Raw genomic sequence first — 57,671 nt, forward strand, 5'->3', positions numbered from 1 at the left:
CTATCGTTCGGGGGGGGGGTGCGGGGCCCCGGGGCCGTCTGTGGGCCGTCTACGGGCCGCGTAGGGTCACCGCTGGCAGCCAACAACCCCCACGCGGGCGCGGCCGCCGGCCGCGCCCTCTTCGTGTTCCTGCCCCGCTACACCCAGGTGTCCAGCCACATCCGATTCCGCCACTGGTCCATCGGAATCGACGTGCCCGTGTAGATCGGCCAGAAGTAGATGAAATTCCAGACGATGAGAAGAACGAGAACTCCCGCCCCCACCGCCCCGAACGTCCGGCGCCTTTCCGAGGAGCCCGGTGGGCCGATCATCGCGCCGATCATCATCGTCACCGCGAGACACAGGAACGGCACGAACACCACCGCGTAGAAAAGGAAGATGGTGCGTTCCTGATAGAGGAACCACGGCAGCCAGCCCGCCGCGATCCCGCACGCGATCGCGCCCGCCCGCCAGTCCCTGCGGAAGGCCCAGCGCCACAGGATGTACAGGATCGCGAAGCACGCCGCCCACCACAGCAGCGGTGTGCCGAGGGCCAGGACCTCCTGGGCGCACTTCTCCGTCGCGTTCGCGGGGCAGCCCGCCGTGCCCGGTGACGGGGACTCGTAGAAGTACGAGACCGGGCGGCCCAGGACGATCCAGCTCCACGGATTCGACTCGTACGTGTGCGGCGAGTTCAGGCCCACGTGGAACTTGTAGACCTCGGTCTCGTAGTGCCACAGGCTGCGCAGCCAGTCCGGCAGGAAGGCCCACGTCCCGCCGCCGTTCAGCTTGTCCTGCTCCGTCGCCCAGTTGCGGAAGTAGCCCTTGTCCGTGACGATCCAGCCCGTCCACGTGACCAGGTACGTGACGATCGCGACCGGTACCACCGAGACGAACGCCGGGATCAGGTCGCGCCGGAGCACCGCTGCGTACGGCCGGACCGCGCCCGCCGTGCGCCGGCCGCCCACGTCCCACAGCACCGCCATCAGACCGAACGCGGCCATGACGTACAGACCGTTCCACTTGGTCGCCGCCGCGAGCCCCAGCGTCACCCCCGCCGCGAGCCGCCACGGCCGCCAGCCGAGCCGCAGGGTCTCCGCGATGTCCGCGTCCGGCCGCAGAACCCCCTCCTCGTCCACGGGCAGCGCACCCGCCAGCCTCCGCCGCGCCCAGTCACGGTCGACGACGAGGCATCCGAAGGCGGCGAGCACGAAGAACATCAGCACCTGGTCGAGCAGCGCCGTACGGCTCATCACGAAGTGCAGACCGTCCACCGCGAGCAGCAGACCGGCCAGACACCCCAGGAACGTGGAGCGGAACAGCCGCCGCCCGATCCGGCACAGCATCAGCACCGAGAGGGTGCCGAGCAGCGCCACCATGAACCGCCAGCCGAACGGCGTGAAGTCGAAGATCTTCTCACCCAGACCGATGACCCACTTGCCCATCGGCGGATGGACCACATAGCCCGGCTCGGTGGGGATCGCGACCGCGTCGGGGTTGGCGAGGATCGACTTGTCGATGTCCTTCGGCCACGCTCCCTCGTAACCCTGGTTGATCAGCGCCCAGGAATCCTTGGCGTAGTACGTTTCGTCGAATATCACCGCGTTCGGCTTGCCGAGGTTCCAGAACCGCAGCAGCCCCGCCAGCAGCGCCACGAGCAGCGGACCGCCCCAGGCGGCGAGCCGCCAGATCACGTCCGAGGCCCCGGGCGTGACCCCGAGCAGTGACCACAGCCGCTTCGACGGCCGTGTGTACGACGGCACGAGACGCTCACGCAGCCCCGGCCCGGCGGCCCTCGATGCGGGCGGTGCGTAGCCGAAGCGCCGCAGACGCTGCTGCCACGACGGGGGCTCTTCCACGACGTGCTGACCCTGCAGGGCCTCGGGTGCGGTACTGGTCACCGCGCCATCGTAGGGAACGCGCCTGTGCGAGTCGCCTGTCCGGGCTGGGAGGATGACCCATGTGACAGGAACGCTGGTACTTGCAGGTACGCCCATCGGGGACATCGGGGACGCGCCGCCGCGGCTCGCGGCCGAGCTGGAGACCGCCGACATCGTCGCGGCGGAGGACACCCGGCGGCTGCGCGGCCTGACCAGGGCCCTCGGTGTGCACACCACGGGCCGGGTCGTCTCCTACTTCGAGGGCAACGAGTCCGCCCGTACGCCCGAACTGGTCGAGGCGCTCGTCGGCGGCGCGCGGGTGCTGCTCGTCACCGACGCGGGCATGCCGTCCGTCTCCGACCCCGGCTACCGGCTGGTCGCCGCCGCCGTCGAGCAGGACATCAAGGTCACCGCCGTCCCCGGCCCCTCCGCCGTGCTGACCGCGCTCGCCCTGTCCGGGCTGCCCGTGGACCGCTTCTGCTTCGAGGGCTTCCTGCCGAGGAAGGCGGGCGAGCGGCTCGGGCGGCTGCGGGAGGTCGAGAAGGAGCGCAGGACGCTCGTCTACTTCGAGGCCCCGCACCGGCTCGACGACACCCTCGCCGCGATGGCCGAGGTCTTCGGCGCCGAGCGCCGGGCCGCCGTCTGCCGCGAGCTCACCAAGACGTACGAGGAGGTCAAGCGCGGCGCCCTGGGCGAGCTGGCGGAGTGGGCGAAGGACGGCGTACGGGGTGAGATCACCGTCGTCGTCGAGGGCGCCCCGGAGGCCGCGCCCGCCGAGCTCGACGCCGAGGAGCTGGTGCGCAGGGTGCGGGTGCGCGAGGAGGCGGGGGAGCGGCGCAAGGAGGCGATCGCGGCGGTCGCGGCCGAGGCGGGGCTTCCCAAGCGGGAGGTGTTCGATGCCGTCGTCGCGGCAAAGAACGCGGCTGCGACGGGCCCCGGAAAGGGTAAAGAGCTATCGTGAAAAGCAAAGCGAAACCCGCGCGGCGGGCCTTCTGAAGGCCTGAGAGCAAGGGAACGCCAAAGGGTGTTCCATTGTTCGTCCGGCGCTGATGCGCTCCGGCCCGAAAAGGCGTCCACTGGATCCAGTGGAGAGGAGCTGGCATGAGTGAGATCACCGGCACCGGCATACCCGTCGCCCACGAGGCGTACGCCTTCGCCTGCATGAGGTGCGGGTACGGCTGGGAGCAGGCGTACGACATCGAGCACCACGTCGACGCGGCCGGCCATGAATTCATCGTCTACAAGGCCGGCGGCGAACGGGTCCCGTCGCCGCTGTCCAGCCCGACCTGCATGAACTGCGGCGGCCATGTCGTCCGCATCATGCGTGCGGGCCAGGTTTCCTCGGTGCTCGACTCGTGGGAACAGGCCTACCATCCGCGCGCGGCCGGAGCCGCCGAGGCAACCGGGGCGAAGCGGCCGGTCACACCCGCCGGCCCGATCGGCCTGGCGGGGCCGATCGGTCAGGACCTCGAACGGGGCGAGGCACCCGAGGGGGACGCTCCCGGCCCGGTGTACGTGAAGGAGTCCCGCAGGCGCCATCTGTCGGACCTGTTCCACCGCAAGCCCCCGGCGTCGTAGCCCCGGCTCCGTCACCACCGGCAACCACCGGCCCGCGGGCACCGGCTCCGTAGCCACCTGCCCCGCAGGCCACCGCGAGTGAACTCATGGCCCCTCGTACGATCGGGGTCATGAGTTCCAAGGACGCCCCGCCGCCACTGCCCGAGCCCCTCCTGGTGCCGGTGGCCGACTCGCACACCCACCTGGACATGCAGTCCGGCACCGTCGAGGAGGCCCTCACCAAGGCCGCCGCCGTCGGCGTCACCACGGTCGTCCAGGTGGGCTGCGACCTCAAGGGGTCCCAGTGGGCCGCCGAGACCGCAGCGGCCCACGAGAACGTGCACGCCGCCGTCGCCCTCCACCCCAACGAGGCCCCCCGGATCGTGCTCGGCGACGCGGACGGCTGGTCCCGCCAGGGCGCCCGCGAGGCCGGCGGGGACGCCGCCCTCGACGAGGCGCTCGCCGAGATCGACCGGCTCGCCGCCCTGCCGTACGTACGGGCCGTCGGAGAGACCGGTCTGGACTACTTCCGCACCGGCCCCGAGGGCATGGCCGCCCAGGAGCGCTCCTTCCGCGCCCACATCGAGATCGCCAAGCGGCACGGCAAGGCGCTCGTGATCCACGACCGCGAGGCGCACGCCGACGTCCTGCGCGTCCTGGACGAGGAGGGCGCGCCGGAGCGGACCGTCTTCCACTGCTACTCCGGCGACGCCGAGATGGCCGAGATCTGCGCCGCGAAGGGCTACTACATGTCCTTCGCGGGCAACATGACCTTCAAGAACGCGCAGCCGCTGCGCGACGCCCTCGCGGTCGCCCCGCTGGAGCTGGTCCTCGTCGAGACCGACGCCCCGTTCCTCACCCCGGCGCCGTACCGGGGACGGCCGAACGCGCCGTACCTGATCCCGGTCACCGTCCGCGCGATGGCGGCCGTACGGGGAATCGCGGAGGAGGAGCTCTGCGAGGCGATCGCCGTGAACACGGCCACCGCCTTCGATTACTGATGCATAACGGTTACGTGTAGTAGCCGGGTCGTTTTGGAGAGTGATCACCGCCGGGGCTAGGGTCCCGGCCTCGTGAGCACTTCCCAGGGCAGTCACCGAGCCGGACGGCGGGCGGCGGACCTGCCCGTCCACGAGCAGCCCACCCAGGCGGCCCCGCTCGTCCTCCCGGGCCAGGCCCTTGGTCAGGCCCCGGGCCGGCCCATCGGTCAGGCCCCGGGCCAGGCCGCAGGTCAGGCCCCTGGCCGGCCCGCCGGTCAGGCGCCCCAGGGCCAGGCCCCCGGTCAGTCCGCGGGCCGGGGCACGCGCGCCGAGGCCCGGCGGGCCGCCCGCCGCCGCAAGACCCTCCCCGGCGCGGGCCAGGGGCTGCGGCGCATCGTCCCGCAGGCCCTCGTCGTCGCCTTCCTCGCCGGCGGCACCAGCGCCTTCGTCGCCAACGACAAGGCCATCCGGCTCTCCGTCGACGGCGTGCCGCGCACCCTGCACACCTTCGCCGACGACGTCGAGGAGCTCCTCGCCGACGAGGGCCTGGCCGTCGGCTCCCACGACATCGTCGCCCCGGCGCCCGGCGAGGACCTGGCCAGCGGCGACGAGGTCGTGGTGCGCTACGGCCGGCCCGTCGCCCTCACCCTCGACGGAGAGCGCCGTCAGGTGTGGACCACGGCCAGGACCGTCGAAGGCGCCCTGCGCCAGCTCGGCGTCCGCGCCGAGGGCGCGTACCTCTCGGTCTCCCGCTCCGCCCCCATCACCCGCCAGGGCCTCGCCCTCGACGTCCGTACCGAACGGGCCGTCACCCTCCTCGCCGACGGCCGTGCCCGGACCCTGCGCACCAACGCCGCCACCGTCCGCGAGGCCGTCGAGGAGGCCGGGATCACCCTCTCCGGCCAGGACACCACCTCCGTACCGCCGAACTCCTTCCCGCGCGACGGCCAGACGATCACCGTCATGCGGATCACCGGCACCAAGGAGGTCCGGGAGGAGCCCATCCCGTACACCGTCGAGAGGACCCGCGACCCCGAGCTCTTCGCGGGCACGGAGGTCGTCGAACGGCAGGGGGTACGCGGGGTGCGCCGGGTCACGTACGCCCTGCGGACCGTCAACGGCGTCAGGCAGAAGCCGAAGAAGATCGCCGAGGAGATCGTGCGGGAGCCGGTCACCCGCAAGGTGAAGGTCGGCACCCGGCCGCTGCCCTCGTCGGTGGACGGGGCGGACGGGCTGGACTGGGGCGCGCTCGCGGCCTGCGAGTCCGGCGGCCGGCCGAACGCGGTCGACCCGTCGGGCACGTACGGCGGGCTCTACCAGTTCGACCCCGGCACCTGGCGTTCGCTCGGCGGCAGCGGAACCGCCCAGAACGCGTCCGCCTCGGAGCAGACGTACCGGGCGAAGAAGCTCTACGTGCAGCGCGGCGCGAGCCCGTGGCCGCACTGCGGCCGAAGGCTGCATCAGTGAGCCGTAGGCTGTACCGGTGAGCACCACCACCGGCCCCGAAGGCCCCGACGCCCTCCTCGGCCCCGCCGACATCCGTGAACTGGCCGCAGCCCTCGGCGTGCGTCCCACGAAGCAGAAGGGCCAGAACTTCGTCATCGACGCCAACACGGTCCGGCGGATCGTCCGCACGGCCGAGGTGCGCCCCGACGACGTGGTCGTGGAGGTGGGCCCCGGGCTCGGCTCGCTGACCCTGGCACTCCTGGAGGCCGCGGACCGGGTGACGGCCGTCGAGATCGACGACGTCCTGGCAGGGGCGCTGCCGGCGACGATCGCCGCCCGCCTGCCGGGGAAGAAGGACCACTTCGCGCTGGTCCACTCCGACGCGATGCACGTCCAGGAGCTGCCGGGCCCGCCGCCCACGGCGCTCGTCGCGAACCTCCCGTACAACGTGGCCGTGCCCGTCCTGCTGCACATGCTGGACCGGTTCCCGACCATCGACCGGACCCTGGTCATGGTCCAGGCGGAGGTCGCCGACCGGCTCGCGGCGAAGCCCGGGAACAAGGTGTACGGCGTGCCGTCGGTGAAGGCGAACTGGTACGCCGAGGTGAAGCGGGCCGGATCGATCGGCCGCAACGTCTTCTGGCCCGCGCCGAACGTCGACTCGGGCCTCGTCTCGCTCGTCCGCCGTACGGAGCCGGTGGCGACCACCGCCTCCAAGGCGGAGGTCTTCGCGGTCGTCGACGCCGCGTTCGCGCAGCGCCGCAAGACCCTGCGGGCCGCGCTCGCCGGCTGGGCGGGCTCGCCCGCGGCGGCGGAGGAGGCACTGGTGAAGGCCGGGATCTCGCCGCAGGCGCGGGGCGAGGCGCTGACGGTGGAGGAATTCGCGCGGATCGCGGAGGCGAAGGCGTGAGCGGTACGGGTCATGGGGCCCACGACGGCCTCGGCGGCGCGGTGACGGCGACCGGCGGCGCCACGGAGCCCGCGAGCGGGGCGGGTTCGAATGCCGCCCCGGGCGTCACCGTACGGGTGCCGGCGAAGGTCAACGTCCAGCTGGCGGTCGGCGCGGCGCGCCCCGACGGCTTCCACGACCTGGCCAACGTCTTCCTCGCCGTCTCGCTGTACGACGAGGTCACGGCGGCACCCGCCGCCGAGCTGACCGTCACCTGCGAGGGACCGGACGCGGACAAGGTCCCGCTGGACCGGACGAACCTCGCCGCACGCGCGGCGGAGCTGCTCGCCGCCCGGCACGGCATCTCCCCGGACGTGCATCTGCACATCGCCAAGGACATCCCGGTCGCCGGCGGCATGGCGGGCGGCAGCGCGGACGGCGCGGGCGCGCTGCTCGCCTGCGACGCGCTGTGGGGCCTGAACTCCTCGCGCGCGGAGCTGCTGGAGATCTGCGCCGAGCTCGGCAGCGACGTTCCGTTCAGCCTGGTCGGCGGGGCGGCGCTCGGTGTCGGACGCGGCGAGATCCTGACGGAGCTCCCCGTGGGCGGCACGTTCCACTGGGTGTTCGCCGTCGCGGACGGCGGGCTCTCGACGCCGGTGGTGTTCGGCGAGTTCGACCGGCTCGCCGAGGGCGTCGACGTGCCCGAACCCGCGGCCTCCCCGGCGCTCCTGGAGGCCCTGCGCACCGGTGACGTGACCGCCCTGGCCGGTGCGCTGGCCAACGACCTCCAGCCGGCCGCCGTGTCCCTGCGGCCGGCTCTGAACGCCACCCTGGAGGCCGGCACGGCGGCGGGAGCCCTGGCGGCCCTCGTCTCGGGCTCGGGCCCGACGACGGCGTTCCTGGTGAAGGACGCGGAGGCCGCGGACACCGTGGCGGCCGCCCTGATCGCCTCCGGCACCTGCCGCGCGGCCCACGTGGCCGTGTCGCCGGCGCCGGGCGCGACGGTCCTGCCCCAGCGCTAGGCCCCAGCCCTGGGCCCTAGCCCTTGCCCTTGCCCTTGTTGAGCGTGGCCAGGAGCAGGTTCGGGTCCTTCACCGGCTCGAAGAAGGACGCGCTGGTGACGTAGACGGTCTTGTCGCGCACGGCCACGGAGGTCGGGTTGGAGAGCCCGGCCTGCTCCGTGAGCACGATCTCGTGCGTGCCGTCGGGACGCACGAGAGCGATGTCGTTGTCCATGAACAGCGCGGCGAGGACGGTGTCCCCCTTCCCGGTGAAGCCGAAGTCGTCGATCCCCATGAGCGCGGTCGCCCGGGTCTCGATCGGGCCGGCGCTCTTGTCGGCGCGTACGGGGATGCGCAGCAGGGTCTGGCGGTCGGTGTTGGACACCCACACGGCGCCGTTGTGGAACTTGAGGCCGTTGGCGCCGACGCCGAAGCCGGCGGGCGGGGCGAGGGGCTGGAGCGCGGTCCCGGTGGCCCAGGCCGTGGGCGTACCGCCCTCCTGCGGGACGCTCCACACGGTGCCGCGGACCGAGTCGGCGATGTAGAGGGTGCCGCACTCCTCGTCGAGGGCGAGGGCGTTCGGGAACCCGTCGGGCGGCAGCTCGGCGATCTGCACGGGCGGGGCGCCGTCGGGGCCGATGCGCCAGACGCCCGTCTCGCTCGTCCCGGTCGCGAACGTGACGTAGAGGGTGCCGTCGTGGGCGCGGGTGATGCCCAGGACCGCGGCCACTCCGATGACGGGGGTGTTCGGGTTCGCGACGGCGGGAAGGGTCGCGAGGATCCGGGTGTCGCCCTTCTTGTCGACGCGGGCGACCTGCCGGGCGAACGCGAACGTCACGTTGGCGGAGCCGTCGGGTGAGAGGGCGATGTTCTCCGGGGTCTGGCCGGCAGCGAAGTCGAAGTGGGCGACGATGCGCGGATCGGTGACGACCGGCTCTCCGGCGGAGGTGGGCGCGGAGGCGAGCAGGGCGAGGGCGAGGGCGGCCGTGGCGGTGACCGCCAGGCGTGGGAGTCGGGGCATGGACCTCTCCTTGGGCGGGCTGGAGCGCCGGGTGTGCCCGGCACCAGAAGAACATGACGATGCGTCAGCTCGGGGGGGCGGCAGCCAGGGCCGGGAGGTCGCCCGCCCGGCCGACGACATGGGGCCGGTTGGCAGGCCCTGACCTCAGGTCAGATGCGCTGCCGGACAACGGTCGTCGAAGGGTTCCACGGGGGCAGTCGGGGCTCAGGTCCGTGCCGGGGCTCACCCGCGCGGCGAGCTTCGGACCGTGCGCACTCGCACGTAGGCGTACCCCTACGCTGGATTTCTTGCGGTGGTGGATCCGAGCAGTGCGACGGACGGGGTGTGACGGTGACGGGGGCGAACGGCGCGGAACTGGTCGGCGAGGTTCTGGGCGGGCGGTACCGCGTGACCGCGACGATCGGGCGCGGTGGCATGGGTGTGGTCGCCCGGGCGGTGGACCAGTTGCTGAACCGTGAGGTCGCCGTCAAGGTGCTGCGGGCCTACACCGACGCCTCCGCGGCCGAACTGGCCGATCTGCGGGAACGGATGCAGCGGGAGGCGCAGGCCGCCGCCCGTATCCGGCACAGCGGCGTGGTCACCGTGCACGACGTGGTCGAGGAGCGGGGGCTGCCGGTCATCGTCATGGAGCTCGTCGACGGGTCCTCCCTCGACGACGTGCTGACGCAGCGCGGCCCGCTGGACCCGCGCGACGTGGCCGCCATCGGCGCCAAGCTGATGGACGCGCTCGACGCGGCTCACCGGGCCGGGGTCCTGCACAGGGACGTCAAGCCCGGCAACGTGCTCCTCGAACGCGCCGAGCGCAGCGAGACGGGGGTCCCCCCGGCCGGAGGCGGAGGCTGGGGCAGGGTCGTGCTCACCGACTTCGGCATCGCCACCATGGAGACCTCCGGCGACGACGCCATGGCCAAGTTGACCCAGAGCGGTCAACTCGTCGGGTCCCTCGACTATCTGCCGCCGGAGCGCGCACAGGGACAGGACCCCGGCCCCGCCTCGGACATCTGGTCGCTCGGCATGACGCTGTACGCGGCGGTGGAAGGCACGTCGCCCTTCCGGCGCACGTCGGCCTGGTCCACGTTGTCGGCGATCGTCACCGAGCCGCTGCCGGAGCCGGTGCGAGCGGGACCGCTCGCACCGGTGCTCCGGGCGCTGATGGCCAAGGAGCCGCACCGGCGGCCCGACGCCGGGCAGGCGCGCGCGATGCTGGAGGCAATCGCCGCGGGCGGGGGCATGGACCCCGCGCCGGGGTACGCGCAGGCTCCGCCCGCGCCCGGTCCCGTGACCCCGCCTCCCGGTCAGGTCACCCACGCCCTCGGTCACGCAGCCCCGGCTCCTGGTCACGTCACCCACGCCCTTGGTCACGTGACCCAGGCTTCCGGTTCCGTATTCCCGGCTCCCGGTCCCATGACCCCGGCTTCCGGTTCCGTATCCCCGGCTCCCGGTTCCGTAACCCCGGCTCCCGGTCACGTCACCCACGCCCTTGGCCACGTGACCCCGGCTGCCGGTTCCGTAACCCCGGCTCCGGCGGCCGCGTTCGTACCGGCGCCGGCCCCCGGGCCCGTCACCCCGCCCGGTGCCTTCGGTTCCGCCGCCGCGCCGTTCCAGCAGCCCGGCGCACCCGGCGCCGCGCAGCCGGGCTTCCCGCCCGGCACGCCCGGTCCGCCCACCGGGCCTGCGGGGCGCTCCGAGACCCGTACCGCGACCGTCCGTGCGGGCCGCCGTCGTGCCCGTACCGTCGTCGCGGCGGCGGTCGCCACCGTCGTCGTCGGTGGCGGCGTCGCCTACGGGCTGATGAACACGGAGAGCGAGCCGGCCGGCGGCCCGCAGGCGGCACGACCCACGGCGAGTGCCCCGGCCGACGGGGACACGTCCGGTGGCGCCGGCTCGGGCGACGCCCCGACCTCCCCAGGGGACCTGACGTCCATGAGCCCCGGCGAGACGCCCGCCGGCACCCCCTCGGACGGGGGTGGGACGTCAGGTCCCACCCCGACGACGCCCGGCGACGGCGACAAGCCGACCGTGTCTCCGACCGCCTCCGTGAAGCCGAAGCCCACGCCCAGCACCACGGCGAAGGAGCCCGCTCCGGTCTCGACCGCGTGCACCGGATGGACCCACGCGAACCGCAGCGACGGCTACGGATACCTGTCCCAGAACTCCCACCTCTACACCGGGCCGTACGCGGAGTGCGGCTGGGTGACCGCGGTCAAGGACGGCGCGAAGGTCTACTACCACTGCTACGTCACCAACGCCCACGGCAACAAGTGGATCTACGCCCGTATCCAGGGCACGGAGTCCGAGGGCTGGGTGTTCGCCGACAAGACCACCGGGGGGAGCGGCGCCCTGGCCCGCTGCTAGGGGGTGTCCTGGCCCTGCCCGGCGCGGGGCCGGGCCTCGAAGGAAAACGCCGCACGTCGTCCCACCGGCCCGGCGTCTACCCTTGGACGTCGATCCATCCCCCTGTACAGGAGTCAAAGTGGCCGTCAACCTGGTCAATGTCGAGGCTGTCAGCAAGGTGTACGGCACACGTGCCCTGCTCGACGGTGTCTCGCTCGGCGTCTCCGAGGGCGATCGGATCGGCGTCGTGGGCCGCAACGGCGACGGCAAGACCACCCTCATCCGGATGCTCGCCAAGCTGGAGGAGGCCGACACCGGGCGGGTCACGCACAGTGGCGGGCTGCGGCTCGGGGTGCTCACGCAGCACGACTCGCTCGACCCGAAGGCCACCGTCCGGCACGAGGTCATCGGTGTCATGGCCGACCACGAGTGGGCCGGCAGCGCCAAGATCCGTGACGTGCTCACCGGGCTCTTCGGCGGGCTCGACCTGCCCGGGTTCGAGCAGGGCCTCGACACCGTCATCGGCCCGCTCTCCGGTGGCGAGCGCCGCCGGATCGCGCTCGCCAAGCTCCTCATCGACGACCAGGACCTGATCGTCCTCGACGAGCCCACCAACCACCTCGACGTCGAGGGCATCGCCTGGCTCGCCAAGCACCTCCAGGAGCGCCGCTCCGCGCTCGTCTGCGTCACCCACGACCGCTGGTTCCTCGACCAGGTCTGCACCCGCATGTGGGACGTGCAGCGCGGAGACGTGCACGAGTACGAGGGCGGCTACTCCGACTACGTCTTCGCCCGCGCCGAGCGCGAGCGCATCGCCGCCACCGAGGAGGTCAAGCGGCAGAACCTGATGCGCAAGGAGCTCGCCTGGCTGCGGCGCGGCGCCCCCGCCCGTACCTCCAAGCCCCGCTACCGCATCGAGGCCGCCAACGAGCTGATCGCCGACGTGCCGCCGCCGCGCGACACGTCCGAGCTGATGAAGTTCGCCAACGCCCGGCTCGGCAAGACGGTCTTCGACCTGGAGAACGTCACCGTCACCGCCGGCCCCAAGACGCTGCTGAAGCACCTCACCTGGCAGCTCGGCCCCGGCGACCGCATCGGCCTGGTCGGCGTCAACGGCGCCGGCAAGACCTCCCTGCTGCGGGCGCTCGCCGACGCGGCCGTGACCCAGGGCGACATCCAGCCCGCCGACGGGAAGATCGTCGTCGGCAAGACCGTACGGCTCGCCTACCTCTCCCAGGACGTGACCGAACTGCCCGCGACGCTGCGCGTCCTGGAGGCCGTCCAGCAGATCCGTGACCGGGTCGACCTGGGCAAGGGCCGGGAGATGACCGCCGGTCAGCTCTGCGAGCAGTTCGGCTTCTCCAAGGAGAAGCAGTGGACGCCGGTCGGCGACCTCTCCGGTGGCGAGCGTCGCCGGCTCCAGCTGCTGCGCCTGCTGATGGACGAGCCGAACGTCCTCTTCCTCGACGAGCCCACCAACGACCTGGACATCGAGACCCTGACCCAGCTGGAGGACCTCCTCGACGGCTGGCCCGGCTCGATGGTCGTCATCTCCCACGACCGGTTCTTCATCGAGCGCACCACCGACCGGACCTTCGCGCTGCTCGGCGACGCGACGCTGCGGATGCTGCCGCGCGGTATCGACGAGTACCTGGAACGGCGTCGGAAGATGATCGAGGCGTCGGTGCCGACCCCGGCCGCCGCGCAGACCGCGCAGCAGAAGCCCGGTGTCTCCGCCGCAGATGCCCGCGCGGCGAAGAAGGAGTTGCAGAAGGTCGAGCGGCAGCTCGACAAGGTCTCCCAGAAGGAGGCCAAGCTGCACACGCAAATCGCCGATAACGCCACAGACTTCGAGAAGGTCGCAAAGCTGGACGCGGAGCTGCGGGAACTGGCCGGGGAGCGCGAGGAGTTGGAGATGCGCTGGCTGGAACTGGCAGAGGACGCGTAGAGAAGCCGTGCAGGACGCGTAACGAGGGCATCACGGGCCGGTCCTCCCTTGGGAACAAGGGACGGACCGGTCACTTTTGCGCCAACCCGGGAGTGGTAGAAAGAAAACCCGCTCACATCAAGGGGGAACGCTGATGACCCAGCCGCCCAGCAACCAGCCGCCGGGCTTCGGCGCATCGAAGGATCCGCAGGACCAGGGCTCGGGACAGGGCGTCCCGCCGATGCCCCCGGTCCCGCCGCAGGCACCGCAGGCACCGCAGGCACCTCAGACGCCTCCGCCCGCCGCGCCCGGCCCCTACACCCAGCCGCCGCAGCCCGGTTACGGCTATCCGCAGCAGGCGCCCCAGCCCGGCTACGGCTACCCCCAGCAGCAGCCGCAGCCCGGCCCGTACGGCCAGCAGCCGCAGCCGGGTCCCTACGGTCAGCAGCCCGGCCCGTACAACCAGCAGCCCGGTCCGTACGGTCAGCCCGGTCCCTACGGCGGCTACCCCGGCCAGCCCCAGTACCCCGCCGCGCCCACCCCCTCCGGTGGCGGCAACTTCTTCAAGGGCAAGCCGGGTGTCATCGTCGCCGCGGCCGTGGCCGGACTCCTCGTCATCGGCGGCGGCACCTGGTTCGCCCTCAGCGGTGACGGCGAGAAGGAGCCGATCGCCAAGCCGACCGCGACCAGCGGCACCCCGAAGCCGTCCGAGTCCGTGGACCAGGGCGACGGCAGCGGCGACGGCCGCAACGCCGAGGACGACCTCAACGCAGGCCGCAAGGCCGGCGAAGCGAAGATCAACTGGCTGCTGAAGAACAACGTCGACCTGCCCCGCAACGGCGCCGACGTCTTCGGCCCGTGGATCGTCGGTGACATCGTCGTCAAGGGCATGTACAAGAGCCTCGACGGCTACAGCCTCAGCGACGGCTCCGCCAAGTGGCACCTGGACCTGCCCTTCGAGCTGTGCACGACCGCCCCCGAGCCCGCCACCGACGGCAGCCTCGTCATCGGCGTCAACGACAGCGCCGGCGACCGTGCCAAGTGCACCGAGCTGCAGAAGGTCGACCTCAAGACCGGCAAGGTCGGCTGGAAGAAGTCCGTCCCCAAGGGCACCGGCTTCAGCTCGCTGTCCGACACCACCCTCGCCGTCAGCGGCAACACGGTCACCGCGGCCGGCACCGGCAGCTCGCACGGCTACTCCCTCGCCGACGGGCGCGACCTCTTCACCGGGCCGACCAGCGGCTGCAAGCCCTACGCCTTCGCGGGCGGCGCGAAGCTGATCGCCGCGGCCAGCTGCCCCACCAGCGACTACAAGAACAAGCAGGAGCAGATCAGCGAGGTCGACCCGAACACCGGAAAGCCCCGGTGGACCTTCAAGCTCCAGCCCAACTGGGAAGTCGACAAGATCTACTCGGTGAACCCGCTGGTCGTCTCCGCCCAGCAGCGTGACGAGAAGAAGTGGACCGTCTTCGCGGTCACCGCGGACGGCAAGCTCCGCTCGCAGATCGAGGGCGGCAAGGACAAGTACGCGCCCAAGTGCGGCGGCGGGTTCGTCGTCTTCGGCCGCAACCTCCAGGGCTGCACGGGCGTGGCCGCCGACGCCAACACGTTCTACATGGCCACCGAGGCCGCCTACGGCACCGCCAACGCGGTCGTCGCCTTCGATCTGAACACCGGCAAGTCCAAGTGGCGCGCCTCCGCCCCGGCCGAGCGGACCATGACCCCGCTGCGCATGGAGGGTGCGGACGTCCTGCTCTACGTGGACGCCTCGTACGACACCGGCGGCGGTGTCGCCACCCTCGCCCCGACCGGCGGAGCGCCGAAGATGCTGCTCCAGCACCCGGCGTCGACGGCCCAGATCGAGAACACCTTCTACGACGCCGGCTACGCCTACGGCAACGGCACGTTCGTGGTGTCCAGCGGCCGGGTGAGCGCGTCGAACGACAAGCAGGAGAAGGAAGTCAAGACGATGATGGCCTTCAGCAAGTGACGGTCCGACAGCGATGAGCACTCCGCAGCAGCCGGCTCCGCCCGAACCGACGCACGGACCGTACGGACGGCTCAATCCGTACGGGGGCGGGCAGCCCGGCCCGTACGGACCGCCCCCGTCGGCTCCACCGCCGACGCAGCAGCAGCCGCAGGCCGAGCCGCCCGGCGGCCGCAAGCGCCGCACGACCGCCGTGATCGCGGCGGTCGTGGCGGCGCTGCTCGCCGTCGGCGGCGTGACCTGGTACGCCCTCTCCGGCACCGGGGAGCGCAAGGACGACAAGGCGTCCCCGAGCGCAAGTCCCACTGGGGGGACGCCTTCCCCGAAGCCCTCGGGTCCCCCCGGGCCGGACGCCGCCGCCGCGGCCGACTACAACAAGGGGCGCGGCCCCGGCGACGCCTCCGTCCTCTGGGTCCGCAAGAACGACATCGACGTGCCCCAGCTCGGCGGCTTCATCTTCGGCCCCTGGGTCGACGGGGACATCGTCGTCACCGCCATGTACCGCACGGTCACCGCTCATTCGGTGAAGGACGGCGCGGTGAAGTGGCGACTGACCCTGGACACCGAGATCTGCAAGGCGCCGCATCTGCCCTCCGAGGACGGGAAGATCGCCCTCGCCCTCAAGAGCAAGCTCCACGCCGAGATGGACGAGTGTCGCCAACTCCAGATGGTCGACCTGCGCGCAGGCAAGCTCGGCTGGAAGACGAAGGTCGTGAAGGAGGGTGACTTCGACTTCATGAGCCAGTACTCGATCGCGATGAGCGGCGGTACGGTCACCTTCGGCCGGCACGGATACTCGACCGGCTACCGCCTCAGCGACGGCAAGCAGCTGTTCGGCCGGTGGGACAAGAGCGAGTGCCAGCCGTACGCGTACGCAGGCGGCCACAAGCTCGTCGCCGCGGTCTCCTGCCCGACCTCCGACGCGGACAAACCGCAGGAGGAGATCCACGAGGTGGATCCGGTGACGGGCAAGTCCCGCTGGAAGTACCGGCTCCCGGTCGGCTACCGGGTGGACCACGTCCTCTCCATGCGGCCGCTCATCGTCTCGGCCACCAACCGCGCCGAGGGCGGCCACGGCATGGTCGTCCTCAACGAGGACGGAACGAAACGCACCTCGCTCCAGGGCGACGGCCAGTACGCCGAAGGGTGCACGGACGAGTCCACCCACGACGGCAACCTGCAGCGCTGTCGGGTCGTCGCGGACGACTCCACCGTCTACATCGCCACCGTCGCACCGTCCAAGGACAAGCCCAACGAGATCGTCGCGTTCGACCTCGACAGCGGCAAGGTGGTCCGGCACATTCCCGGGATCCAGGGACGCACGGCCTGGCCGCTGCGGATGGAGGGCGGTTCGCTCGTCGTCCGCATGGCGGCGCTGCTCGACGAGCCCAGTTCGCTGGCCACCGTCGCGCCGGGCGCGACCAAGGCCGTCGAGTTCCTCCGCGTTCCACGCGCCGCGTCGCGCGCCGCGTGGCGCTACTACGACTCCCCGGCGCTGTACGTCGACGGCCGGTTCATCCTTGTGCAGAGTCTCATCGCGGGCACGACCGACGACGAGGAGCGGGAGAGGGAGACGCTGATGGCCTTCGGCAAGTGACACCGGTTCCCCACCCTTCTTCCGACACCTCAGAGGTACTCACGCCATGACCCAGCCACCGCCGCCCCCGCCGAACCAGCCGCCCGGCCCGCCGCCGAACCAGCCGCCCGGCCCGCCCCAGGGGGGCTTCGGCGCGCCCCAGGACCCCCCGCCCGGCGGGTTCGGCGCACCCACGCCGCCGCCGGAGCAGCCCGGTTACGGGTATCCCCAGCAGCCGCCCACGCAGCCGCAGCAGCAGTACGGATACCCGCAGCCGCCGACACAACCGCAGTACGGGTACCCGCAGCCGCCGACGCAGCCGATGGGGGCACCTCCCGGGCCGCAGGGGTACGGCTACCCCACCCAGCCGCAGTACCCGCAGGCGCCCGTGCCGGCCGGCGGCGGCAAGAAGCTGTCCGCGCAGATGCAGATCGTGATCGCCGCGGTGGTCGCCGTCGCCCTGATCGTCGGCGGCGGCATCTGGTACGCCAACTCCGGTGGCGGTGAGGAGACCCCCAACGCCAAGGGCGGCTCCGGCTCGACCCAGGGCCAGGACGGGGGCAAGGGCAACGGGCTCGGCGGCAACGGCAAGGAGAAGGTGCCCGCCAACACCCAGTCCAAGCTGTCCTTCCAGCTGCCGAAGCCGAAGGTCACGGACCTCACGGACGTGACCGGCTCCTGGATCACGGACAAGGCGTTCGTGAAGACGGGCGTCAACTCGATCGTCGCCTACGACCTCGACAAGGGCACTCCGCTGTGGACGCTGCCCCTGGCGGGCCAGGTCTGCGGCTCCTCGCGCCATGTCACGGCCGACCACAAGGTCCCGATCCTCTTCGAGGCGACCAAGCGTGTCGCGCCGAAGTTCTACCAGCCGTGCACCGAGGTCGGTGTGGTCGACCTGACCACCGGCAAGCTGGTGTGGTCGACGTCGGTCACCGGCGGTTCGGCCGGCGACCAGAAGGCGCGGTTCAGTGAGGTCACGCTGAGCGGCACGACCGTCGCGGCCGGCGGCTCGGACGGCGGCGCCGCCTTCGACCTGGCCAACGGCAACCCGCGGTGGAAGCCGTCGGTCGACAGCAACAGCTGCTACGACATGGGATACGGCGGCGGCGAGGGTATCGTCGCCGCGCGCAAGTGCGGGTCGTACGACGCCGGGTACGTCATGATCCAGAACCTCGACCCGACGACGGGCCGGCCGATCTCGCAGTACAAGATGCCCGCGGGCGTGAAGTACGCGTCGGTCGTCTCGACCAAGCCGCTGGTCGTCGCGGCCGACGTCGGTGACACCGCCGGTGACGGCAGCGGCATCTCGGACTTCTTCTCGATCGACGAGAAGACCGGCAAGCTGAAGGCCAAGATCGCGGCGAACGCGGACCGGTTCGCGGCCCGCTGCCGTTCGACCAAGGTCGAGTCGTGCTCCAAGGTGCTCGTCGGCAACAACCGGCTCTACCTGCCGACCGAGGAGCACGAGGGCTCCACCGGGGAGTACGGCGACGAGACCAACGAGATCGTCTCGTTCGACCTGGCCAACGGGAAGACGACCGCCGACAAGGCGGACGCCGGGGACCGGTACACGCTGGTGCCGCTGCGGATGGACGGCGGCAACCTCATCGCGTACAAGGTTCCGCCGTACGACAAGGGCGGACAGGTCGTCTCGATCGACGGCGGCACGATGAAGGCGACGGTCCTCATGGAGAACCCGTCGGACAAGTCGGTGCGCGACGCGGAGGACACCTTCAGCGAGGACTACTCCGAGATCCTCTACGGGAACGGCCGGATGTTCATCTCCGCGGTGATGGTCAGCAAGCCGCGTGAGTCGTCCTCCACGGACCTCAAGGAGTACCTGGCGCTGGGGTTCAGCACGAACTGACTCCGCCGGTGACCGGGACGGCCCGGCGCGTCGACCTGTCGATGCGCCGGGCCGTCCGTGTGTCCGCCCCGGGCGATCCGGCCGGTCCGATCCGGCCATGAGGCGGAGGCTGACGTTCCGCCAGGAGGTGTCCGAGCGAGGCGATTTCGGCCCGTGGGTGGCATTCCGTCGGAGTTCGGGAACGTATGCCCCCAGGAGCGTGTAGTTTGCCGGGTCATCGGAGTGCTGGGGCCGGGGGACGGCACCAGGGGGGATAAGGGGTTGCTCGATGGGCGTGCGGCTCATGGTGGTCGACGACCACCGACTGCTCGCCGAGGCGCTCGCCTCGGCATTGAAATTGCGCGGGCACCGGGTGCTCGCGGCGGCCGCCCCGGTGGCGGGCGCCGCGGAGCTGGTGGTGAGCCGGGCGCCGGAGGTGTGTCTGCTCGGCACGGCCGCCCCGGCCGAGCCGGGGGTCTTCGACCCGATCGTGCGGATCAAGCGCGAGCGGCCGCAGGTGGCCGTGGTCGTGCTCGGCCCGGTGCCCTCGCCGCGCGGGATCGCGGCCGCCTTCGCGGCCGGCGCGTCGGGATACGTACGACACGACGAGCGCATCGAGGGCGTCGAGCGGGCGCTGATCAAGGCGCGGGCGGGGGAGACGGCGGTGGCGCCGCAGCTCCTCCAGGGGGCCTTCGCCGAGCTGCTCAACCCGGCGGTCCAGCCGGACGACGAGGGGCAGCGGCTGCTCGGAATGCTGACGCCGAGGGAGGTCGAGGTCCTGGTCCGGGTGGCGGAGGGGGAGGACACCCGCCTGATCGCCGCGGGCATGGGCATCGCCCCGAGCACGGCACGGACGCATGTCCAGCGGGTCCTGATGAAACTGGGCGTCGGCTCCCGCCTGGAGGCGGCGGCGCTCGCCGCGCGGACGGGGTTGCTGGACCACGCACCCGTCCCGGGCGCGCGGAGGGAGCACCCCTGAGGGCCGCGCGGGCCGCTTCCGTAGGAACCAACGTGCACAAAGCGCCCTGAGCGTTGACTGTCGATGTTTGGTTGTGGTTCCTTGTGCGTGGTTCTGTTTGGTTCCCTTCTGAGGACACCTTGTGAAGAAGACCGTCACCACGCTCGCCGACGGGCGCGAGCTCATCTACTACGACGCGCGGGGCGACGCCGTTCGCGACGGTGTCGACGCGCGGCCCCTCGATCCCGTCTCCTCCCGGTCCGAGATCCGGTACGACGCGCTCCTCGGGGACAACGTCGTCATCGCCTCGCACCGGCAGACGCGGACCTACCATCCGCCCGCCGACGAGTGCCCGCTCTGTCCCTCCGCCGACCGGCGGCAGAGCGAGATCCCGGCCGCGGACTACGAGGTCGCCGTCTTCGAGAACCGCTTCCCCTCCCTCGCCGGGGACGCCGGGCGGTGCGAGGTCGTCTGCTTCACGGCCGACCACGACGCGTCCTTCGCCGACCTCACCCCCGAGCGCGCCGCGCTCGTCCTCGACGCCTGGACCGACCGGACCGCCGAGCTCGCCGAGCGGCCCGGCGTCGAGCAGGTCTACTGCTTCGAGAACCGGGGCGCCGAGATCGGCGTCACCCTCGGCCACCCCCACGGCCAGATCTACGCGTTCCCGTTCACCACCCCCCGTACCGCCCTCCAGCTGCGCAACGCAGCCGAGCACCGGGCGCGCACCGGACGCAACCTCTTCGACGACCTCGTCGCCCGCGAGCGCTCCGACGGCGTCCGCGTCGTCCTGGAGAGCGAGCACTGGATCGCCTTCGTGCCGTACGCCGCGCACTGGCCGTACGAGATCCACCTCCATCCGACACGCCGGGTGCCCGATCTCCGGGCCCTCGACGACGCGGCGCGCACAGACTTCGCACAGATCTATCTGGAACTGTTGAGACGCTTCGACCGGATCTTCGGTCCGGACGAGCCGCCCACGCCGTACATCGCCGCCTGGCACCAGGCGCCGTTCGCCGGCGCGGACCGGGAGGAGTTCGGGCTGCACCTGGAGCTTTTCACCGTCCGGCGGGCGCCCGGCAGACTGAAGTTCCTCGCGGGCACCGAGTCCGGCATGGGCGCGTTCATGAACGACGTGCCGCCGGAGACGGCGGCCGAGCGACTCCGAGAGGTGGCGACCACATGAAGGCTGCGACATCCAAATACCTGGTGACCGGCGGCGCGGGATACGTGGGGAGCACGGTCGCCCGCCATCTGCTGGAGGCGGGCCACGAGGTCACCGTCCTCGACGACCTCTCCACCGGCTTCGCCGAAGGCGTCCCGGCCGGCGCGGAGTTCGTCGAGGGCCGCGTCCAGGACGCCGCGAGGTGGCTCGACGGCTCCTACGACGGCGTCCTGCACTTCGCCGCCTTCTCCCAGGTCGGCGAGTCCGTCGCCAAGCCGGAGAAGTACTGGGAGAACAACGTCGGCGGGACGATGGCCCTGCTGGCCGCCATGCGCGCGGCGGGCGTGCGCAAGCTGGTCTTCTCCTCCACGGCCGCCACCTACGGCGAGCCGGAGTCCGTCCCGATCACCGAGTCCGCGGCGACCGCTCCGACGAGCCCCTACGGCGCCTCCAAGCTGGCCGTGGACCACATGATCGGCGGAGAGTGCGCCGCCCACGGCCTCGCCGCGGTCTCGCTGCGCTACTTCAACGTGGCCGGCGCGTACGGCGACTGCGGCGAGCGCCACGACCCCGAGTCGCACCTGATCCCGCTCGTCCTGGAGGTCGCCCTCGGCCGCCGGGAGGCGATCAGCGTCTACGGCGACGACTACCCGACCCCCGACGGCACCTGCGTGCGCGACTACATTCATGTCGCGGACCTCGCCGAGGCCCATCTGCTGGCACTCGGCGCCATGACGCCCGGCGAGCATCTGATCTGCAACCTCGGCAACGGCAACGGCTTCTCCGTGCGCGAGGTCGTCGAGACGGTGCGCAAGGTGACCGGGCACGCGGTTCCCGAGGTGACGGCCGCGCGCCGGCCCGGCGACCCGGCGGTGCTCGTCGCCTCGGCGGAGGCCGCGCGCGAGCGGCTCGGCTGGATTCCGTCCCGCCCGGACCTGGCGGACATCGTGCGCGACGCGTGGGCGTTCGCGAGAGAGCGGGAGCGGGGACGCGGATGAGCGTGGCGGGCGAGTTCGAAGCGCTGTACGGGGCGGCGCCGGAGGGCGTCTGGGCCGCCCCCGGGCGCGTCAACCTGATCGGTGAGTACACCGACTTCAACGAGGGCTTCGTGATGCCGCTGGCCCTGCCGCACGCGGCCGTGGCCGCCGTGTCCCGGCGTGACGACGGGGTGCTGCGGGTGCACTCCGCGGATGTCGAGGGCGGGGTCGTCCAGCTCGATGCCGACGCCCTCGAACCCCTCTCCGGCGCGGGCTGGGCCGCGTACCCCGCCGGAGTCGTCTGGGCGCTGCGCGAGGCGGGCCACCCGGTCACCGGGGCGGACATACATCTCGCCTCGACCGTCCCGACCGGCGCGGGGCTCTCCTCCTCCGCCGCCCTCGAGGTCGTCACCGCGCTCGCCCTGAACGATCTGTTCGGGCTCGGTCTGAGCCGTCCCGAACTCGCCGTTCTCGCCCAGCGCGCGGAGAACGCCTTCGTCGGCGTCCCCTGCGGGGTGATGGACCAGATGGCGTCCGCGTGCGCGGACGAGGGCCATGCGCTCTTCCTGGACACCCGCGACCTCTCGTACCGCCAGGTGCCCTTCGACCTCGCCGCGCTCGGGCTGCGGCTGCTCGTCGTGGACACCCGGGTGAAGCACGCGCTCGGGGACGGCGCGTACGCGGAGCGACGCGCCGGGTGCGAGGCCGGTGCGCGGGCGCTCGGTGTGCGCGCGCTGCGCGAAGTCCCGTACGTGCAACTGCCCGATGCTCTCGCGCGTTTGAGCGACGAATCGGTTCGCCGCTATGTCCGGCACGTCGTCTCGGACAACCACCGGGTCGAGCGCACCATCGCCCTCCTCGACGCCGGGGACGCGCGGGCGGTCGGCCCGGTCCTCACGGAGGGCCATGCCTCGCTCCGGGACGATCTGCGGGTCTCCTGTCCCGAGTTGGACCTGACGGTCGAGGCGGCGAACGCGGCCGGGGCGCTCGGGGCGCGGATGACGGGCGGCGGCTTCGGCGGCTCGGCGGTCGTCCTTGTGGAGGAGCGGGCGGCGGACCAGGTGGCCGCGGCGGTGGAGAAGGCTTTCGCCGAGGCCGGGTACACCGCCCCGAGGATCTTCCCCGCGGTGCCGTCGGAGGGTGCGCGACGGCTCTGAATGCCCGGAAAGAGCCCCTCAATTGTCGACTTCTGTCGCGATCGGACACATGCGTCGCAGCTGTACCGAGGTGTTCGGCCACTTCTGCGAATCGGCTTCCGCGGCGGCGCCCCGCCCGTACTCTGATGCACAGCGCCGGTGGGGGCCGGTGCTGATCAGGGGGCGAGACCAGTCGGGTACGGCGTTCGGGACGGGGTAACAGTCACTGCACGGCGGCGGCCGTGCGGTCGACGGACCCCCGTCCCCGGCGCCGTACCCGCGCCGGTCCGTTCCTCGACACTTGGGGGTGTCCGTGGGTCGCATCCGGGTCCTGGTGGTGGACGACCACCGCATCTTCGCCGAGTCTCTGGCGGCCGCGCTCGCGGCGGAGCCGGACGTCGACGTGTCCGCCGCGGGCAGCGGCCCCGCCGCCCTGCGCTGTCTGGACCGCGCGGTCGCCGAAGGGCGCCGGTACGACGTGATGCTGATCGACGCCGACCTCGGCGCGGTCGCCGGGCCGGCGGCTTCGGTCGCGGTGGCCCGGGTCGTACCGGACAACGGTGAGGGCGTCGTCGACGGCATCTCGCTGGTCGCCGGGGTCCGTTCGGCCCAGCCGGCCGTCCGTACGGTCGTGCTCGCGGAGAAGGACGATGCCCACCGGGCCGCCCTCGCGCTGCAGGCCGGGGCCTCGGGATGGGTCGCCAAGGACTGCTCGCTGCAGCGGCTGCTCGCCGTGATCCGCGGTGTCCTGCGCGACGAGACGCATCTGCCGCCCGCCCTTCTCACCGGTGTTCTACGGGAGCTGACGGCGGCCCGGAAGCACCGGACCGAGAGCGAACAGCTGGTGGAGTCGCTGACCCCGCGCGAGGTGGAGGTGCTGCGCTGCATGGTGGCGGGCCTGGGGCGCAAGGCCGTGGCCGAGCGGCTCTTCCTCTCCCCGCACACCGTCCGTACGCACATGCAGAACGTGCTCGGAAAGCTGGGCGTGCACTCCACGCTGGCCGCGGTCGCCCTGGCGCGCCGGGCCGGTGTCGGCCCCGCCGAGCTGGGCGGGCATCCGCTAGCCGGGGATGTTGTCGAACGGGGCGGTCAGCTGGCGTAGCAGCCCCGCCAGTTCGCCCCGCTGGGTGCGGGAGAGCTGGGCCAGGATGGCCCGCTCCTGGGCGAGCAGCCCGGCGAGCGCCTGGTCGGCCCGGTCGCGGCCCTCGGGGGTCAGGCGGACCAGGACCCCACGCCGGTCGCTGGGGTCGGGCAGCCGCTCGACCAGGCCCTTCTTGGTGAGCCTGTCGATGCGGTTGGTCATGGTGCCCGAGGTGACCAGCGTCTGGGTGAGGAGCTGGCCGGGGGAGAGCTGGTACGGGGCGCCGGCGCGGCGCAGCGACGTGAGGACGTCGAACTCCCAGGGCTCCAGCTGATGCTCGGAGAATGCGAGCCGACGGGCGCGGTCGAGGTGGCGGGCGAGCCGTGAGACGCGGCTCAACACCTCGAGCGGTTCCACGTCGAGGTCCGGGCGCTCACGGCGCCATGCAGCGACCAGCCGGTCGACCTCGTCCTCCATGTCGATCAGTGTAGAGGGTCTGTTGACATAAAGTCTCTTGACGTCAAGATATATTCCGCTGGACTATGGGGAAGGACCGGGCCGGAACCCTGTTCCGCTTCGGCAACTCGTTCCAGCAAGGGGGCTCGAACATGCATTCCGCACCATCCTCGGCGTCCGCAGCACCAACATGGGACCCGCAGCAGTACCTCCGGCACTCCGGCCACCGCGCCCGACCCTTCCTCGACCTGCTCGCCCGAATACCACACCTCCCCACAGGTGACCGCCCCGCTCGGATCGCCGACCTCGGCTGCGGCCCCGGCAATGTGACCGTCCTGCTCGCCGACCGCTGGCCGGACGCCCACATCACCGGCTTCGACCTCTCACCGGACATGCTGGAACAGGCGGAGAAGGACTGGGCCGGCACCACGTCCGGCGGCGGCTGGCTGGACTTCCGGCGCGCCGACGCCGCCCACTGGACTCCCGAAGAGCCCTACGACCTGATCGTCTCCAACGCCGCCCTCCAATGGGTCCCCAACCACCCCGAGTCCTTCGCTCCCTGGATCGACGGCCTCAAGCCGGGCGGAACGCTCGCCTTCCAGGTCCCCGGCAACTTCACCTCGCCGAGCCACGCCCTGCTCGGCGAACTCTGCGACGCCCCGCAATGGCGCGACCGCCTCCATGGCGAGGGGCGGCGATTCGTCCATGTCCTCGACGCGGCCGACTATCTGAACCGCCTTGCCGACCTCGGCTGCGAGACCGACACCTGGGAGACCACCTACTCACAACTCCTGCTCGGCGAGGACCCCGTCCTCGACTGGGTCAAGGGCACCGCACTGCGCCCCGTACTGACCGCACTGGACGGCGACCAGGAGGCGACCGACGCCTTCCTCGCCCAATACCGCGACCTGCTGCGCGAGGCATACCCCCCGGGGCCGCACGGCACGGTCTTCCCCTTCCGCCGCATCTTCGCCGTAGCGACGAAGCCACGATGATGGAGCCGCGGTCGACACGGCCCGGTTCACGCGGGGGCCCCCCCCACCTAAACCGGGGGCGGCGCGCCCGTGAACCGCCCGACCGTCACGTCAGCTCTTGCGATGCCCTATCAACCGCGGCTTCTGCTCGAGACCGTCCAGGCCGTGCCACGCCAGATTCACCAGGTGCGCCGCGACCTCCGCCTTCTTCGGCTTACGGACGTCCAGCCACCACTGGCCCGTCAGCGCCACACTGCCCACCAGCGCCTGCGCGTACAGCGGGGCCAGCTTCGGGTCGAAGCCACGGGCCTTGAACTCCAGACCCAGGATGTCCTCGACCTGCGTGGCGATGTCGCTGATCAGCGAGGCGAACGTGCCGGTCGACTGCGCCACCGGCGAATCGCGGACCAGGATCCGGAAACCGTCGGTGTACCGCTCGATGTAGTCGAGGAGAGCGAAGGCCGCCTGCTCCAGGAGCTCGCGCGGGTGCCCGGCCGTCAGCGCACCGTTCACCATCTCGAGCAGCTGGCGCATCTCCCGGTCGACCACGACCGCGTACAGCCCCTCCTTGCCGCCGAAGTGCTCGTACACCACCGGCTTGGACACCCCGGCCTTCGCCGCGATCTCCTCCACCGACGTGCCCTCGAACCCCTTCGCGGCGAAGAGCGTCCGACCGATGTCCAGCAGTTGCTCCCGGCGCTCCGCGCCCGTCATCCTCACCCGGCGGCCACGCCGGGGCTTGTTCTCGCTGCTGCTGGTACTGCCGTCGATCGCCACGTTCTCCATCATGCCGCGTCGACGGGCTCGCCCCGGCGTCGGGCTTCGATCCGGGAGGCGTTCGGCCAGCGCACGTCGTACGCCCAGCCCAGGCGCTCGAACCAGCGGATCAGCCGCGCGCTGGAGTCGACCTGGCCCCGCAGCACCCCGTGCCGCGCCGAGGTCGGGTCCGCGTGGTGCAGGTTGTGCCACGACTCGCCGCAGGACAGCACCGCCAGCCACCACACGTTGCCCGAACGGTCCCGGGACTTGAAGGGGCGCTTGCCGACCGCGTGACAGATCGAGTTGATCGACCACGTCACGTGGTGCAGCAGCGCGACCCGGACCAGCGAACCCCAGAAGAACGCGGTGAACGCGCCCCACCAGGACATCGTCACCAGACCGCCGACCAGCGGCGGGATCGCCAGGGACAGCGCCGTCCAGTAGATGAAGTCACGGGAGATCCGCCGGATCGCCGGGTCCTTGATCAGATCGGGCGCGTACTTCGCCTGCGGCGTGCGCTCCTCGTCGAACATCCAGCCGATGTGCGCCCACCACAGCCCCTTCATCAGGGCCGGCACCGTCTCCCCGAAGCGCCACGGCGAGTGCGGGTCGCCCTCCGCGTCGGAGAACTTGTGGTGCTTGCGATGGTCGGCCACCCAGCGCACCAGCGGGCCCTCCACCGCCAGCGAGCCCATGATCGCGAGCGCGATCCGCAGCGGCCGCTTGGCCTTGAAGGAGCCATGGGTGAAGTAACGGTGGAAGCCGATCGTGATGCCGTGACAGCCGACGTAGTACATCGTCACCAGCAGGGCCAGATCGAGCCAGGACACGCCGCCCCAGCTCCAGGCCAGCGGCACGGCCGCGACCAGGGCGATGAAGGGCACCGTGATGAACAGCAGCAGCGTGATCTGCTCGATCGATCGCTTCTTGTCCCCGCCGAGCGTGGCGGGGGGCAGGGCCTGTTCGGTTTCGAGCATCTCGGGGCTTGTGGTCATGGGTGTCCCCTGGGGATGAAGGGATGAGGATGAAAGTGAGCGGAACGGGACAAAAAGAGCGCGTGGCTACGCCTCCGTAACCTACGGCGACGTAAGTATGGCAGCGCGGTGGCGCGCGGCAAGAGGGCGCAAGAGGGGCTAGGGCGTGTCCGGCGGATCAGGGCCGGGTCCGCGACGCCTGGCACGGCGCCTCGCCGCGTTGCCGAAACGCCCGAATAGCTCCGCTATTAGAGCGTTCCGGCGCCTTGCGATACACCGCACCAGACGCCGCGGCCTGACCGGCCCTGATCCGCCGGACACGCCCTAGGGCGGAGTCCAGGGAATGGACACCTATCCTGTGTGCGTCGGACAGCGCGGTCCGCAAGCCTCCAGTACCCCTCCAGACGTGCTCAAACACTGCAAGGAGCCGCACCTGTGAGCAGTGCCGACCAGACCCCCACCGCCAGCGCCGAGCTGCGATCCGACATCCGCCGACTGGGCGATCTGCTGGGCGAGACCCTCGTCCGCCAGGAAGGACACGACCTTCTCGACCTCGTCGAGAAGGTCCGCAGCCTCACCCGCGAGAACGGCGAGGCAGCCGCCGAGCTGCTCGGCGAGACCGACCTGGAGACCGCAGCCAAGCTGGTGCGCGCCTTCTCCACGTACTTCCACCTGGCGAACGTCACCGAGCAGGTCCACCGCGGCCGCGAGATGCGCGAGAAGCGCGCCGCCGAGGGCGGACTGCTCGCCCGCACCGCCGACATGCTCAAGGACGGCGACCCCCAGCACGTCCGCGAGACGGTACGGAACCTCAACGTACGGCCCGTCTTCACCGCGCACCCCACCGAGGCCGCCCGCCGCTCGGTCCTCAACAAGCTGCGCCGGATCGCCGCCCTCCTGGAGACCCCGGTCATCGAGGCCGACCGGCGCCGCCACGACCTGCGGCTCGCCGAGAACATCGACCTCATCTGGCAGACCGACGAGCTCCGGGTCGTCCGCCCCGAGCCCGCCGACGAGGCCCGCAACGCCATCTACTACCTCGACGAGCTGCACGCCGGCGCCGTCGGCGACGTCCTGGAGGACCTCGCCGCCGAGCTCGAGCGCGTCGGCATCGAGCTGCCGGCCGGGACCCGCCCGCTGACCTTCGGCACCTGGATCGGCGGAGACCGCGACGGCAACCCCAACGTCACCCCCGCCGTCACCCGGGACGTGCTGATCCTCCAGCACGAGCACGGCATCACCGACGCGCTCGAGATGATCGACGAGCTGCGCGGCTTCCTCTCCAACTCCATCCGGTACGCGGGCGCGACGGAGGAACTGCTCACCTCCCTCCAGGCCGACCTGGAGCGGCTGCCCGAGATCAGCCCCCGCTACAAGCGCCTCAACGCGGAGGAGCCGTACCGGCTCAAGGCCACCTGCATCCGCCAGAAGCTCCTCAACACCCGCGAGCGTCTCGCCCAGGGCACCCCGCACCAGGACGGCCGCGACTACCTCGGCACCGCCGAGCTGGTCCACGACCTCGCCCTGATCCAGACCTCGCTGCGCGAGCACCGCGGCGCCCTGTTCGCCGACGGCCGGATGGACCGCACCATCCGCACCCTGTCCGCCTTCGGCCTCCAGCTCGCCACCATGGACGTCCGCGAGCACGCCGACGCCCACCACCACGCACTCGGCCAGCTCTTCGACCGGCTCGGCGAGGAGTCCTGGCGGTATGCCGACATGCCCCGCGACTACCGGCAGAAGCTGCTCGCCAAGGAGCTGCGCTCCCGCCGCCCGCTCGCGCCCACCCCGGCCCCGCTGGACGCCGCCGGCGAGAAGACCCTCGGTGTCTTCCACACCGTCAAGGAAGCCTTCGAGCGCTTCGGCCCCGAGGTCATCGAGTCGTACATCATCTCGATGTGCCAGGGTGCCGACGACGTCTTCGCCGCCGCCGTCCTCGCCCGCGAGGCCGGACTGATCGACCTGCACGCCGGCTGGGCCAAGATCGGCATCGTGCCGCTCCTGGAGACCACCGACGAGCTGAAGGCCGCCGACGTCATCCTCGACGGGATGCTCGCCGACCCCTCCTACCGCCGCCTCGTCTCGCTCCGCGGCGACGTGCAGGAGGTCATGCTCGGCTACTCCGACTCCTCCAAGTTCGGCGGCATCACCACCTCGCAGTGGGAGATCCACCGGGCCCAGCGGAGGCTGCGCGACGTCGCCCACCGCTACGGCGTACGGCTCCGGCTCTTCCACGGCCGCGGCGGCACCGTCGGCCGAGGCGGCGGCCCCTCGCACGACGCGATCCTCGCCCAGCCCTGGGGCACCCTGGAGGGCGAGATCAAGGTGACCGAGCAGGGCGAGGTCATCTCCGACAAGTACCTCATCCCGTCCCTGGCCCGCGAGAACCTCGAACTGACCGTCGCCGCCACGCTGCAGGCCTCCGCCCTGCACACCGCGCCGCGCCAGTCCGACGAGGCACTGGCCCGCTGGGACGCGGCCATGGACACCGTCTCGGACGCCGCCCACACCGCGTACCGCACGCTCGTCGAGGACCCCGGCCTGCCGGCTTACTTCCTCGCCTCCACCCCCGTCGACCAGCTCGCCGACCTGCACCTGGGCTCACGGCCCTCGCGCCGCCCCGGCTCCGGCGTCTCCCTCGACGGACTCCGCGCCATCCCGTGGGTGTTCGGCTGGACCCAGTCCCGCCAGATCGTCCCCGGCTGGTTCGGCGTCGGCTCCGGCCTCAAGGCCCTCCGCGAAGCGGGCCTCGACCCGGTCCTCGGCGAGATGTACGAGCGCTGGCACTTCTTCCGGAACTTCCTCGCCAACGTCGAGATGACGCTCGCGAAGACCGACCTGCGGATCGCCCGGCACTACGTCGACACCCTCGTCCCCGACGAGCTCAAGCACGTCTTCGCCACCATCGAGGCGGAGCACGCGCTCACCGTCGCCGAGGTCCTGAAGGTGACGGGCGGCCGGAAGCTGCTCGACTCCAACCCGGTGCTCCAGCAGACCTTCGCCATCCGCGACGCCTACCTGGACCCGATCTCCTACCTCCAGGTCGCCCTGCTGGCCCGTCAGCGCGCCGCGGCCGAGCGCGGCGAGGACCCGGACCCGCTGCTCGCCCGAGCCCTCCTGCTCACGGTGAACGGTGTCGCGGCCGGCCTGCGCAACACCGGCTGACCTGCCCCGCGTACGACAGTGCCCCCGCCGGAAACCCTTCAGGCGGGGGCACTTCGCTGTATCGGCGAATCAGTGCTGCTGGACCTTGCGGCGACGCGTCACCAGGAACGCACCGGCACCCGCGAGGGCGACGGCGAAGGCGGCCATGATGCCGACGGGCGCGCTGGAGCCGGTCTCGGCCAGGTTGCCATCGGTGCCGCCGGTGGTGTCGCCCGGCTTGCCCGGGGCGGTGGCGGAGGGCGACTCGGAGGATCCGGGCGTCTCGGTGCCGGGGGTCTCCGGGGTCTCCGTACCGGGGGTCTCGGTGCCCGGGGTCTCCGTGCCGGGGGTTTCGGTGCCGGGGGTTTCCGTTCCGGGGGTCTCGGCCGGCGGGCAGTCGGTCTTGAAGACCTTGTGCTTCGCGCGGCCGTTCTCGCCCTCGAAGTTCCAGAACAGCTTGTACTGGCCGTTCGGGAGGGTCATGTCCGTGGTGCGCTCGTGGCCGTCGGCGTCGAGCGTGATCAGGCCGGTCTTGACCGTGGTGCCCTTGTCCTGCTCGTTGTTGGCCCACGCCTCGATGTGCCAGTTCACCTTCTGGCCCGCGTCGAAGCCGAAGGCGTCGATGTAGAAGGAGCAGACCTTGGGCTCGTTCTTACGGAGCTCCTCGCCGGTCTTCGAGTCGTGGATCTTCACTGTGCCGTTGTCGCCCTTGGGCTTGCCCGAGGCCGAGGCCGCCGGGGCCAGCAGCAGAGAGCCCGCCAGGGCCGCGACCAGCGCGCCCGCGGGAATGAGGGATCGTCGCATGTGCAGTCGTCCATCTGGGATGAGGGATGCCGTGGGGGGCGGCGAAGGCAGCCTAGCCTCCTCTTTAAGCCATCCTTAACCCATGGCTTGATAACAATCCCGCCAGCCCCTCCCGTTATGGGTCACAACGCGAAGAACGTTCCAACCAGCAGCAGTCCACCCGCACCCGCCAGCGACCACGCCGTCCGCGTCAGCCGCAGCCCGCCCCCGACGAGCGGCGCCGCGAGCAGCAGCGCCCCGCCCAACGGCAGCCAGGCGTGCAGCCCGCCGCCCCACCCCGTCCGTACGGCCTCCGCCGTGTCCGGCTTCACCACCACCGGCACCGTCTGACCCTTGTCCGCCGCCACCGAGCGGTCGATCGTCAGCGTGCTGTGCGGCGAAGGCGGACCGTCCGGGACATAACGGCCGCTGCACGTCTCCTCGTTGCAGCCGGTCACCGTCAACGTGCCGTGCTCACGGCCCTTGGAAAGCAGGATGTGCTGCGCCGAACCCCAGGACGACCACGCTCCCGCGACGAGGAGCAGCAGGGCGACCAGGGCCATGGCGGCGTTACGGGCGTGCGTCATGACCCGCGATCGTACAGTCGTACTGTTCCGGCGCGTCGATCAGGAGCTGCACACGGGGCGCCGCCCCGATCAGGAGTTGTACGCGGACTGCGCGCGCTCCAGACCCTCCGCCACCAGGCACTCGACGGAGTCCGCCGCCCGGTCCACGAAGAAGTCCAGCTCCTTGCGCTCCGTCGACGAGAAGTCCTTCAGAACGAAATCCGCGACCTGCATACGACCCGGCGGACGACCGATCCCGAACCGCACCCGGTGATACTCGGCGCTCATCGCCTTCGTCATCGACTTCAGACCGTTGTGGCCGTTGTCGCCACCACCGATCTTCAGCCGCAGCACCCCGTAGTCGATGTCCAGCTCGTCATGGATCGCCACCACGTGCGCCGTCGGCACCTTGTAGAAGTCCCGCAGCGCCGTCACCGGACCGCCCGAGAGATTCATGTACGACATCGGCTTCGCGAGGATCACCCGACGGTTGGCAGGCCCGGGAGGTCCCATCCGGCCCTCGACCACCTGCGCCTGCGCCTTCTGCGCCCGCTTGAACTTCCCGCCGATACGGTCAGCGAGCAGATCCACGACCATGAAGCCCACATTGTGGCGGTTCGCGGCGTACTCGGGACCCGGGTTGCCGAGGCCGACGATCAGCCAGGGGGCGTTCGCGTCGTCCGTCATCGTGGGACGTCTCCTCGTCTGCGTACTACTGGGCGGGGAACAGGGGAACGGGGTGGCGGGCCGCAGCCCACCACCCCGTCCGCGTCAGACAGAGCCTACGGCTCAGGCCTCGGCGCCCTCGGCCTCGGCGGCCTCGCCCTCGGCGGCCTCGGCAGCCGGCTCCTCGGCCTGCGCGGCCAGGATCTGCAGGACGACAGCGTCGGCGTCGGTGGACAGGGTCACACCGTTCGGGAGCGTGATGTCCTTGGCGAGGATGGAGGCACCGGCCTCCAGGCCCTCCACGGAGACCGTGACGGCCTCGGGGATGTGGGTGGCCTCGGCCTCGACGGAGAGCGTGTTCAGCACGTGCTCCAGCAGGTTGCCACCGGCGGCGAGCTCACCCTCGGCCTGAACCGGGATCTCGACCGTGACCTTCTCGCCACGCTTGACCAGGATCAGGTCGACGTGGACCAGGTAACCCTTGATCGCGTCACGCTGGACGGCCTTCGGGATCGCCAGCTCGTTCTTGCCGTCGATGTCCAGGGACAGCAGAACGTTCGGGGTACGCAGGGCGAGCAGCAGCTCGTGGCCCGGAAGCGTCACGTGGACCGGCTCGGTGCCGTGACCGTAGACGACGCCGGGAACCTTGTTCTCACGACGGATCGAACGGGCCGCACCCTTGCCGAACTCGGAACGAACCTCGGCGGAGATCTTCACCTCGGACATATGCACTCCTCGTAAGCAGAAACAGAACAGTGTGGCTACCCGGCCACGACTGGCCTGCTACGAAGAGCGCGTCGATAACGGACCGCCGCACCTCACCGGTACGGCCTCCCTCGCCGAGCAACTACGGCAGTCTACTCGCCGCGCGCCGCCCCACCCAATTGGATCACCCGGACCCCCTGCCAGACCCGTTCCGGACCCCTGCCAGACCCGTTCCGGACCCCTCCCGGATCCCCTGCCGGACCCCTCCCGGATCACCGGACCCCGATCGCCGGGACAGCGACAGCCGACTGCCTATCCTTGCCGCCCATGGACCTGCTGCTGCACCTGCGGTACTTCCGGACCGTCGCCGAGGAGCAACACTTCGGACGCGCCGCCGAACGCCTGCGCATGGCCCAGCCCTCCCTCTCCCAGCGCATCCAACGCCTCGAACACGAACTCGGCGTCCGCCTCCTCGACCGCACCAGCCGCGGCACCACCCTCACCCCCGCCGGCCGCCTCGTCCTTGCCGAAGCCGAACACCTCCTCACCGCCGCCGACCGGCTCACCACCGCCGTCGCCCGCGTCCGCAGCGGCCAGGCCGGCACCCTCCGCGCCGCCGTCCCACCCCGCCTCGGCGCCGCAGCCGTCGGAGCCCTCCTCATCACCTACCGCGACCGCTCCCCGGGCGGCGACCTCGACCTCCGCGAACTCACCAGCACCCAGCAGACCGCCGAACTCACCGCCGGCACCCTCGACGTCGGCGTCGTCCGTCACCCCTGCCCCGCCCCCGGCCTCGCCTTCGGCCCCCTCCTCCACCAGCCCCTCGGCGTCCTCCTCCCCGACACCGACCCCCTCGCCACCCACACCGACATCCCCGCAGCCGCCCTCACCGGCCGCGACCTCGTCCTCTTCCCCCGCGCCGAAGCCCCCGCACTCCACGACGAAACCCTCACCGCCTGCGCCCGACACGGCTGCACCCCCGCCACCGTCCACGAAGCCGCAGCACCCGACTTCACCCGCGGACTCGTCCTCTCCGGAGGCGCCGTCGCCCTCCAGCCCCGCTCCCCGGCCGAACCCGGCACCATCTGGCGCCCCCTACGCGACAACCCCGTCACCTGGCGCACCTCCACCGCCTGGCCCCAAGGCCGCGACGGACCCGCCGTACGCCTCTTCGCCGGCACCGCCCACGAAACCCTCCGCGACCACGCGGGCATGATCAGCGACACCCCCGCCGGCGCATCCTCGAGAGTGCTCTTCCCCCGCCCCGCATCGGAGTTCCCCCTGTGACCGCCGCAGCCCGTACACGCATCACCTCGGCCTTCACCGACGCGGGCGTCACCGGACAGCTCCACGCCACCGACATCGACACCGGCACCACCATCACCATCGGCGCCGACCTCGAAACCCCCACCGCGAGCGTCCACAAGCTGTGCGTCATCGCCGCCCTCTACCGACAAGCAGCCCACGGTCACATCGACCTGCGCCACCCCGTCGACATCCCCGCCGAAGGCCGCTCACCCGGCGCCACCGGCCTCGCCACCATGCGCGACGCGGCCCGACTCTCCCTGCGCGACCTCGCCGGCCTCGCCGTCGCCGTCAGCGACAACACCGCCGCGGACCTCCTCATCGACGCCATCGGCCTCGACACCGTCAACCGCACCATGGCCGACCTCGGCCTCACCCGCACCATCGCCGTCCACACCATGCGCGAGCTCTACGCCACCCTCCGCGAGGACGCCGACGGCACACCCGCGGCCCTCACCGACCCCACCGTCGTCACCCGCCTCCGCGCCCTCGACCCCACCCGCACCAACCGCTCCACAGCCCGCGAGATCGCCGCCCTCCTCGCCGCCATCTGGCGCGACGAACTCTGCACGGGCGAGTACGCGCAAGAACTCCGCACCATCCTCGGACTCCAGACCTGGAGCCACCGCCTCGCCGCCGGATTCCCCTTCGACGACGTCCGCGTCAGCGGCAAGACCGGCTCCCTGCCGACCCTGCGCCACGAAGCCGGAGTCGTCGAATACCCCGACGGCGGCCGCTACGCCATCGCCGTCTTCACCCGGGCCGCCGCGACCACGGTCACCCTCCCGGCGGCGGACGCGGCCATCGGCAAGGCCGCACGCATCGCGGTGGACGCGCTGAGGACATGACCGAGGGCATGAGGAAGGCCCGCCTCCCGAAAGGGAAGCGGGCCTTCCTCAGAGATTCCTGGGGACCGCTCAGTGCTCCTCGAAGAGGCTCGTCACCGAACCGTCCTCGAACACCTCGCGCACGGCACGCGCGATCGTCGGAGCGATCGACAGAACCGTGATCTTGTCGAGCTCCAGCGAGCTCGGCACCGGCAGCGTGTCCGTGAACACGAACTCGCTCACCTTCGAGTTCTTCAGACGGTCCGCGGCCGGCCCCGACAGGATGCCGTGCGTCGCCGTCACGATGACGTCCTCCGCGCCGTGCGCGAACAGCGCGTCGGCAGCGGCACAGATCGTGCCACCGGTGTCCACCATGTCGTCGACCAGGACACAGACCCGGCCCTTCACGTCACCGACGACCTCGTGGACCGTCACCTGGTTGGCGACGTCCTTGTCACGACGCTTGTGCACGATCGCCAGCGGCGCGTCCAGACGGTCGCACCAGCGGTCGGCCACACGCACACGGCCCGCGTCCGGGGACACGATCGTCAGCTTCGACCGGTCCACCTTGTTGCCCACGTAGTCCGCAAGGACCGGGAGAGCCGACAGATGGTCCACCGGACCGTCGAAGAAGCCCTGGATCTGGTCCGTGTGCAGGTCGACCGTGAGAATGCGGTCCGCACCCGACGTCTTCAGCAGATCCGCGACCAGACGCGCCGAAATCGGCTCACGACCACGGTGCTTCTTGTCCTGACGGGCATAGCCGTACGACGGGATGATCACGGTGATGCTCCGAGCGGAAGCCCGCTTCAGAGCATCGATCATGATCAACTGCTCCATGATCCACTTATTGATCGGAGCCGTGTGGCTCTGGATCAGGAAGCAGTCCGCGCCACGAGCCGACTCCTGGAAACGGACGTAGATCTCACCGTTCGCGAAGTCGAAAGCCTTGGTCGGCACGAGACCGACACCCAGCTGGTGTGCGACCTCCTCGGCCAGCTCGGGGTGGGCGCGGCCGGAGAAGAGCATCAGCTTCTTCTCGCCGGTCGTCTTGATCCCGGTCACAGCACTGTCTCCTCAGACGTGTCTTCTGGCCGCGACTCCCGCGCTCCCGTGCGCGTGTGCGAGCCAGCCGAATTTATGTGCACGTATCACGGTACGCCGAGTTCGACGTACCCGTTTCCGGTCAGCTTTCGCCGGCGGACTCCTCCGTGGCGGCCTGAGCGGCCTGCGCGGCAGCGCTGCCGGGCCGCTTCCGAGCCACCCAACCCTCGATATTCCGCTGCTGGCCCCGGGCCACGGCCAGCGCACCGGACGGCACATCCTTCGTGATCACCGACCCCGCGGCGGTGTAAGCACCGTCCCCGATGGTGACAGGCGCCACAAACATGTTGTCCGAACCCGTCTTGCAGTGCGACCCCACCGTCGTGTGGTGCTTCGCCTCGCCGTCGTAGTTCACGAAGACACTCGCCGCGCCGATGTTCGTGTACTCACCGATCGTCGCGTCACCCACGTACGACAGATGGGGGACCTTCGTGCCCTCACCGATCTTCGCGTTCTTCATCTCCACGTACGTACCCGCCTTGGCCCTCACGCCCAGGTTCGTCCCCGGACGGAGATACGCGTACGGGCCCACGGAGGCGCTCTCGCCGATCACGGCGGAATCGGCGACCGTGTTGTCCACCCGAGCGCCCTTGCCGACCGTCGTGTCCTTCAGACGCGAGTTCGGGCCGACCTCGGCGTCCTCGCCGATGTGCGTCGCACCGAGCAGCTGCGTACCGGGGTGGATGACGGAGTCCGGCTCGAACGTCACCATCACGTCGACGAGAACCGACGACGGGTCGACCACCGTGACACCGGCCGTCATCGCCCGCTCCAGCAGACGTGCGTTCAGCAGGGCACGGGCCTCGGCGAGCTGCACACGGTTGTTGATACCGAGGATCTCGCGGTGATCACCGGCCACCGAAGCGCCGACCCGGTGACCCGCCTCACGCAGGATCGACAGCACATCCGTGAGGTACTCCTCGCCCTGGCTGTTGTCCGTCCGGACCTTGCCCAGAGCGTCGGCGAGCAGCCGGCCGTCGAAGGCGAACACGCCGGAGTTGATCTCCTTGATCGCGCGCTGCTCCTCGGAGGCGTCCTTGTGCTCGACGATCGCGGTGACGGCGCCGGAGGCGTCCCGGACGATGCGCCCGTAGCCGGTGGAGTCCGGCACCTCGGCGGTCAGCACGGTGACGGCGTTGCCGTCGGCGGCGTGGGTGCCGGCGAGCGCCTTCAGGGTCTCCCCGGACAGCAGCGGAGTGTCGCCGCACACGACGACGACGGTCCCCTCGGGGGCCTGACCCAGCTCCTCGAGACCCATGCGGACGGCGTGACCGGTGCCGTTCTGCTCGTACTGCACGGCGGTACGAGTCCCGGCGTAGTGCGTGTCGAGATGCGCGGTGACCTGCTCACGGGCGTGCCCGACGACCACGACGAGGTGCTCGGGCTCCAGCTCCCGCGCGGCGGACACGACGTGTCCGACGAGGGAACGTCCGGCGATTTCGTGCAGGACCTTGGGGGTCTTCGACTTCATGCGGGTGCCCTCACCCGCTGCGAGGACGACGACGGCGGCCGGGCGGTTGGCGCTCACGGGAATGCCCTTCGGCTTCGGGTGGTGGACAACCGCAGGATACCGGGGGGTTTCGAGGCGGAAATGAGTGCGGGTCCCGACCGTGGAGGTCAGGACCCGAACACATGCCTTGTGTGTTGTTGCTCCCCCGCCAGGACTCGAACCCGGACATAAGGCACCAAAAGCCTCAGTGCTGCCAATTACACCACAGGGGATTATATCCGACTAAACCGGACATTCGGTCATGTCGTCGGACCGGCACCCAACACTATGCCGTACCAAGCCCCCTCGATGCGACGGTGGAGCTCTGCGCTCTTGGTCGCGTAGACGACCAGGCATCCGCTGCACGCCTCGGTCGCTGTCGTCCGGAATGCAGACGTCCGGAGTCGAATGTGTGGGCGATTCATTAGTTCGAGGGGCTGGTGTGTGCGCGCCGTTGACGTGCGGCGCTCCCGCGTCCGGCTGTCTCCGGAAAATGACTCGCGCTCGCCCGTACGCTGGAGGGCATGACCACAACGGGGGCGCATCAGGACGCGGCGGCCATGGCCGCCCGGGGCTGGTGGTGGTGGGGGAGACGGCGTAGTGCGGTGCTCGATGTCGGGCTGGCCGTGGTGTCCGCGCTGGAGTGCGGGCTGGAGGGGGTCGGCTTTGCCGACAAGGCGGGGCTGCCCGTGCCCGTGGGGGTGTTGTTCGGGCTGATCGTCGGTTCCGCGCTGCTCGTGCGGCGTCGGTGGCCGATCGCCGTGGTTCTGGTCTCGATCGCCGTCACGCCGGCCGAGATGGGCTATCTGATGGGGATCGTCGGGCTCTATTCGCTCGCCGCCTCCGAGGTGCCCCGGCGGATCACGGCCGCTCTCGCCGGTATGTCGACGCTCGCCGTGTTCGTCGTGACCGTGGTGCGGGTGCGCCAGGACGTCGCGCAGGCGGATGTCGGTCAGCCGGACTTCGATCCCAGTGGCTGGTACGTCCCGACCGTCGCGGTCTTCATGACGTTGGGTCTCAACGCGCCTCCGGTTCTGTTCGGCCTCTACATAGGCGCCCGGCGGCGGCTCATGGAGAGCTTGCGGGAGCGGGCCGACAGTCTGGAGCAGGAGCTGTCGCTGCTTGCCGATCGGGCGGAGCAGCGGGCTCAGTGGGCGCGGCAGGAGGAGCGGACCCGGATCGCGCGGGAGATGCACGACGTGGTGGCCCATCGGGTGTCGCTGATGGTGGTGCATGCGGCGGCGTTGCAGGCGGTGGCGTTGAAGGATCCGCAGAAGGCGGTGAAGAACGCGGCGCTGGTCGGTGACATGGGCCGGCAGGCGTTGACGGAGTTGCGCGAGATGTTGGGTGTTCTGCGGGAGGACGTGGCTCCGGTCGTGGCTTCTCCGGTGCCGCTGGCCGCGGTCGGTCGGGCGGCTGCGGCTGCCGCTGAGGCGGCTTCGGAGGACGGGCCGTGCCTGGATGCTCTGGAGGATCTGGTCGAGCAGTCGCGGTTGGCCGGTGCGGTCGTGGAGCTGATGGTGCTCGGTGAGGTGCGGGCGTATGCGGCGGAGGTCGAGCGGACTGCGTACCGGGTGGTCCAGGAGGCGCTGACCAATGTCCACAAGCATGCGGCCGGTGCCAAGGTCGTGGTTCGGCTCGCGCACCGGGACGCCGAGGTCGCGATGCAGGTCGAGAACGGTCCGTCGGACGCGGCGGCGACCGATGCTCATCTCCCGAGTGGTGGTAATGGTCTGGTCGGCATGCGGGAGCGTGTGAGCCGGCTGGGTGGTGTGTTCGTCTCGGGTCCGACGGACGCGGGTGGCTTCCGGGTGTCGGCGGTGCTGCCGGTGGGGGAGTCGGCGGCCTAGTCGGATCCCTGATGTCGGATCCCGGATGTCGGTCCGGGGCGTCGGATCCGCGCGGGGGGGCATGGATTGCATCTGGATATCGGATCCAATGTCCGATATCCAATGTCCGATCCGCCGACCCCGACCCCGGCCCCGGCCCCGGCCTCAGCCCGTGACCAGCCGCGTCGGCTGCGTTCCCGTGATCAGTGTCGACAGGGCCGCGTCGATGTCCTGGCCCAGGAACCAGTCTCCTGTGTGGTCCAGGCTGAACACCCGGCCCTCCTGGTCGATCGCGAGCACCGCCTGGTGCTCGCCCTCCTCGCCGAGGGGGGCGATCTCGGTGTCGAGGGCGCGTCCGAGGTCCGCGAGGGTGCGGGCCAGGTGGAGGCCGGCGAGCGGGTCGAAGCGTACGGTCGCCGGGGCGATCTGGCGGCCGCTGCCGGGTGCGGTGACGCGCAGGCCGCCGAATTCCGCCCATGCCTCGACGGACGCCGGGAAGACGCTGTGCCGGTGGCCGCCCGGGGAGACATGGGCGCGCAGGGTGTCGGCCCATTGTTCGGCGAGTTTGATGTCCCAGCGGCCGGGTTGCCATCCCGCTTCGCGGAGGGCGGCGTCGACGTTGACCGGGAACCGGGTGGTGCTCAGGTGGTCGGGCATGGAGGTGCGGTCAGCCGTTCTCGACAGTCGAGGTGGGGTCGACGGGGCGTACCCCGAAGTGGGCGAGCATCGCCGTGCAGGAGCGGCAGGGGGCGGCGTAGCTGCCGTGCAGCGGGTCGCCGTCCTCGCGGATGCGGCGCGCGGTCAGTTTGGCGTGTTTGAGCGAGCGGCGGGCTTCGCCGTGGGTGAGGGGTTTGCGCTGGGCGCGCTTGGAGCGGCCGGTCTCGGTGGCGGTGAGGTGGCGGGAGAGCAGGATCGCTTCGGGGCAGCGGCCGGTGAAGCGTTCGCGCTGTCCGCTGGTGAGGGTGTCGAGGAAGTCCTGGACGAGTGCGTGAAGGCGGGGCGGCTGGTCGCCGCGGCCCGCGGTGCAGGTGAGGGTTTCGCCACGTACGGAGAGTGCGGCGCCGACGGTGGGGAGGATGCCGTCGCGGCGGAAGCGCAGTAACGGGGCGCGGGTGGGCTCGGCGCTGCTCCAGTTGAGGCGTGGGTCACCCTGAGTGGGCGTTTGTGCTGCGTGCATGGTGCGTGTCTTCCCCTCCTGCAATCCCCCGAGTTGCGGGAACAGACTGCCAAATGGGACGCCTCATGTGGAAGCGGGGTACACAAACGGGGTGTCGGCGTGTCGGAACTATCGCCGATGCGTCATCCGGTCGTGACACTTGGTCACGGACTGTGGTGGTGGCCGTATCGGGCCGGGTCGTGGGGTTGTGGCAGCGCATAGGCTGTGCGGAATCAGCCAGCAGCCAGCGCAGGGGGCAACCGCCATGACGACAGGTCGGCTCGGGCAGCACGCCGCGCCACCGAACGCGGCTTACGCCGGGCAGGTCGTGCACTTCCCGGACCCGGTCCGTGCTTCCCGGCACCCGAGAGGGGTTCGGGTGGATGAGCAGGGCTATCCGGACTTTTCGCCGTATGCCCGGGCGGCGGCGGAGATCGCCGATCCCCCTGAGGGCTTCGGTGTCGACGAGCTGCGGTTGACGGACTACGTGTCGGCGAACGCGGCGCTGGCCGCGACCGGGCATGAGCTGTGGGGCACGATCCCCGCGGTGGCGACTCCGCACGGCTGGACCTGGCACCACGTGGCGGGCGGTCGACGGATGGAGCTCGTACCGGTCGAGGTGAAGGCGTTGTTGCGTCACCACGGCGGGGTGGCGACGGCTGCTGTCGACCATGACAAGCGGGGTACGCGTCCGTTGCAGGAGACGCGCCCGGCGCACTTCGGGCTGCCGAAGGGTCTGGTGTCGGTGACCGAGCAGCAATTGCTCGGTGTGGAGGAGGACCTGGGTTACCGGCTGCCGGGCGCGTACCGCGCGTTCCTGAAGGCGGCGGGCGGTTGCGCGCCGGTCGGCGCGGCGCTCGACGCGGAGCTCGGTCTGCTGGTGGATCAGCCGTTCTTCACGGTGCGTGAGGAGGCGGGGGTCAATGACCTCGTCTACGTCAACAAGTGCTTGCGCGATCACCTGACGAAGGACTACTTGGGTGTCGCTTTCGTGCAGGGCGGGATTCTCGCGCTGAAGGTGAAGGGCGAGGGGATCGGGTCGGTGTGGTTCTGCGCGTACGACGACGCGCGGGATCAGGACGGCTGGAATGTGAACGAGCGCGTGGAGCGGTTGCTGCTGCCGTGCGGCGAGGATTTCGACGCGTTTCTGCAGCGGCTGGCCGGTAATCCGCCGGAGCTGGAGACGGTGGCGAACCTGATGGTGGACGGCGGCTTCGCGCGCGCCGTGCCCGTGGTCCCGGTGGGGGAGTGAGCTGGCTGTGGTGACGTTCGCGCAGGCGCAGGAGCGCGCCGAGGAATGGATCAACGGTGATGTGCCGGCGTACCAGCAACGCGAGGTGCGGGTACGGGAGTTCGAGCTGGGCTTCGTCGTGTGGGCGGAGGACCGCGAGGAGGGTCCGACCTCGGACGGTGGCCGGCAGCGGCTGGTCATCGCGCGGGACAGCGGCGATGCGACGCTGTGGCCCGGGCTGCCGGTGGGTGAGGTGATCCGGCGGTACGAGGAGGAGTACGGGGCGTCGGAGGGTGCCGACGCGGGTGCTGCGGCGCCTGCTCCCCCGGAGCGGATCGATCTGAATGCGACGTCGTTCCTGCTGAGCCCGCCCGAGTGGCTGCAGGACGCGGCGGACAAGCTCGGCCTGCCGTCCGCTCCGCCGAAGGGTCCGAACGCTTCGCAGGCGGGCGGGAGTTCGTCGGCCGCGGAGACGACGGGCGCGGTGGCGCCGGCTTCGGTGCCTGCGCCTTCGCCTACGCCTGCGCCTACGCCGGCATCGGCTTCGGAGGGTGCTTCGGTGGGCCTTCCGGTCGACTACGAGCCGACGGCCTCGGACGGGGTGCCGGCGAGCAGCCCGTGGGTGGACGCGAACGCGAGCTCGGGCGGTGCGGAGGGTTCGGTGCCGCTGCCGGCCACGGTCTTCGCCCCGCCGCTCTCGGGCGCGGACGACGACGACACGCCGCCTCCGGTGGTGGGCGCGGACGCCCCGACGGCCTTGATGTCGGGCGGCAGTGCGCTCCCGCCGACGGCGATCGCCACCCCGGCCCTGGACCGGAACGCTCCGCCGCCGGCGGGTGCGGGTCCGCTCGGCGGTCCCGGCGCGTCGGCCGGTCCGGCGTCCTCCGGCGGTTCCGGTACGCCTTCGGCCCCCGGCGCCCCGGGGGCTCCGGGCTCGATCGGTGGACCGACGCCGCCCGGTGCTCCCGGCACTCCGGCGGCCGCCGGTGGCCCGGATGCGCCTCCGGCTCCCGGCGCTCCCGGTGTGCCTCCGGCCCCCGGTGCTCCTGGTGTGCCCGGCGGTACGCCCGCTCCTGGTGTGCGTGTTCCGTCGCCCACGGCCGGGGACATCGCGGATGCCGCGACCAGCAAGGCCGCGCTGCCCCCGCGGGGTTCGCGGGGGAGTGGGGGGAATCCGCCTCCGCCGCCGCAGGCGCCGGGGGTTCCCGGTGTGCCCGCGGGGGGATACGTACCGACGCAGCTCGTGGCGCAGCTCGGGCCGGACGGGCCTCAGCCTCCCGGGCCTCCCACGCCTCCGCAGCCCGTGCACCAGGCCGCGACGATGCTGGCGCACCCGAGTCAGGGTGGGCCCGGTGCGCCGCCCCCGCCCGCGCCTCCCGGTGCTCCCGGTGGGTCCGACGGTGCAGGTGTCGCGCACGCCGCGACCATGCTGGCGCACCCGAACCAGGGTGGCCCCGGCGCGCCGCCGCCCCCGCCCGCGCCTCCGGGTGCTCCCGGTGGGTCCGACGGTGCCGGTGTCGCGCACGCCGCGACGATGCTGGCGCACCCCGGGCCCGGCGGTCTCGTCGCCCCGCCCGGACCTCCCGGTGCTCCCGGTGCTCCTGGCGCTCCCGGTGCTCCGGGTGCTCCGGGTGCTCCGGGGACCCCGCCCGGTGGTGTGCACCACGCGGCGACGATGCTGGCGCAGCCCGGTCCCGGTGTTCCGCCGGGACCGCCGGTGCCGCCGCCGTCCGCGCCGGGCACCCCGCCCCCGGCGTACGGGTACCCGCAGCAGCCCGCCGGTCAGCCGACCGTCGGCCCCGGCTACCAGGCCGTGCTGCGTTACCGCGCGCCCGACGGTTCCGAGGCCCAGATCATCCGGCGGTCCGCCCCCGGCACCCCGCACCCCGAGTGGCAGATCCTGCACGAGCTGCGCGCCATGAACGTGCCGCCGCAGCAGGTGCTGGAGCTGCACACGGAGTTGGAGTCCTGTGAGCTGCCGGGCGGCTACTGCGCCCGGATGATCCGGGAGACGTGGCCGCAGGCGCGGATCACCAACATCGCTCCGTACGGCAAGGATCACGCGGGGCGTCAGCAGGGGATGCGGCAGCTCCTCACTCACCAGGGTGAGTTGCATCAGGTCGCGGACGGTCCGGCGCGTCCGGCGCCGATCCGTGCCCCGCTGCCGCAGGTGCAGCCGGCCCCGCCGATCCCTCCCGACGGTGTGGCGCAGGAGCTGGCCGGTGCCTTCGGACCCGGCATCTGCCGCTTCGACCAGCGGGCCGTGTCCCGGCAGGGTGTGCCGGAGGTCGTGGCGCTGACCCTCGTATGGGCGGGTCTGCCGGCCGACTTCGGGCCGTTCTTCTGGGCCCAGCCGGCCCAGCCGGTGGTGCCGACGCTGGCGGAGCTCGCCGCGCAGCGGCAGGTTCAGCCGGCGTCCGACGCGGGCTCGTACCTCGTGATCGGCTCGGACTTCGGGCGGGCGATCTGCGTCCAGTACGGGACCGCGCACATCGTCGCCGTACCGGTCGAGGCCGGTCCTGGCGGGCAGCCGGTGCCGCCGCAGTTCGTGAACAGCGGGCTGCCGGAGTTCACCCGGTCCATGGCGCTGCTCGGCCGGATGTGGCGACTGCGGTTCGGGCTCAATCCCGAGCAGGCGGGCCGCTGGACGGTCGACTTCCAGGCGCAGCTGGCGATGCTGGACCCGGCGGCGCTGGCGTCGCCGGAGAACTGGTGGTCGGTGCTCCTGGAACAGATGTGGGACGGACTGCTCTAGTACGGCTCCGGCAGGCATGACGCCGTTCGTGACCGAAGGCGCCCGACGTGTACGACACGTCGGGCGCCTTTTGTCGTGCCCGATGACGCATCCTGGCATGTGAGTCATTGCGGACATTACGGAAGGGGCGTCAGAGATGAGTTTCGCCGTCGGTCGTGGTCGTGGCTACCGCCCGAAGCAGGTCGACCACCGTCTCGCCGAGCTCTCCGACGAACGCGACGCCGCCTGGGAGCGGGCGGCCCGGCTGACCGTCCTCGCGAGGGAGATGGGGGAGGAGGCGGACCGGCTGCGTACGGAGGTCGCCGCGCTGGTTCCGCAGAGGTACGAGTCGCTGGGTGAACGGGCGGGGCAGTTGCTCGAGCTCGCCGAGGCGGAGGAAGAGAGCCTGGTGCGGGCCGCCGAGTCGGAAGCGCAGGCCTTCGTGGCGGAGGCGGAGGAGGCGGCGCGGTCCGTGGAGGAGGCGGCGCGGGCGTACGCGGAGCGGGTACGGGCGGAGGCGGAGGCCGTGGCCACGGCGACGCTCGACGCGGCGGGCGAGGAGGCCGAGAGCACGCTGGCGGCGGCTCTTCGCGCGGCGGAGGGGCAGCGCGCCGAGGCCCGGGAGGCGTTGGAGGAGGCGGCCCGCGGGGCGGCGGCACTGGTGGCGGCCCAGTGGGAGGAGCAGACGGCGGTACGGGAGGAGGCCGAGCGGGCCGCGACGGCTCGGGCGGCCGAACTGGACGCCCGGCACGAGGAACTCCTCACCGCCGCGGAGACCCGCCTCGCGGAGGCCCGACGCGCCCTCGCGGCGACGGAGGAGCAGGCCCGGCACGGCCAGGAGGACGCGGCGGCCCGGGCGGAGGAGCTGCTGGTCGAGGCGCGGTCGCACCGGGAGCGGATCGAGCGGGCGACGGAGCGGGTGCTGGGCGAGCACACGGAGGCCAGTGAGGAGATCCACACCCACGTGGACCACATCCGCACCTCCCTCGCGGCCCTTACGGGCCGCACGGCCCAGCCGAAGGACGAGACGCCGGAGGCCGAGGAGCCCGAGCCGCCCGCCCCGTGATCATGTCGATCGGCGGGGCGGGCTGCCGGGGAGAGCGGGCTGTGGGTCAGCCGCACAGGCAGGGATCGGTGGTCCCGCCCAGGCCGTTGATGTCCTTGTCCCGCAGGGCGCCGGCGTACGCCTGGATCTCGTCGAGGTCGCCGTGCAGGTACTCGCCCCAGCCGTCGGCGGTCCGGGAACGCCCCACCTGGAGCGGGCCGTTGCTGTGCCAGCCGTTGGGGAGGTCCGCGGTCGCCGCCGCGTTGGTGTACCCGTTCATGTAGAGCTTGATCTTGTCGGTCGCGTCGTCGTAGACCACGGCCAGTTCGTAGCGATCGCTGTTGGCGCCGTGGTAGCCCGCGACCTGCGCCACCACCTTCTCGGGCGCGCCCGCCTCGTCCTTCTCCGGAACGACCAGCTGCCAGGCGTGCGTCGTCGGCTCGTACCGCAGCTTGAACGCGTCGGTGTGCTCGCCGGCCTGGGACAGCACGGTCATCGGACGGTTCGGCTCGTCGTCCGCCAGGCGGACGACCACGCCGATCGTGAAGCTGTCCGAAGTGTCCACGGCGGGCCCGTCCGGAGTGGCGTGTCCGCTCTCGCCGTCCAGCTTCAGGTTCCCGTCTCCGACCAGCGGGTACGGCACGACCGGGCAGTCGGGGTCGAGGTCGGGGATGCAGGAGTCGTCCGGGCCGCGGTGGATCGTGGCCCCGGGGCCGAGTCGCAGCGGAGCGCCGCCCTTCTGCTCGGGGCTGACACCGTCCGTCGCCGTCTCCAGCGACCAGTGGCCGAGCAGCTGCGGCTTCCGGTACGCGAGCCGGGTCACCTCGTCCGGTACCACGACGCGGTCGTACGCCTGGATGTCACCGAGGTCGCCGTGCCAGCGGGCGTGGTACCGGGATCCGTCCCGGACGCGGCCGATCTGGAAGGCGCCGGTCGCCTCCGCCGGTGCGGCCTGGACCGCGTTGCCGACCTCGTGGCCGTTGACGTAGAGCTTGGCGCGGCCGGTCTCGGTGTCGTAGAGACCCAGCAGGTGGGCCCACTCGCCGGTCTCCGGAGCGCCGCCGGTCACCCGTGCGGCGCCGACGGTGAACGACCAGGTGGCGCCGGAGTCCCGACTGTGTCCCTCCCCTGTGCACGTGAGGCCCGTGGATCACACGGGCCGCTGGAGGCTAACAGGGGCCGCAGAGACCGGCGTAGGGGTTTTCGCACCGGACGCGACCTGCGTACTTCTCCTTCCCGCTCACCCCTCGCCGGCCCGCTCCTCCTCCCTCAGGATCGGGAAGCGGCGCGGGGCCAGGACCAGGAGGACCACCAGGGCCAGTGCCGCCGCCCCCGCCGCGCCCAGGTACACGTAGTCGACGGCCGCGTCGATCGCGCGGCGCAGCGTGTCGTCCGCGTGGGAGAGCGTGGACGCGAGGCTGTCCAGGTCCTGGCCGGCGCCGAGGCGGGCGGCCAGGACGCCGTTGGCGATCGCTCCGAACAGGGCCGCGCCCACGCTCTGGCCGACCTGGCGGCAGAAGAGGACGGACGCGGTGGTCGTACCGCGCTCCTCGTACGGGACGGTCGACTGGACGCCGACGATCAGCGGGAGCTGGAAGAAGCCGAGTGCGCCGCCGAGCAGCAGCATGAGCAGGGCCGGCTGCCACGGTTCCCCGGGGAAGGGGAGGAAGGGGAAGGCGAGCAGGACGAGGAGTGCGAGGGTGATGCCGACGATCGCGGTGAGGCGGAAGCCGATGCGGTTGTAGACCCGGTTGGACAGGGCGGCGGTGACCGGCCAGCTGAGGGTCATGGCGGAGAGGACGAAGCCGGCGGCCGTGGAGCCGAGGCCGAGGACGGCCTGGGCGTAGGTGGGCAGGAAGACGGTCGGGGCGACCATCACCAGGCCGAGCGCGCCGAGGGCCAGGTTGACCGCGGCGATCGTGCGGCGGCGCCAGATCCAGCCGGGGATGATCGGTTCGGCGGCCCGGCGTTCCACGAGGACGGTCACCCCGGCGAGGGCGAGGGCGCCCCCGAAGAGGCCGAGGGAGGGGGCGGACAGCCAGGGCCAGGCGACGCCGCCCTGGACGAGCGCGGTGAGGAGGAGGGTTCCGGTCGCGAAGACGGCGAGGGCCCCGGCCCAGTCGACGGAGACCTTCCGGGGTGTCCTGTCCGGCGCCCGATCCGGCTCCACCAGGAATCGTCCGACCAGCCACAGCGCCAGCAGGCCCACCGGCAGGTTCAGCAGGAAGATCCAGCGCCAGTCCCCGTACCCCGCGAGGAGTCCGCCCGCCGCCGGTCCCGCGACCGAGGCGGTGGCCCAGACGGAGGAGAGCTTCGCCTGGATCTTCGGGCGTTCCTTCAGCGGGTACAGGTCGGCGGCGATCGTCTGGATCGTGCCCTGGAGCGCGCCGCCGCCCAGGCCCTGGACGACCCGGAACGCGATGAGCGAGCCCATGTTCCAGGCCGATGCGCACAGCAGGGAGCCGATGAGGAAGAGGACGGTTCCGGCGACGAGGACCGGCTTGCGGCCGAAGGTGTCGCAGAGCTTGCCGTACACCGGCAGCGTCACCGTCACGGCGAGCAGATAGCCGGAGAAGAGCCAGGAGAAGACCGAGAGGCCGCCGAGGTCGCCGACGATCTGCGGCACGGCGGTCGAGACCACTGTGCCGTCGAGCGCGGTCAGGCCCATCACCAGCATGAGCGCCGCGACGACGGGGCCGCGTCCGCGTGGCGTGGTGGCCGATGGCGTGACCTGCCGCGTCGTCGTTCTGCTCACGCCGGAATCCCCTCTCCACCTCTGACTCGTCCACCGCCGCACCCGTCGGCATCCGTCGACGCCGACCTGAATGGGTCGTACATCTAATCTGTTCGGCTCAGCCTCTCACTCGATCCACGGGTGGAGAACCCCTAGGGGCCTCTCCCCCATAGAGGGCAGGGCCTGTTCGTCCCGACGGAGGACGAGGGAGTGCCCTGTCCGTCTTTAACTTGGTCTTACGGATAACCCCAGGGCGAAGAGTGCGACGAGCACCAGTGACCAGCAGCCCCGGCTCCCCGCAGACTCGGAACCAAGCCCCACCTGACCTACGCGTACCTGCGCATACTCAGTTATAGGAGACATACCGTGACTTCGGCTGTGACCATCCCCAAGCGCGGGGACACTGGAGGCAATACGGCCGTGGCCGCGCGGGCGCGGCAGGTCGTCAAGGCGTACGGTGCGGGCGAGACGCGGGTCGTCGCGCTCGACCACGTCGATGTGGACATCGCCCGCGGGCAGTTCACCGCGATCATGGGCCCCTCGGGCTCCGGCAAGTCGACCCTGATGCACTGCCTCGCCGGCCTCGACACCGTCACCAGCGGCGAGATCTTCCTCGACGACACGCAGATCACCGGCCTGAAGGACAAGAAGCTCACGCAGCTGCGGCGGGACCGGATCGGCTTCATCTTCCAGGCGTTCAACCTGCTGCCGACCCTCAACGCGCTCGAGAACATCACGCTGCCGATGGACATCGCCGGCCGCCGCGCGGACCAGCAGTGGCTCGACCGCGTCGTGTCCACGGTCGGTCTCGCCGACCGCCTCAAGCACCGGCCCAACCAGCTCTCCGGCGGCCAGCAGCAGCGTGTCGCGGTGGCCCGCGCACTTGCCGCGCGCCCCGAGATCATCTTCGGTGACGAGCCGACCGGAAACCTCGACTCCCGGGCCGGGGCGGAGGTGCTGGGCTTCCTGCGGCAGTCGGTGGACGAGCTGGGCCAGACCATCGTGATGGTCACCCACGACCCCGTCGCCGCCAGCCACGCCGACCGCGTGCTGTACCTCGCGGACGGCCGGATCGTCGACGAGATGTACCGGCCCACCGCCGACGCCGTACTCGACCGCATGAAGGACTTCGACGCGCGCGGGCGGACGTCATGACCGTGCTCAAGACCTCGCTGCGCAATTTCTTCGCGCACAAGGGCCGCATGGCGCTCTCCGCCGTCGCCGTCCTGCTGTCCGTGGCGTTCGTGAGCGGCACGCTGGTGTTCACGGACACCATGAACACCACCTTCGACAAGCTCTTCTCCTCGACCGCCTCCGACGTCACGCTCAGCCCGAAGGACGCGGCGGTCGACGACGAGACCCCGCAGACCGGCCGCCCCGAGACCCTTCCCGCCTCCCTCGTGGAGCGGGTCGGCAAGGCCGAGGGCGTCAAGGCCGCCCAGGGCTCGGTCATCTCCCTGAGCGTGACCGTCGTCGACTCCCGTAACAACAATGTCGGACCCACCAGCGGCGCCCCGACGATCGCCGTCAACTGGAGCTCCAACGAGCTGCGTTCGGTGGATGTCGCCTCCGGCCATGAGCCGCGCGGCCCCACCGAGGTGATGGTCGACGCCGGCACCGCCGAGAAGCACAAGCTGAAGATCGGCGACGAGCTGCGCACGATCGCCGTCACCGGCGACTTCAAGGCGAAGATCTCCGGCATCGTCGAGTTCAAGGTCACCAACCCCGGTGCCACCGTCGTCTACTTCGACACCGCCACCGCGCAGCGTGAACTCCTCGGCAAGGAAGGTCTGTTCACCCAGATCACGGCCGACGCCGTGCCCGGGGTCAGCGACGAGAAGCTGAAGAGCAACATCGCCGCCGCGGTCGGCGGCGGCTACACGCTCCAGACGGCGGCCGAGGTCGCCGACGCGGGCCGCGAGGACGTCGCGGGCTTCCTCGACGTCATGAAGTACGCGATGCTCGGCTTCGCCGGAATCGCCTTCCTCGTGGGCATCTTCCTCATCGTCAACACCTTCTCCATGCTGGTCGCCCAGCGCACCCGCGAGATCGGCCTCATGCGGGCCATCGGCTCCAGCCGCAAGCAGGTCAACCGCTCGGTCCTCGTCGAGGCTGTCCTCCTCGGTGTCGTGGGCTCGATCGCCGGCGTCGCGGCCGGTGTCGGACTCGCCATCGGCCTGATGGAGCTCATGTCCTCCATGGGCATGGAGCTGTCCACCGAGGACCTGACCGTGAAGTGGACGACGCCCGCCGTCGGTCTCCTCCTCGGCATCGTCGTCACCGTCCTCGCCGCGTACATCCCGGCACGGCGGGCCGGCAAGGTCTCCCCGATGGCCGCCCTGCGCGACGCGGGCACCCCGGCCGACGGCAAGGCCGGCATGGTGCGGGGCGGGCTCGGCCTGCTCCTCACGCTGGGCGGCGCCGCCGCGCTGTGGGCCGCCACCCAGGCGGAGAAGGCCTCCGCCGGCTCCCTCTGGCTCGGCCTCGGCATCGTCCTCTCCCTCATCGGCTTCATCGTCGTCGGACCGCTCCTCGCGGGCGGCGTCGTCCGGGTCCTCGGCACGATCGTCCTGCGGGTCTTCGGCCCGGTCGGGCGGATGGCCGAGCGCAACGCGCTGCGCAACCCGCGCCGTACGGGTGCCACCGGCGCTGCCTTGATGATCGGGCTCGCCCTCGTCGCCTGCCTGTCGGTGGTCGGCTCGTCGATGGTCGCCTCGGCCACCGAGGAGCTGGACCGCTCGGTCGGCGCGGACTTCATCATCCAGTCCAGCAACGGACAGCCGGTCATGCCGCAGGCCCAGGCCGCCGTGGAGAAGACGCCCGGCCTGAGCCACGTCACCGAGTACACCTGGGTCGAGGCGACGATCACCGACCCGCGGGGCAAGCCCGTGGAGAAGGGCCTGGTCGCCGCCGAACCGACCTATGCGAAGGATTTGCGGCGCGACACGACCGCCGGTGAGCTGTCGGCCGCGTACGGCACGAACGCGATGTCCGTGGGCAGCGACTACGCCACCGAACACGGCGTGAAGGTCGGCGACGAGCTGACCGTCGCCTTCAAGGGCGGCGACAGCGCGAAGCTGAAGGTCGCGGCGATCACCTCGGACGAGAACAACGTCGACAAGGGCGTGATGTACACCAACATCACCACCGCGGCGCAGTATCTGGCCGCCGACAAGCGGCCGAAGAGCATGATCATGTTCGCGACGGCCGAGGACGGCAAGGAGAAGGAGGCGTACGCGGCCCTCAAGGACTCGCTCGCCGCCTACCCGCAGTACAAGGTGCAGAACCAGGCCGACTACAAGCAGGACCTGAAGGACCAGGTCGGCCAGCTGCTCAACATCGTGTACGGCCTGCTCGCCCTCGCGATCATCGTCGCCGTGCTCGGTGTGGTGAACACACTCGCCCTGTCGGTGGTCGAGCGGACCCGGGAGATCGGCCTGATGCGGGCCATCGGCCTCTCGCGCCGCCAGCTGCGCCGCATGATCCGCCTGGAGTCGGTGGTCATCGCCCTCTTCGGCGCCCTGCTCGGCCTCGCCCTGGGCATGGGCTGGGGCACGGCGGCCCAGAAGCTGCTGGCCCTGGAGGGTCTCGGGGTCCTGGAGATCCCGTGGCCGACGATCCTGACGGTCTTCGTGGGCTCGGCGTTCGTGGGCCTGTTCGCGGCGCTGGTCCCGGCGTTCCGCGCGGGCCGGATGAACGTCCTGAACGCGATCGCGACCGAGTAGTCCCGAGGGGGCCACGGGGGTGCCCCCATGGGCTCGTACGGCCCGGTGACGGTCACCGGGGCCGTACGCGTCAGCGCCGGCCCGGTCCCACCGATCCGGTGGGAAACGGCAAGGAGGGCCGGGCGACCGGCCCTCCTTCCGTGTGCTCGCCCCCGGTGACAGCAATCCTTCGCGCGAGTGACGGAGCCACGTCGTAGGCTGGTCCCACCCGGCCGTCGCGCCGGGACCCCCGGCCCGTGAGACGTGTCGGGCTGTTCGCGTTGCCCGCTGTCGTAAACCCACCGGGATGGAAGTCCATGAGCCTGCACGGTCTGCTCGACCTCGTCGTCAAGGACGCGGCCCTCGCCGAGGCGGTGAAGGCCGCCGCCGACGGCAACCGTATGCACGTGGATCTGGTCGGCCCCCCGGCCGCGCGCCCCTTCGCGGTGGCCGCGCTCGCCCGTGAGGCGGGCCGGACCGTGCTCGCCGTCACCGCGACCGGCCGGGAGGCCGAGGACCTGGCGGCAGCCCTGCGCAGCCTCCTGGACCCGGACACGGTCGTCGACTACCCCTCCTGGGAGACGCTGCCGCACGAGCGGCTCTCGCCCCGTTCCGACACCGTCGGACGGCGCCTCGCCGTGCTGCGCCGTCTCGCCCACCCGTCTGCCGACGACCCGTCCGCCGGCCCGGTCTCCGTCGTCGTCGCGCCCGTACGCTCCGTGCTCCAGCCGCAGGTCAAGGGCCTCGGCGACCTGGAGCCGGTGGCCCTGCGCACCGGGCAGACGGCGGATCTGAACGAGATCGTGGAGGGCCTGGCCGCCGCCGCGTACTCCCGGGTCGAGCTGGTCGAGAAGCGCGGCGAGTTCGCCGTGCGCGGCGGCATCCTGGACGTCTTCCCGCCGACCGAGGAGCACCCGCTCCGGATCGAGTTCTGGGGCGACGACGTCGAGGAGATCCGTTACTTCAAGGTCGCCGACCAGCGCTCCCTGGAGGTCGCCGAGCACGGCCTGTGGGCCCCGCCCTGCCGTGAGCTGCTCCTCACCGACGAGGTGAAGCGGCGCGCCGCCGCCCTCGCGGAGGAGCACCCGGAGCTGGGCGAGCTGCTCGGCAAGATCGCCGAGGGGATCGCGGTCGAGGGCATGGAATCCCTCGCCCCCGTCCTGGTCGACGACATGGAGCTGCTGCTCGACGTCCTGCCCAAGGGCTCGATGGCCGTCGTGTGCGACCCCGAGCGGGTCCGTACCCGGGCCGCCGACCTCGTCGCGACCTCGCAGGAGTTCCTCCAGGCGTCGTGGGCGGCGACCGCCGGTGGCGGTGAGGCCCCGATCGACGTCGGCGCTGCCTCCCTCTGGGGGATCGCGGACGTACGGGACCGGGCGCGCGAGCTCGACATGATGTGGTGGTCGGTCTCCCCGTTCGCGGCCGACGAGACGCTGGACGCCGACACGGTGAAGCTGGGCATGCACGCCCCGGAGACGTACCGCGGCGACACCGCCCGGGCGCTCGCCGACACCAAGGGCTGGCTGGCCGACGGCTGGCGCACGGTCTACGTCACCGAGGCGCACGGTCCGGCGACCCGCACGGTCGAGGTCCTCGGCGGAGAGGGCATCGCGGCCCGCCTCGACGCCGACCTGGCCGAGGTCACCCCGTCCGTCGTCCATGTGGCGACCGGCTCGATCGACTTCGGCTTCGTCGACCCGGCGCTCAGGCTGGCCGTGCTCACCGAGACCGACCTGTCCGGCCAGAAGGCGGCCGGCAAGGACGGCCAGCGGATGCCGGCCAAGCGGCGCAAGACGATCGACCCGCTGACCCTGGAGGTCGGCGACTACATCGTGCACGAGCAGCACGGCGTCGGCCGGTACATCGAGATGGTCCAGCGGACGGTGCAGGGCGCCACCCGCGAGTACCTCCTCGTCGAGTACGCGCCGGCCAAGCGCGGTCAGCCCGGCGACCGCCTCTACATCCCCACCGACCAGCTGGAGCAGGTCACCAAGTACGTCGGCGGCGAGGCCCCCACCCTGCACCGGCTCGGCGGCGCGGACTGGACGAAGACCAAGGCGCGCGCGAAGAAGGCCGTCAAGGAGATCGCCGCCGACCTGATCAAGCTCTACTCGGCGCGGATGGCGGCCCCCGGCCACGCCTTCGGCCCCGACACCCCCTGGCAGCGGGAGCTGGAGGACGCCTTCCCGTACGTGGAGACGCCCGACCAGCTGTCCACCATCGCCGAGGTGAAGGAGGACATGGAGAAGACGGTCCCGATGGACCGCCTGATCTGCGGCGACGTCGGCTACGGCAAGACCGAGATCGCCGTGCGAGCGGCCTTCAAGGCGGTCCAGGACGGCAAGCAGGTCGCGGTCCTGGTCCCCACCACGCTCCTCGTCCAGCAGCACTTCGGCACGTTCTCGGAGCGGTACTCGCAGTTCCCCGTCATCACCCGCGCGCTCTCCCGCTTCCAGACGGACACCGAGTCGAAGGCGACGATGGAGGGCCTGAAGGACGGTTCCGTCGACATCGTCATCGGCACCCACCGCCTCTTCTCCTCCGAGACCAAGTTCAAGGACCTCGGCCTGGTCATCGTCGACGAGGAGCAGCGCTTCGGCGTCGAGCACAAGGAGCAGCTGAAGAAGCTCCGTGCCAACGTCGACGTCCTGACGATGTCCGCCACCCCCATCCCCCGTACGCTCGAAATGGCGGTCACCGGCATCCGCGAGATGTCGACGATCACCACCCCGCCGGAGGAGCGGCACCCGGTCCTCACCTTCGTCGGCCCGTACGAGGAGAAGCAGATCGGCGCGGCCATCCGCCGTGAACTGCTGCGCGAGGGCCAGGTCTTCTACATCCACAACCGGGTCGAGTCGATCGACCGGGCGGCGGCGCGGCTGCGGGAGATCGTCCCGGAGGCGCGGATCGCGACCGCGCACGGCCAGATGTCGGAGTCGGCCCTGGAGCAGGTCGTGGTCGACTTCTGGGAGAAGAAGTTCGACGTGCTGGTCTCCACGACGATCGTCGAGTCCGGCATCGACATCTCCAACGCCAACACGCTCATCGTCGAGCGCGGCGACAACTTCGGGTTGTCGCAGCTGCACCAGCTGCGCGGCCGTGTGGGCCGTGGGCGCGAGCGGGGTTACGCGTACTTCCTGTACCCGCCGGAGAAGCCGCTGACCGAGACCGCGCACGAGCGGCTCGCGACGATCGCCCAGCACACCGAGATGGGCGCGGGCATGTACGTGGCGATGAAGGACCTGGAGATCCGCGGCGCGGGCAATCTGCTCGGCGGCGAGCAGTCCGGTCACATCGCGGGCGTCGGCTTCGACCTGTACGTACGGATGGTGGGCGAGGCGGTCGCCGACTACCGGGCCTCCCTGGAGGGCGGTGTCGAGGAGGAGCCGCCGCTGGAGGTCAAGATCGAGCTTCCGGTCGACGCGCACGTCCCGCACGACTACGCGCCGGGCGAGCGGCTCCGCCTCCAGGCGTACCGCGCGATCGCCTCCGCCAACACGGAGGAGGACGTCAAGGCGGTGCGGGAGGAGCTCACCGACCGCTACGGCAAGCTGCCCGAGCCGGTGGAGAACCTGCTCCTGGTCGCCGGCCTGCGGATGCTGGCCCGCGCGTGCGGGGTCGGCGAGATCGTGCTCCAGGGCCCGAACATCCGCTTCGCGCCGGTGGAGTTGCGCGAGTCGCAGGAGCTGCGGCTCAAGCGTCTCTACCCGCGCACGGTCATCAAGCCGGCCGTCCACCAGATCCTGGTGCCGCGCCCGACGAGCGGGAAGATCGGCGGGAAGCCGGTGGTGGGGCGCGAACTGCTGGCGTGGACGGGCGAGTTCCTGACCACGATCCTGGGGTCGTAGAGCGTGGGTGGGTCCGGGGCCGGCCGGCCCCGGACCCGGTTCCTACAGCGCGTCGAGGTCGAGCGCCTCGGCCATCGCCCTGTAGCCGGCGTCGCCCGGGTGCAGGTGGTCGCCCGAGTCGAAGGCGGGGAGCATCCGGTCCGGGTCGGACGGGTCGGCGACGGCTCGGTCGAAGTCGACCACCGAGTCGTACGCGCCCGAGGTGCGGATCCAGTCGTTGACCGCGTCCCGCTTGGCCTCGTTGGCCGGGGTGTCGTAGAACGAGCCCTTGATCGGGGTCAGCGTCGCGCCGACGACCTTGATGCCCCGGGCGTGGGCCTGGCGGATCAGGGAGCGGTGGCCCTCGATGAGCTGCTCGACCGACACCTCGGGTGTGGGGCCTCCGGGGAAGGCCGGGCTGCTGCCGCCGATGTCGTTGATGCCTTCGAGAACGATGACCGTGCGCACGTTCGGCTCGGTCAGGACGTCCTTCTTGAACCGCTCGATGCCCTTCTCGCCCGCCCAGGTCGTGTCGTTGGTGACCTGGTTGCCGCCGATCCCGTGGTTGAGGACGCTCCGTGGCTTGCCCGCGGCGGCGAAGCGCTCGGCCAGCTCGTCGGGGTAGCGGTTGTTCACGCCCGGGCCCGAGCCGACGCCGTCGGTGATGGAGTCGCCGAACGTCACGATGCCGTCCCGGCGGGCGGGAGCGCCGCCGCTCACCTCGACGCCGGAGAGGTAGTACCAGGACTCGCTGCTCTCCTTGAACGCGGTCCCGTCGCGGTCCGAGCGGTGGTCGCCGTCCGCGCGGTAGCTGGTGGCGGAGGCGAAGTGGTGGAAGGTGGCCGGTCCGGTGGGCGCGGCCAGGTAGAGGGTGACCGTCACCGACTCCAGCGCCTTCACGGTGAACGGCACGCCGTCGCTGTACGCCGTCCCGCCGGCGGGAATCGTCACCGAGCGGCCCTTGCCGAAGGACAGCTGCCGGACCGAACCGGCCTTCACCGAGGCGCCCTTGTCCGTGCGGGCCACGGTCGCACCGGTGATCCGCAGCGGGGTCGTGCCGTAGCGGTTGGACAGCTCGATACGGGCCTTGGTGCCGCCGGTGGTGACGCGGACGACCTGGCGGACCGTGTGGTTCGAGAAGCCCTGCTGGGACCAGTTGGGGCCGAAGGGGGCGGTCGGGGCGTGCGGCGAGGTGGCCCAGGCGCCGCGCCAGGAGCCGTCGTGCCGGTGCTCGGCCGCGACGGCGCCGCCGAGCGGAACGGCGGTGAGGACGGCGGCACTTAAGGCGACGACGGTCGTGAGGCGTACGGACGTGGTGAAGGTCTTCGTGGTCTTCGTAGTCATGTACGTGACCAAGTGGAGCGCGACTCCGCTTATTCCTGGGCCGGTTGTGCGGCGTCGGACGCGAACAGCAGCCCGGCGAGGGTGCGGAAGACCTCCTCGGGGTCCTGTTCGCCGATCGGGCCCGCGAGGTTGTGGCTGAGCAGCAGGGTCGCGAAGCCATGGGCCAGCGACCAGGCCGCGACGCCCGCGAGGCGGGCGTCGGGGCCCCGGCCGTCGGCCGGTACGCCCGCGATGCCCGCCCGGAGCCCCGCGCCGGCCCGTTCCTTGGCGGCGAGCAGCTCCGGGTCGTCGGGCCGGTGCAGGTCCGGCTGGAACATCACCTGGAAGTGCGCGGGGTGCTCGGTGGCGAAGCGCACGTACCGCACCCCGGCGTCCTTCAGGTCCTTCGCCTGCGCGAGGGCCGCCGCGAGCAGGTCGAAGCCCTCGGTCGCGACGGCCGTGAGCAGTCCCGCGCGGTCCTTGAAGTGGTGGGCCGGGGCCGCGTGCGAGACGCCCGCGCGGCGCGCCAGGTCGCGCAGGCTCAGGGCGGAAGGACCCTCGGTGGCGATGACGTCGAGGGCGGCGCTCAGGAC

44 protein-coding genes, 1 tRNA gene and 1 pseudogene (1 of these 46 running past the window's edge) are annotated in these 57,671 nt (G+C 71.3%); 27 read left to right on the forward strand and 19 right to left on the reverse strand.

Features of this window, described 5'->3' with window-relative positions; genetic code table 11:
- Nucleotides 1-137: 137 nt before the first annotated feature.
- The gene (locus ACFC0D_RS15850) at nucleotides 138-1,880 is read right to left on the reverse strand and encodes a dolichyl-phosphate-mannose--protein mannosyltransferase (protein WP_376435358.1); all 1,743 of its coding nucleotides are present in this window, start codon (nucleotides 1,878-1,880) and stop codon (nucleotides 138-140) included.
- A 52-nt stretch (nucleotides 1,881-1,932) separates the two neighbouring features.
- Here ACFC0D_RS15850 and rsmI point away from each other — a divergent pair, with 52 nt between their 5' ends.
- From rsmI to ACFC0D_RS15880, 6 genes are all read left to right on the forward strand, one after another.
- Entirely contained in the window at nucleotides 1,933-2,820 is an 888-nt protein-coding gene (rsmI, locus tag ACFC0D_RS15855; protein WP_376435361.1) for a 16S rRNA (cytidine(1402)-2'-O)-methyltransferase, read from the forward strand.
- A gap of 140 nt (nucleotides 2,821-2,960) precedes the next feature.
- Nucleotides 2,961-3,437, forward strand: a complete 477-nt coding sequence (locus tag ACFC0D_RS15860; protein WP_376435364.1) for a hypothetical protein — start codon at nucleotides 2,961-2,963, stop codon at nucleotides 3,435-3,437.
- Nucleotides 3,438-3,547: 110 nt separating this feature from the next.
- A complete protein-coding gene (locus ACFC0D_RS15865; protein WP_376435367.1) occupies nucleotides 3,548-4,417 on the forward strand; it encodes a TatD family hydrolase in 870 nt (289 codons plus the stop codon).
- Between the two features lie 72 nt (nucleotides 4,418-4,489).
- The gene (locus ACFC0D_RS15870) at nucleotides 4,490-5,863 is read left to right on the forward strand and encodes a ubiquitin-like domain-containing protein (protein ID WP_376435369.1); all 1,374 of its coding nucleotides are present in this window, start codon (nucleotides 4,490-4,492) and stop codon (nucleotides 5,861-5,863) included.
- A gap of 16 nt (nucleotides 5,864-5,879) precedes the next feature.
- Complete coding sequence (rsmA, locus tag ACFC0D_RS15875; RefSeq protein ID WP_329119616.1) at nucleotides 5,880-6,752, forward strand: 16S rRNA (adenine(1518)-N(6)/adenine(1519)-N(6))-dimethyltransferase RsmA; 873 nt, start codon at nucleotides 5,880-5,882, stop codon at nucleotides 6,750-6,752.
- Nucleotides 6,753-6,793: 41 nt separating this feature from the next.
- Complete coding sequence (locus tag ACFC0D_RS15880) at nucleotides 6,794-7,753, forward strand: 4-(cytidine 5'-diphospho)-2-C-methyl-D-erythritol kinase (RefSeq protein ID WP_376435483.1); 960 nt, start codon at nucleotides 6,794-6,796, stop codon at nucleotides 7,751-7,753.
- Nucleotides 7,754-7,769: 16 nt separating this feature from the next.
- Here ACFC0D_RS15880 and ACFC0D_RS15885 read toward each other — a convergent pair whose 3' ends face one another.
- Nucleotides 7,770-8,753, reverse strand: a complete 984-nt coding sequence (locus ACFC0D_RS15885) for a hypothetical protein (RefSeq protein WP_376435372.1) — start codon at nucleotides 8,751-8,753, stop codon at nucleotides 7,770-7,772.
- 324 nt (nucleotides 8,754-9,077) lie between these two features.
- Here ACFC0D_RS15885 and ACFC0D_RS15890 point away from each other — a divergent pair, with 324 nt between their 5' ends.
- From ACFC0D_RS15890 to ACFC0D_RS15935, 10 genes are all read left to right on the forward strand, one after another.
- A complete protein-coding gene (locus ACFC0D_RS15890; RefSeq protein ID WP_376435375.1) occupies nucleotides 9,078-11,108 on the forward strand; it encodes a protein kinase in 2,031 nt (676 codons plus the stop codon).
- A 118-nt stretch (nucleotides 11,109-11,226) separates the two neighbouring features.
- Nucleotides 11,227-13,035: an ABC-F family ATP-binding cassette domain-containing protein gene (locus ACFC0D_RS15895; protein WP_376435376.1), complete on the forward strand. Its 1,809-nt coding sequence runs from the start codon at nucleotides 11,227-11,229 to the stop codon at nucleotides 13,033-13,035.
- A 133-nt stretch (nucleotides 13,036-13,168) separates the two neighbouring features.
- Nucleotides 13,169-15,004 (forward strand): PQQ-binding-like beta-propeller repeat protein, encoded by a 1,836-nt coding sequence (locus ACFC0D_RS15900; RefSeq protein WP_376435378.1) that lies wholly within the window; start codon nucleotides 13,169-13,171, stop codon nucleotides 15,002-15,004.
- A 13-nt stretch (nucleotides 15,005-15,017) separates the two neighbouring features.
- Nucleotides 15,018-16,598 (forward strand): PQQ-binding-like beta-propeller repeat protein, encoded by a 1,581-nt coding sequence (locus ACFC0D_RS15905; RefSeq protein ID WP_376435381.1) that lies wholly within the window; start codon nucleotides 15,018-15,020, stop codon nucleotides 16,596-16,598.
- Nucleotides 16,599-16,644: 46 nt separating this feature from the next.
- Entirely contained in the window at nucleotides 16,645-18,447 is a 1,803-nt protein-coding gene (locus tag ACFC0D_RS15910; RefSeq protein ID WP_376435384.1) for a PQQ-binding-like beta-propeller repeat protein, read from the forward strand.
- A gap of 268 nt (nucleotides 18,448-18,715) precedes the next feature.
- Nucleotides 18,716-19,405 (forward strand): LuxR C-terminal-related transcriptional regulator, encoded by a 690-nt coding sequence (locus ACFC0D_RS15915; protein ID WP_329119632.1) that lies wholly within the window; start codon nucleotides 18,716-18,718, stop codon nucleotides 19,403-19,405.
- 121 nt (nucleotides 19,406-19,526) lie between these two features.
- Nucleotides 19,527-20,570 carry a galactose-1-phosphate uridylyltransferase gene (galT, locus tag ACFC0D_RS15920; protein ID WP_376435387.1) on the forward strand — a complete coding sequence of 348 codons (1,044 nt, stop codon included), beginning with the start codon at nucleotides 19,527-19,529 and terminating at the stop codon, nucleotides 20,568-20,570.
- Complete coding sequence (galE, locus tag ACFC0D_RS15925; RefSeq protein WP_376435389.1) at nucleotides 20,567-21,547, forward strand: UDP-glucose 4-epimerase GalE; 981 nt, start codon at nucleotides 20,567-20,569, stop codon at nucleotides 21,545-21,547. The genes galT and galE overlap by 4 nt, the downstream gene beginning before the upstream one ends.
- Nucleotides 21,544-22,683: a galactokinase gene (gene galK / locus ACFC0D_RS15930; protein ID WP_376435391.1), complete on the forward strand. Its 1,140-nt coding sequence runs from the start codon at nucleotides 21,544-21,546 to the stop codon at nucleotides 22,681-22,683. Before galE ends, galK begins: the two co-directional genes overlap by 4 nt.
- Nucleotides 22,684-22,975: 292 nt before the next feature.
- Nucleotides 22,976-23,764, forward strand: a complete 789-nt coding sequence (locus ACFC0D_RS15935; RefSeq protein WP_376435393.1) for a LuxR C-terminal-related transcriptional regulator — start codon at nucleotides 22,976-22,978, stop codon at nucleotides 23,762-23,764.
- Here ACFC0D_RS15935 and ACFC0D_RS15940 read toward each other — a convergent pair.
- Nucleotides 23,723-24,220, reverse strand: coding sequence for a MarR family transcriptional regulator (locus tag ACFC0D_RS15940; RefSeq protein WP_355114470.1), 498 nt, complete (start codon nucleotides 24,218-24,220; stop codon nucleotides 23,723-23,725). The two genes, ACFC0D_RS15935 and ACFC0D_RS15940, sit on opposite strands and share 42 nt — an antisense overlap.
- 131 nt (nucleotides 24,221-24,351) lie before the next feature.
- Here ACFC0D_RS15940 and ACFC0D_RS15945 point away from each other — a divergent pair, with 131 nt between their 5' ends.
- Entirely contained in the window at nucleotides 24,352-25,194 is an 843-nt protein-coding gene (locus tag ACFC0D_RS15945; RefSeq protein ID WP_376435396.1) for a trans-aconitate 2-methyltransferase, read from the forward strand.
- A gap of 90 nt (nucleotides 25,195-25,284) precedes the next feature.
- Here ACFC0D_RS15945 and ACFC0D_RS15950 read toward each other — a convergent pair whose 3' ends face one another.
- A complete protein-coding gene (locus ACFC0D_RS15950) occupies nucleotides 25,285-25,959 on the reverse strand; it encodes a TetR/AcrR family transcriptional regulator (RefSeq protein WP_376435486.1) in 675 nt (224 codons plus the stop codon).
- Nucleotides 25,959-26,927, reverse strand: a complete 969-nt coding sequence (locus ACFC0D_RS15955; RefSeq protein ID WP_376435399.1) for an acyl-CoA desaturase — start codon at nucleotides 26,925-26,927, stop codon at nucleotides 25,959-25,961. Before ACFC0D_RS15955 ends, ACFC0D_RS15950 begins: the two co-directional genes overlap by 1 nt.
- Nucleotides 26,928-27,341: 414 nt before the next feature.
- Between ACFC0D_RS15955 and ppc the strand changes: the two genes are divergently transcribed.
- Nucleotides 27,342-30,071 (forward strand): phosphoenolpyruvate carboxylase, encoded by a 2,730-nt coding sequence (gene ppc, locus ACFC0D_RS15960; RefSeq protein WP_376435401.1) that lies wholly within the window; start codon nucleotides 27,342-27,344, stop codon nucleotides 30,069-30,071.
- A 69-nt stretch (nucleotides 30,072-30,140) separates the two neighbouring features.
- On the opposite strand, the gene ACFC0D_RS15965 is transcribed toward ppc, so the two are convergent.
- The 4 genes from ACFC0D_RS15965 to ACFC0D_RS15980 form a co-directional block, all read right to left on the reverse strand.
- Nucleotides 30,141-30,854 carry an LPXTG cell wall anchor domain-containing protein gene (locus ACFC0D_RS15965; protein WP_376435404.1) on the reverse strand — a complete coding sequence of 238 codons (714 nt, stop codon included), beginning with the start codon at nucleotides 30,852-30,854 and terminating at the stop codon, nucleotides 30,141-30,143.
- Nucleotides 30,855-30,976: 122 nt separating this feature from the next.
- Nucleotides 30,977-31,420, reverse strand: coding sequence for a hypothetical protein (locus ACFC0D_RS15970; protein ID WP_376435407.1), 444 nt, complete (start codon nucleotides 31,418-31,420; stop codon nucleotides 30,977-30,979).
- 69 nt (nucleotides 31,421-31,489) lie between these two features.
- Nucleotides 31,490-32,086 carry an aminoacyl-tRNA hydrolase gene (gene pth / locus ACFC0D_RS15975; RefSeq protein ID WP_376435410.1) on the reverse strand — a complete coding sequence of 199 codons (597 nt, stop codon included), beginning with the start codon at nucleotides 32,084-32,086 and terminating at the stop codon, nucleotides 31,490-31,492.
- Nucleotides 32,087-32,188: 102 nt separating this feature from the next.
- Nucleotides 32,189-32,791 (reverse strand): 50S ribosomal protein L25/general stress protein Ctc, encoded by a 603-nt coding sequence (locus tag ACFC0D_RS15980; protein ID WP_376435413.1) that lies wholly within the window; start codon nucleotides 32,789-32,791, stop codon nucleotides 32,189-32,191.
- Between the two features lie 306 nt (nucleotides 32,792-33,097).
- Between ACFC0D_RS15980 and ACFC0D_RS15985 the strand changes: the two genes are divergently transcribed.
- Both ACFC0D_RS15985 and ACFC0D_RS15990 read left to right on the forward strand, forming a co-directional pair.
- Nucleotides 33,098-34,057 carry a LysR family transcriptional regulator gene (locus ACFC0D_RS15985; RefSeq protein WP_376435416.1) on the forward strand — a complete coding sequence of 320 codons (960 nt, stop codon included), beginning with the start codon at nucleotides 33,098-33,100 and terminating at the stop codon, nucleotides 34,055-34,057.
- Nucleotides 34,054-34,923, forward strand: coding sequence for a serine hydrolase (locus ACFC0D_RS15990; RefSeq protein WP_376435419.1), 870 nt, complete (start codon nucleotides 34,054-34,056; stop codon nucleotides 34,921-34,923). Before ACFC0D_RS15985 ends, ACFC0D_RS15990 begins: the two co-directional genes overlap by 4 nt.
- A gap of 69 nt (nucleotides 34,924-34,992) precedes the next feature.
- On the opposite strand, the gene ACFC0D_RS15995 is transcribed toward ACFC0D_RS15990, so the two are convergent.
- From ACFC0D_RS15995 to ACFC0D_RS16005, 3 genes are all read right to left on the reverse strand, one after another.
- Nucleotides 34,993-35,967, reverse strand: a complete 975-nt coding sequence (locus ACFC0D_RS15995) for a ribose-phosphate diphosphokinase (RefSeq protein WP_260230078.1) — start codon at nucleotides 35,965-35,967, stop codon at nucleotides 34,993-34,995.
- A 121-nt stretch (nucleotides 35,968-36,088) separates the two neighbouring features.
- Nucleotides 36,089-37,534, reverse strand: a complete 1,446-nt coding sequence (gene glmU / locus ACFC0D_RS16000) for a bifunctional UDP-N-acetylglucosamine diphosphorylase/glucosamine-1-phosphate N-acetyltransferase GlmU (RefSeq protein ID WP_376435423.1) — start codon at nucleotides 37,532-37,534, stop codon at nucleotides 36,089-36,091.
- Nucleotides 37,535-37,656: 122 nt separating this feature from the next.
- A tRNA-Gln gene (locus ACFC0D_RS16005) sits at nucleotides 37,657-37,728 on the reverse strand.
- A gap of 291 nt (nucleotides 37,729-38,019) precedes the next feature.
- On the opposite strand from ACFC0D_RS16005, the gene ACFC0D_RS16010 reads away from it, so the two are divergent.
- A complete protein-coding gene (locus ACFC0D_RS16010) occupies nucleotides 38,020-39,345 on the forward strand; it encodes a sensor histidine kinase (protein ID WP_376435426.1) in 1,326 nt (441 codons plus the stop codon).
- Nucleotides 39,346-39,489: 144 nt separating this feature from the next.
- Here the strand turns inward: ACFC0D_RS16010 and ACFC0D_RS16015 are convergent, their stop codons facing one another.
- Together ACFC0D_RS16015 and ACFC0D_RS16020 are read right to left on the reverse strand one after the other, a co-directional pair.
- Complete coding sequence (locus ACFC0D_RS16015; RefSeq protein WP_376435429.1) at nucleotides 39,490-39,981, reverse strand: SUKH-3 domain-containing protein; 492 nt, start codon at nucleotides 39,979-39,981, stop codon at nucleotides 39,490-39,492.
- A gap of 10 nt (nucleotides 39,982-39,991) precedes the next feature.
- The gene (locus ACFC0D_RS16020) at nucleotides 39,992-40,501 is read right to left on the reverse strand and encodes a YwqJ-related putative deaminase (protein WP_376435432.1); all 510 of its coding nucleotides are present in this window, start codon (nucleotides 40,499-40,501) and stop codon (nucleotides 39,992-39,994) included.
- A gap of 244 nt (nucleotides 40,502-40,745) precedes the next feature.
- Here ACFC0D_RS16020 and ACFC0D_RS16025 point away from each other — a divergent pair, with 244 nt between their 5' ends.
- From ACFC0D_RS16025 to ACFC0D_RS16035, 3 genes are all read left to right on the forward strand, one after another.
- The gene (locus ACFC0D_RS16025) at nucleotides 40,746-41,732 is read left to right on the forward strand and encodes an SMI1/KNR4 family protein (protein ID WP_376435435.1); all 987 of its coding nucleotides are present in this window, start codon (nucleotides 40,746-40,748) and stop codon (nucleotides 41,730-41,732) included.
- 7 nt (nucleotides 41,733-41,739) lie between these two features.
- On the forward strand, nucleotides 41,740-44,466 hold the full coding sequence (locus tag ACFC0D_RS16030) for an SUKH-4 family immunity protein (protein WP_376435438.1): 2,727 nt from the start codon (nucleotides 41,740-41,742) through the stop codon (nucleotides 44,464-44,466).
- A gap of 136 nt (nucleotides 44,467-44,602) precedes the next feature.
- The gene (locus tag ACFC0D_RS16035; RefSeq protein ID WP_376435441.1) at nucleotides 44,603-45,511 is read left to right on the forward strand and encodes a cellulose-binding protein; all 909 of its coding nucleotides are present in this window, start codon (nucleotides 44,603-44,605) and stop codon (nucleotides 45,509-45,511) included.
- 46 nt (nucleotides 45,512-45,557) lie between these two features.
- On the opposite strand, the gene ACFC0D_RS16040 is transcribed toward ACFC0D_RS16035, so the two are convergent.
- The 3 genes and pseudogenes from ACFC0D_RS16040 to ACFC0D_RS16050 all read right to left on the reverse strand — a co-directional run bounded on the left by ACFC0D_RS16040 (nucleotide 45,558) and on the right by ACFC0D_RS16050 (nucleotide 48,245).
- Nucleotides 45,558-46,328: a LamG-like jellyroll fold domain-containing protein gene (locus ACFC0D_RS16040; protein ID WP_376435488.1), complete on the reverse strand. Its 771-nt coding sequence runs from the start codon at nucleotides 46,326-46,328 to the stop codon at nucleotides 45,558-45,560.
- Nucleotides 46,323-46,583: pseudogene (locus ACFC0D_RS16045) on the reverse strand (LamG-like jellyroll fold domain-containing protein); the annotation flags it as partial. The gene ACFC0D_RS16040 and the pseudogene ACFC0D_RS16045, both read right to left, overlap by 6 nt.
- Nucleotides 46,584-46,730: 147 nt before the next feature.
- Complete coding sequence (locus ACFC0D_RS16050; RefSeq protein ID WP_376435444.1) at nucleotides 46,731-48,245, reverse strand: MFS transporter; 1,515 nt, start codon at nucleotides 48,243-48,245, stop codon at nucleotides 46,731-46,733.
- A 345-nt stretch (nucleotides 48,246-48,590) separates the two neighbouring features.
- On the opposite strand from ACFC0D_RS16050, the gene ACFC0D_RS16055 reads away from it, so the two are divergent.
- From ACFC0D_RS16055 to mfd, 3 genes are all read left to right on the forward strand, one after another.
- Nucleotides 48,591-49,379, forward strand: coding sequence for an ABC transporter ATP-binding protein (locus ACFC0D_RS16055; protein WP_376435447.1), 789 nt, complete (start codon nucleotides 48,591-48,593; stop codon nucleotides 49,377-49,379).
- A complete protein-coding gene (locus ACFC0D_RS16060) occupies nucleotides 49,376-51,949 on the forward strand; it encodes an ABC transporter permease (protein WP_376435450.1) in 2,574 nt (857 codons plus the stop codon). The genes ACFC0D_RS16055 and ACFC0D_RS16060 overlap by 4 nt, the downstream gene beginning before the upstream one ends.
- 296 nt (nucleotides 51,950-52,245) lie before the next feature.
- Nucleotides 52,246-55,776, forward strand: coding sequence for a transcription-repair coupling factor (gene mfd, locus ACFC0D_RS16065; protein WP_376435452.1), 3,531 nt, complete (start codon nucleotides 52,246-52,248; stop codon nucleotides 55,774-55,776).
- A 42-nt stretch (nucleotides 55,777-55,818) separates the two neighbouring features.
- Here the strand turns inward: mfd and ACFC0D_RS16070 are convergent, their stop codons facing one another.
- Nucleotides 55,819-57,099 carry an SGNH/GDSL hydrolase family protein gene (locus ACFC0D_RS16070; RefSeq protein WP_376435455.1) on the reverse strand — a complete coding sequence of 427 codons (1,281 nt, stop codon included), beginning with the start codon at nucleotides 57,097-57,099 and terminating at the stop codon, nucleotides 55,819-55,821.
- A 29-nt stretch (nucleotides 57,100-57,128) separates the two neighbouring features.
- Nucleotides 57,129-57,671, reverse strand: the 3' portion of a protein-coding gene (locus ACFC0D_RS16075; RefSeq protein WP_376435458.1) for a TetR/AcrR family transcriptional regulator. 45 nt of this gene lie beyond the right edge of the window; 543 of the gene's 588 nt are visible here — the last part of the coding sequence; its start codon lies beyond the right edge, outside the window; its stop codon occupies nucleotides 57,129-57,131.

The sequence above is a fragment of the Streptomyces sp. NPDC056222 genome (assembly GCF_042264065.1).
Taxonomy (GTDB): domain Bacteria; phylum Actinomycetota; class Actinomycetes; order Streptomycetales; family Streptomycetaceae; genus Streptomyces.

Excerpts from the sequence above, each read along its gene's own strand:
- rsmI (WP_376435361.1), top strand. The coding sequence starts at position 1,933 with ATGACCCATGTGACAGGAACGCTGGTACTTGCAGGTACGCCCATCGGG.
- ACFC0D_RS15860 (WP_376435364.1), top strand. The coding sequence starts at position 2,961 with ATGAGTGAGATCACCGGCACCGGCATACCCGTCGCCCACGAGGCGTAC.
- ACFC0D_RS15865 (WP_376435367.1), top strand. The coding sequence starts at position 3,548 with ATGAGTTCCAAGGACGCCCCGCCGCCACTGCCCGAGCCCCTCCTGGTG.
- ACFC0D_RS15885 (WP_376435372.1), bottom strand. The coding sequence starts at position 8,753 with ATGCCCCGACTCCCACGCCTGGCGGTCACCGCCACGGCCGCCCTCGCC.
- ACFC0D_RS15900 (WP_376435378.1), top strand. The coding sequence starts at position 13,169 with ATGACCCAGCCGCCCAGCAACCAGCCGCCGGGCTTCGGCGCATCGAAG.
- ACFC0D_RS15905 (WP_376435381.1), top strand. The coding sequence starts at position 15,018 with ATGAGCACTCCGCAGCAGCCGGCTCCGCCCGAACCGACGCACGGACCG.
- ACFC0D_RS15910 (WP_376435384.1), top strand. The coding sequence starts at position 16,645 with ATGACCCAGCCACCGCCGCCCCCGCCGAACCAGCCGCCCGGCCCGCCG.
- ACFC0D_RS15915 (WP_329119632.1), top strand. The coding sequence starts at position 18,716 with ATGGGCGTGCGGCTCATGGTGGTCGACGACCACCGACTGCTCGCCGAG.
- galE (WP_376435389.1), top strand. The coding sequence starts at position 20,567 with ATGAAGGCTGCGACATCCAAATACCTGGTGACCGGCGGCGCGGGATAC.
- galK (WP_376435391.1), top strand. The coding sequence starts at position 21,544 with ATGAGCGTGGCGGGCGAGTTCGAAGCGCTGTACGGGGCGGCGCCGGAG.
- ACFC0D_RS15940 (WP_355114470.1), bottom strand. The coding sequence starts at position 24,220 with ATGGAGGACGAGGTCGACCGGCTGGTCGCTGCATGGCGCCGTGAGCGC.
- ACFC0D_RS15945 (WP_376435396.1), top strand. The coding sequence starts at position 24,352 with ATGCATTCCGCACCATCCTCGGCGTCCGCAGCACCAACATGGGACCCG.
- ACFC0D_RS15950 (WP_376435486.1), bottom strand. The coding sequence starts at position 25,959 with ATGGAGAACGTGGCGATCGACGGCAGTACCAGCAGCAGCGAGAACAAG.
- ACFC0D_RS15955 (WP_376435399.1), bottom strand. The coding sequence starts at position 26,927 with ATGACCACAAGCCCCGAGATGCTCGAAACCGAACAGGCCCTGCCCCCC.
- ACFC0D_RS15965 (WP_376435404.1), bottom strand. The coding sequence starts at position 30,854 with ATGCGACGATCCCTCATTCCCGCGGGCGCGCTGGTCGCGGCCCTGGCG.
- ACFC0D_RS15970 (WP_376435407.1), bottom strand. The coding sequence starts at position 31,420 with ATGACGCACGCCCGTAACGCCGCCATGGCCCTGGTCGCCCTGCTGCTC.
- pth (WP_376435410.1), bottom strand. The coding sequence starts at position 32,086 with ATGACGGACGACGCGAACGCCCCCTGGCTGATCGTCGGCCTCGGCAAC.
- ACFC0D_RS15980 (WP_376435413.1), bottom strand. The coding sequence starts at position 32,791 with ATGTCCGAGGTGAAGATCTCCGCCGAGGTTCGTTCCGAGTTCGGCAAG.
- ACFC0D_RS15985 (WP_376435416.1), top strand. The coding sequence starts at position 33,098 with ATGGACCTGCTGCTGCACCTGCGGTACTTCCGGACCGTCGCCGAGGAG.
- ACFC0D_RS16010 (WP_376435426.1), top strand. The coding sequence starts at position 38,020 with ATGACCACAACGGGGGCGCATCAGGACGCGGCGGCCATGGCCGCCCGG.
- ACFC0D_RS16015 (WP_376435429.1), bottom strand. The coding sequence starts at position 39,981 with ATGCCCGACCACCTGAGCACCACCCGGTTCCCGGTCAACGTCGACGCC.
- ACFC0D_RS16020 (WP_376435432.1), bottom strand. The coding sequence starts at position 40,501 with ATGCACGCAGCACAAACGCCCACTCAGGGTGACCCACGCCTCAACTGG.
- ACFC0D_RS16025 (WP_376435435.1), top strand. The coding sequence starts at position 40,746 with ATGACGACAGGTCGGCTCGGGCAGCACGCCGCGCCACCGAACGCGGCT.
- ACFC0D_RS16035 (WP_376435441.1), top strand. The coding sequence starts at position 44,603 with ATGAGTTTCGCCGTCGGTCGTGGTCGTGGCTACCGCCCGAAGCAGGTC.
- ACFC0D_RS16060 (WP_376435450.1), top strand. The coding sequence starts at position 49,376 with ATGACCGTGCTCAAGACCTCGCTGCGCAATTTCTTCGCGCACAAGGGC.
- mfd (WP_376435452.1), top strand. The coding sequence starts at position 52,246 with ATGAGCCTGCACGGTCTGCTCGACCTCGTCGTCAAGGACGCGGCCCTC.
- ACFC0D_RS16070 (WP_376435455.1), bottom strand. The coding sequence starts at position 57,099 with ATGACTACGAAGACCACGAAGACCTTCACCACGTCCGTACGCCTCACG.